62 protein-coding genes (2 of these 62 only partly in view) are annotated in these 54405 nt (G+C 60.5%); 33 read left to right on the top strand and 29 right to left on the bottom strand.

Annotated elements, in window-relative coordinates; genetic code table 11:
- The 3 genes in view from MEFOE_RS12510 to MEFOE_RS12500 are tightly spaced (at most 4 nt apart) and all read right to left on the bottom strand, a layout consistent with a single transcriptional unit that may run on beyond the window.
- Positions 1-47 carry the 5' portion of a CBS domain-containing protein gene (locus MEFOE_RS12510; RefSeq protein WP_067052576.1) on the bottom strand. It extends 895 nt beyond the left edge of the window, so only the first 47 of its 942 coding nucleotides appear in the window; the start codon lies at positions 45-47; its stop codon lies off the left edge, out of view.
- Between the two features lie 4 nt (positions 48-51).
- The gene (locus MEFOE_RS12505; RefSeq protein WP_067052574.1) at positions 52-810 is read right to left on the bottom strand and encodes a CBS domain-containing protein; all 759 of its coding nucleotides are present in this window, start codon (positions 808-810) and stop codon (positions 52-54) included.
- Positions 807-1370, bottom strand: a complete 564-nt coding sequence (locus MEFOE_RS12500) for a CBS domain-containing protein (RefSeq protein WP_067053318.1) — start codon at positions 1368-1370, stop codon at positions 807-809. The genes MEFOE_RS12505 and MEFOE_RS12500 overlap by 4 nt, the downstream gene beginning before the upstream one ends.
- A gap of 205 nt (positions 1371-1575) precedes the next feature.
- On the opposite strand from MEFOE_RS12500, the gene MEFOE_RS12495 reads away from it, so the two are divergent.
- The 4 genes from MEFOE_RS12495 to MEFOE_RS12480 all read left to right on the top strand — a co-directional run bounded on the left by MEFOE_RS12495 (position 1576) and on the right by MEFOE_RS12480 (position 4314).
- The gene (locus tag MEFOE_RS12495; RefSeq protein WP_067052572.1) at positions 1576-2217 is read left to right on the top strand and encodes an Era-like GTP-binding protein; all 642 of its coding nucleotides are present in this window, start codon (positions 1576-1578) and stop codon (positions 2215-2217) included.
- Positions 2218-2222: 5 nt separating this feature from the next.
- Positions 2223-2594, top strand: a complete 372-nt coding sequence (locus MEFOE_RS12490) for a DUF2073 domain-containing protein (protein ID WP_067053316.1) — start codon at positions 2223-2225, stop codon at positions 2592-2594.
- Between the two features lie 6 nt (positions 2595-2600).
- Positions 2601-3005 carry a Zn-ribbon domain-containing protein gene (locus MEFOE_RS12485; RefSeq protein ID WP_067052570.1) on the top strand — a complete coding sequence of 135 codons (405 nt, stop codon included), beginning with the start codon at positions 2601-2603 and terminating at the stop codon, positions 3003-3005.
- 184 nt (positions 3006-3189) lie between these two features.
- A complete protein-coding gene (locus MEFOE_RS12480) occupies positions 3190-4314 on the top strand; it encodes a KamA family radical SAM protein (RefSeq protein ID WP_067053313.1) in 1125 nt (374 codons plus the stop codon).
- Positions 4315-4996: 682 nt separating this feature from the next.
- Here MEFOE_RS12480 and MEFOE_RS12475 read toward each other — a convergent pair.
- The 3 genes from MEFOE_RS12475 to MEFOE_RS12465 are packed head-to-tail and all read right to left on the bottom strand — an operon-like array spanning position 4997 to position 9082.
- Entirely contained in the window at positions 4997-7348 is a 2352-nt protein-coding gene (locus tag MEFOE_RS12475; RefSeq protein WP_067052568.1) for a PKD domain-containing protein, read from the bottom strand.
- A 20-nt stretch (positions 7349-7368) separates the two neighbouring features.
- Positions 7369-8184 carry a type IV pilin N-terminal domain-containing protein gene (locus MEFOE_RS12470; RefSeq protein WP_067052566.1) on the bottom strand — a complete coding sequence of 272 codons (816 nt, stop codon included), beginning with the start codon at positions 8182-8184 and terminating at the stop codon, positions 7369-7371.
- A gap of 4 nt (positions 8185-8188) precedes the next feature.
- Positions 8189-9082, bottom strand: a complete 894-nt coding sequence (locus MEFOE_RS12465) for a DUF7289 family protein (protein WP_067052563.1) — start codon at positions 9080-9082, stop codon at positions 8189-8191.
- Positions 9083-9204: 122 nt separating this feature from the next.
- Here MEFOE_RS12465 and MEFOE_RS12460 point away from each other — a divergent pair, with 122 nt between their 5' ends.
- Both MEFOE_RS12460 and uppS read left to right on the top strand, forming a co-directional pair.
- Positions 9205-10206 carry a radical SAM protein gene (locus MEFOE_RS12460; RefSeq protein WP_067052561.1) on the top strand — a complete coding sequence of 334 codons (1002 nt, stop codon included), beginning with the start codon at positions 9205-9207 and terminating at the stop codon, positions 10204-10206.
- On the top strand, positions 10203-10967 hold the full coding sequence (gene uppS / locus MEFOE_RS12455) for a polyprenyl diphosphate synthase (protein ID WP_067053307.1): 765 nt from the start codon (positions 10203-10205) through the stop codon (positions 10965-10967). Before MEFOE_RS12460 ends, uppS begins: the two co-directional genes overlap by 4 nt.
- A gap of 1 nt (position 10968) precedes the next feature.
- Here the strand turns inward: uppS and MEFOE_RS12450 are convergent, their stop codons facing one another.
- Complete coding sequence (locus tag MEFOE_RS12450; protein ID WP_328585454.1) at positions 10969-11565, bottom strand: undecaprenyl diphosphate synthase family protein; 597 nt, start codon at positions 11563-11565, stop codon at positions 10969-10971.
- Positions 11556-13241, bottom strand: coding sequence for a DNA polymerase/3'-5' exonuclease PolX (polX, locus tag MEFOE_RS12445; protein ID WP_067052559.1), 1686 nt, complete (start codon positions 13239-13241; stop codon positions 11556-11558). The genes MEFOE_RS12450 and polX overlap by 10 nt, the downstream gene beginning before the upstream one ends.
- A 97-nt stretch (positions 13242-13338) precedes the next feature.
- Here polX and MEFOE_RS12440 point away from each other — a divergent pair, with 97 nt between their 5' ends.
- The 8 genes from MEFOE_RS12440 to MEFOE_RS12405 all read left to right on the top strand — a co-directional run bounded on the left by MEFOE_RS12440 (position 13339) and on the right by MEFOE_RS12405 (position 20701).
- The gene (locus MEFOE_RS12440) at positions 13339-13974 is read left to right on the top strand and encodes a metal-dependent transcriptional regulator (RefSeq protein ID WP_067052557.1); all 636 of its coding nucleotides are present in this window, start codon (positions 13339-13341) and stop codon (positions 13972-13974) included.
- Positions 13971-15821: a ferrous iron transport protein B gene (feoB, locus tag MEFOE_RS12435; protein WP_067052555.1), complete on the top strand. Its 1851-nt coding sequence runs from the start codon at positions 13971-13973 to the stop codon at positions 15819-15821. Before MEFOE_RS12440 ends, feoB begins: the two co-directional genes overlap by 4 nt.
- A gap of 6 nt (positions 15822-15827) precedes the next feature.
- Entirely contained in the window at positions 15828-16526 is a 699-nt protein-coding gene (locus MEFOE_RS12430) for a DUF7504 family protein (RefSeq protein WP_067052553.1), read from the top strand.
- A complete protein-coding gene (locus tag MEFOE_RS12425; protein WP_067052551.1) occupies positions 16523-17698 on the top strand; it encodes a GTP-binding protein in 1176 nt (391 codons plus the stop codon). Before MEFOE_RS12430 ends, MEFOE_RS12425 begins: the two co-directional genes overlap by 4 nt.
- Before the next feature lie 62 nt (positions 17699-17760).
- Complete coding sequence (dph5, locus tag MEFOE_RS12420; protein WP_067052549.1) at positions 17761-18510, top strand: diphthine synthase; 750 nt, start codon at positions 17761-17763, stop codon at positions 18508-18510.
- Positions 18507-19076 (top strand): DUF357 domain-containing protein, encoded by a 570-nt coding sequence (locus tag MEFOE_RS14285; RefSeq protein WP_201785200.1) that lies wholly within the window; start codon positions 18507-18509, stop codon positions 19074-19076. The genes dph5 and MEFOE_RS14285 overlap by 4 nt, the downstream gene beginning before the upstream one ends.
- Before the next feature lie 107 nt (positions 19077-19183).
- Entirely contained in the window at positions 19184-20209 is a 1026-nt protein-coding gene (locus MEFOE_RS12410; RefSeq protein WP_067052547.1) for a flippase-like domain-containing protein, read from the top strand.
- A 42-nt stretch (positions 20210-20251) separates the two neighbouring features.
- Positions 20252-20701 (top strand): bifunctional nuclease family protein, encoded by a 450-nt coding sequence (locus tag MEFOE_RS12405; RefSeq protein ID WP_067052545.1) that lies wholly within the window; start codon positions 20252-20254, stop codon positions 20699-20701.
- A gap of 405 nt (positions 20702-21106) precedes the next feature.
- On the opposite strand, the gene MEFOE_RS13870 is transcribed toward MEFOE_RS12405, so the two are convergent.
- From MEFOE_RS13870 to MEFOE_RS12385, 5 genes are all read right to left on the bottom strand, one after another.
- Positions 21107-21442 carry a hypothetical protein gene (locus MEFOE_RS13870; RefSeq protein ID WP_153015974.1) on the bottom strand — a complete coding sequence of 112 codons (336 nt, stop codon included), beginning with the start codon at positions 21440-21442 and terminating at the stop codon, positions 21107-21109.
- Positions 21443-22163: 721 nt separating this feature from the next.
- Positions 22164-22457, bottom strand: a complete 294-nt coding sequence (hisE, locus tag MEFOE_RS12400; RefSeq protein WP_067052543.1) for a phosphoribosyl-ATP diphosphatase — start codon at positions 22455-22457, stop codon at positions 22164-22166.
- The gene (locus MEFOE_RS12395) at positions 22454-22903 is read right to left on the bottom strand and encodes a NusA-like transcription termination signal-binding factor (protein WP_067052541.1); all 450 of its coding nucleotides are present in this window, start codon (positions 22901-22903) and stop codon (positions 22454-22456) included. Before MEFOE_RS12395 ends, hisE begins: the two co-directional genes overlap by 4 nt.
- A 246-nt stretch (positions 22904-23149) precedes the next feature.
- The gene (locus MEFOE_RS12390) at positions 23150-23890 is read right to left on the bottom strand and encodes an SIMPL domain-containing protein (RefSeq protein ID WP_067052539.1); all 741 of its coding nucleotides are present in this window, start codon (positions 23888-23890) and stop codon (positions 23150-23152) included.
- A 68-nt stretch (positions 23891-23958) separates the two neighbouring features.
- Complete coding sequence (locus tag MEFOE_RS12385) at positions 23959-24696, bottom strand: potassium channel family protein (RefSeq protein ID WP_160329549.1); 738 nt, start codon at positions 24694-24696, stop codon at positions 23959-23961.
- Positions 24697-24934: 238 nt separating this feature from the next.
- On the opposite strand from MEFOE_RS12385, the gene MEFOE_RS13865 reads away from it, so the two are divergent.
- A complete protein-coding gene (locus MEFOE_RS13865) occupies positions 24935-25276 on the top strand; it encodes a hypothetical protein (RefSeq protein WP_153015973.1) in 342 nt (113 codons plus the stop codon).
- 12 nt (positions 25277-25288) lie between these two features.
- Here MEFOE_RS13865 and MEFOE_RS12380 read toward each other — a convergent pair whose 3' ends face one another.
- Genes MEFOE_RS12380 through MEFOE_RS12370 form a run of 3 tightly spaced genes read right to left on the bottom strand, consistent with a single transcriptional unit; the run spans position 25289 to position 27372 of the window.
- Positions 25289-26389, bottom strand: a complete 1101-nt coding sequence (locus MEFOE_RS12380) for a hypothetical protein (RefSeq protein WP_067052535.1) — start codon at positions 26387-26389, stop codon at positions 25289-25291.
- A 15-nt stretch (positions 26390-26404) separates the two neighbouring features.
- Positions 26405-26878, bottom strand: a complete 474-nt coding sequence (gene msrB, locus MEFOE_RS12375; RefSeq protein ID WP_067052533.1) for a peptide-methionine (R)-S-oxide reductase MsrB — start codon at positions 26876-26878, stop codon at positions 26405-26407.
- A gap of 56 nt (positions 26879-26934) precedes the next feature.
- Positions 26935-27372 carry an FKBP-type peptidyl-prolyl cis-trans isomerase gene (locus MEFOE_RS12370; RefSeq protein ID WP_067052532.1) on the bottom strand — a complete coding sequence of 146 codons (438 nt, stop codon included), beginning with the start codon at positions 27370-27372 and terminating at the stop codon, positions 26935-26937.
- Between the two features lie 93 nt (positions 27373-27465).
- Between MEFOE_RS12370 and MEFOE_RS12365 the strand changes: the two genes are divergently transcribed.
- Complete coding sequence (locus MEFOE_RS12365) at positions 27466-28308, top strand: hypothetical protein (protein ID WP_067052530.1); 843 nt, start codon at positions 27466-27468, stop codon at positions 28306-28308.
- Between the two features lie 260 nt (positions 28309-28568).
- On the opposite strand, the gene MEFOE_RS12360 is transcribed toward MEFOE_RS12365, so the two are convergent.
- The gene (locus MEFOE_RS12360; protein ID WP_067052528.1) at positions 28569-29066 is read right to left on the bottom strand and encodes a metallophosphoesterase; all 498 of its coding nucleotides are present in this window, start codon (positions 29064-29066) and stop codon (positions 28569-28571) included.
- A gap of 182 nt (positions 29067-29248) precedes the next feature.
- On the opposite strand from MEFOE_RS12360, the gene MEFOE_RS12355 reads away from it, so the two are divergent.
- From MEFOE_RS12355 to MEFOE_RS12315, 9 genes are all read left to right on the top strand, one after another.
- Positions 29249-30085, top strand: a complete 837-nt coding sequence (locus MEFOE_RS12355) for an ABC transporter substrate-binding protein (protein ID WP_067052526.1) — start codon at positions 29249-29251, stop codon at positions 30083-30085.
- Between the two features lie 120 nt (positions 30086-30205).
- Positions 30206-30883 (top strand): amino acid ABC transporter permease, encoded by a 678-nt coding sequence (locus tag MEFOE_RS12350; protein ID WP_067052525.1) that lies wholly within the window; start codon positions 30206-30208, stop codon positions 30881-30883.
- Positions 30884-30885: 2 nt separating this feature from the next.
- The gene (locus MEFOE_RS12345) at positions 30886-31659 is read left to right on the top strand and encodes an amino acid ABC transporter ATP-binding protein (protein WP_067052522.1); all 774 of its coding nucleotides are present in this window, start codon (positions 30886-30888) and stop codon (positions 31657-31659) included.
- Positions 31652-32320, top strand: a complete 669-nt coding sequence (locus MEFOE_RS12340) for an amino acid ABC transporter permease (RefSeq protein WP_067052520.1) — start codon at positions 31652-31654, stop codon at positions 32318-32320. Before MEFOE_RS12345 ends, MEFOE_RS12340 begins: the two co-directional genes overlap by 8 nt.
- A gap of 1032 nt (positions 32321-33352) precedes the next feature.
- Complete coding sequence (locus MEFOE_RS12335; protein WP_067052518.1) at positions 33353-33814, top strand: SLC5/6 family protein; 462 nt, start codon at positions 33353-33355, stop codon at positions 33812-33814.
- Positions 33815-33977: 163 nt separating this feature from the next.
- Positions 33978-34781 carry an ABC transporter substrate-binding protein gene (locus tag MEFOE_RS12330; RefSeq protein WP_067052517.1) on the top strand — a complete coding sequence of 268 codons (804 nt, stop codon included), beginning with the start codon at positions 33978-33980 and terminating at the stop codon, positions 34779-34781.
- Between the two features lie 154 nt (positions 34782-34935).
- The gene (locus tag MEFOE_RS12325) at positions 34936-35613 is read left to right on the top strand and encodes an amino acid ABC transporter permease (RefSeq protein WP_067052516.1); all 678 of its coding nucleotides are present in this window, start codon (positions 34936-34938) and stop codon (positions 35611-35613) included.
- Positions 35614-35615: 2 nt separating this feature from the next.
- Positions 35616-36371 (top strand): amino acid ABC transporter ATP-binding protein, encoded by a 756-nt coding sequence (locus MEFOE_RS12320; RefSeq protein WP_067052515.1) that lies wholly within the window; start codon positions 35616-35618, stop codon positions 36369-36371.
- Positions 36372-36382: 11 nt separating this feature from the next.
- Positions 36383-37039: an amino acid ABC transporter permease gene (locus tag MEFOE_RS12315; protein WP_067052514.1), complete on the top strand. Its 657-nt coding sequence runs from the start codon at positions 36383-36385 to the stop codon at positions 37037-37039.
- A gap of 212 nt (positions 37040-37251) precedes the next feature.
- Here the strand turns inward: MEFOE_RS12315 and MEFOE_RS14585 are convergent, their stop codons facing one another.
- Complete coding sequence (locus MEFOE_RS14585) at positions 37252-42960, bottom strand: PKD domain-containing protein (RefSeq protein ID WP_067052512.1); 5709 nt, start codon at positions 42958-42960, stop codon at positions 37252-37254.
- A gap of 341 nt (positions 42961-43301) precedes the next feature.
- Between MEFOE_RS14585 and MEFOE_RS12305 the strand changes: the two genes are divergently transcribed.
- Genes MEFOE_RS12305 through hxlB form a run of 5 tightly spaced genes read left to right on the top strand, consistent with a single transcriptional unit; the run spans position 43302 to position 46176 of the window.
- Positions 43302-43562, top strand: a complete 261-nt coding sequence (locus MEFOE_RS12305; protein WP_067053301.1) for a sulfurtransferase TusA family protein — start codon at positions 43302-43304, stop codon at positions 43560-43562.
- A gap of 9 nt (positions 43563-43571) precedes the next feature.
- Positions 43572-43931: a DsrE family protein gene (locus MEFOE_RS12300; RefSeq protein WP_067052510.1), complete on the top strand. Its 360-nt coding sequence runs from the start codon at positions 43572-43574 to the stop codon at positions 43929-43931.
- A gap of 11 nt (positions 43932-43942) precedes the next feature.
- On the top strand, positions 43943-45091 hold the full coding sequence (locus MEFOE_RS12295; RefSeq protein ID WP_067052508.1) for a cysteine desulfurase family protein: 1149 nt from the start codon (positions 43943-43945) through the stop codon (positions 45089-45091).
- An 18-nt stretch (positions 45092-45109) separates the two neighbouring features.
- Positions 45110-45532 carry a Fe-S cluster assembly scaffold protein NifU gene (gene nifU / locus MEFOE_RS12290; protein WP_067052506.1) on the top strand — a complete coding sequence of 141 codons (423 nt, stop codon included), beginning with the start codon at positions 45110-45112 and terminating at the stop codon, positions 45530-45532.
- 26 nt (positions 45533-45558) lie between these two features.
- Complete coding sequence (gene hxlB / locus MEFOE_RS12285) at positions 45559-46176, top strand: 6-phospho-3-hexuloisomerase (protein WP_067053298.1); 618 nt, start codon at positions 45559-45561, stop codon at positions 46174-46176.
- On the opposite strand, the gene MEFOE_RS12280 is transcribed toward hxlB, so the two are convergent.
- On the bottom strand, positions 46177-46380 hold the full coding sequence (locus tag MEFOE_RS12280) for a hypothetical protein (protein ID WP_067052504.1): 204 nt from the start codon (positions 46378-46380) through the stop codon (positions 46177-46179). It abuts the gene before it with no gap.
- 307 nt (positions 46381-46687) lie between these two features.
- On the opposite strand from MEFOE_RS12280, the gene MEFOE_RS12275 reads away from it, so the two are divergent.
- The gene (locus MEFOE_RS12275; protein ID WP_067052502.1) at positions 46688-46987 is read left to right on the top strand and encodes a hypothetical protein; all 300 of its coding nucleotides are present in this window, start codon (positions 46688-46690) and stop codon (positions 46985-46987) included.
- Between the two features lie 9 nt (positions 46988-46996).
- Here the strand turns inward: MEFOE_RS12275 and MEFOE_RS12270 are convergent, their stop codons facing one another.
- The 6 genes from MEFOE_RS12270 to MEFOE_RS12245 form a co-directional block, all read right to left on the bottom strand.
- Positions 46997-47296, bottom strand: a complete 300-nt coding sequence (locus MEFOE_RS12270; protein WP_067052500.1) for a DUF3795 domain-containing protein — start codon at positions 47294-47296, stop codon at positions 46997-46999.
- A 69-nt stretch (positions 47297-47365) separates the two neighbouring features.
- Positions 47366-48151 (bottom strand): hypothetical protein, encoded by a 786-nt coding sequence (locus MEFOE_RS12265; protein ID WP_067052498.1) that lies wholly within the window; start codon positions 48149-48151, stop codon positions 47366-47368.
- 104 nt (positions 48152-48255) lie between these two features.
- On the bottom strand, positions 48256-48519 hold the full coding sequence (locus MEFOE_RS12260; RefSeq protein WP_067052496.1) for a pro-sigmaK processing inhibitor BofA family protein: 264 nt from the start codon (positions 48517-48519) through the stop codon (positions 48256-48258).
- 36 nt (positions 48520-48555) lie between these two features.
- Positions 48556-48879: a hypothetical protein gene (locus MEFOE_RS12255; RefSeq protein ID WP_067052494.1), complete on the bottom strand. Its 324-nt coding sequence runs from the start codon at positions 48877-48879 to the stop codon at positions 48556-48558.
- Positions 48876-49313: a hypothetical protein gene (locus tag MEFOE_RS12250; protein WP_067052492.1), complete on the bottom strand. Its 438-nt coding sequence runs from the start codon at positions 49311-49313 to the stop codon at positions 48876-48878. Before MEFOE_RS12250 ends, MEFOE_RS12255 begins: the two co-directional genes overlap by 4 nt.
- Positions 49314-49366: 53 nt before the next feature.
- Positions 49367-49834: an LEA type 2 family protein gene (locus MEFOE_RS12245; protein ID WP_067052490.1), complete on the bottom strand. Its 468-nt coding sequence runs from the start codon at positions 49832-49834 to the stop codon at positions 49367-49369.
- A gap of 135 nt (positions 49835-49969) precedes the next feature.
- Here MEFOE_RS12245 and MEFOE_RS12240 point away from each other — a divergent pair, with 135 nt between their 5' ends.
- Together MEFOE_RS12240 and MEFOE_RS12230 are read left to right on the top strand one after the other, a co-directional pair.
- A complete protein-coding gene (locus tag MEFOE_RS12240) occupies positions 49970-50476 on the top strand; it encodes a putative ATP-dependent zinc protease (protein WP_153015972.1) in 507 nt (168 codons plus the stop codon).
- Between the two features lie 888 nt (positions 50477-51364).
- The gene (locus MEFOE_RS12230) at positions 51365-51667 is read left to right on the top strand and encodes a hypothetical protein (protein WP_067052484.1); all 303 of its coding nucleotides are present in this window, start codon (positions 51365-51367) and stop codon (positions 51665-51667) included.
- Here MEFOE_RS12230 and MEFOE_RS12225 read toward each other — a convergent pair.
- From MEFOE_RS12225 to MEFOE_RS12210, 4 genes are all read right to left on the bottom strand, one after another.
- Entirely contained in the window at positions 51664-52314 is a 651-nt protein-coding gene (locus tag MEFOE_RS12225) for a TfuA-related McrA-glycine thioamidation protein (RefSeq protein WP_067052482.1), read from the bottom strand. The two genes, MEFOE_RS12230 and MEFOE_RS12225, sit on opposite strands and share 4 nt — an antisense overlap.
- The gene (locus tag MEFOE_RS12220) at positions 52277-53488 is read right to left on the bottom strand and encodes a YcaO-related McrA-glycine thioamidation protein (protein ID WP_067052480.1); all 1212 of its coding nucleotides are present in this window, start codon (positions 53486-53488) and stop codon (positions 52277-52279) included. Before MEFOE_RS12220 ends, MEFOE_RS12225 begins: the two co-directional genes overlap by 38 nt.
- A 3-nt stretch (positions 53489-53491) precedes the next feature.
- Positions 53492-53770 carry a ubiquitin-like small modifier protein 1 gene (locus MEFOE_RS12215; protein ID WP_067053295.1) on the bottom strand — a complete coding sequence of 93 codons (279 nt, stop codon included), beginning with the start codon at positions 53768-53770 and terminating at the stop codon, positions 53492-53494.
- Between the two features lie 109 nt (positions 53771-53879).
- Positions 53880-54405: the 3' portion of a hypothetical protein gene (locus tag MEFOE_RS12210; protein WP_067052478.1), read on the bottom strand. Its footprint extends 428 nt past the window's final position; 526 of the gene's 954 nt are visible here — the last part of the coding sequence; its start codon lies off the right edge, out of view — the gene reads right to left on this strand; it ends in the stop codon at positions 53880-53882.

Raw genomic sequence — 54405 nt, 5'->3', positions numbered from 1 at the left:
TTCAGCAGTCTGTCGCCCTGTTTCATCGTCTGATTATTCTTATGCATAGCATCATTCCCTTGCAGAGAGACCATTCAGCACGCCATGCCGGTCGATCATGCCCACAAGAACATCACCGTCGAGGACCGGCATCTGGGAGAGATCATGTTCCACCATCCGTTCTGCCGCCGACCTGAGACTCTCGTCAGGCCCGATGGCAATCACGGGTGTGACCATCACGCTTTCGACCGGAATCTTTCCTCCGCTCTCCAGCGTCTTTCTCACCCTGCCGCTATTTAAGATATCTCTCCTTGAGATGATGCCGATGAGGTGCCGGCTCTTCATTACCGGGAAGGCGGCGATCCCTTCTTCGACCATCTTTGCATAGACCCTGCTGACCGGGTCGTCGGCCTCGCAGACTCCGGGACTCCGGTGCATGTGATCGGCGACGGTGCCGCGGAGGTCTTCCCGTGTACAGAGGATCGGGAAGATCTCCGAGAGCAGGACCGCCCCGAGGACCTGCCCATCGTTGTTCGTGATCACGGCCGAGTCGGACTTTTTCTCCCTGATTGCCCGTGCAACGACAATCAGCGAATCATCGGGTTTCACCACCGCACCATCCCGGACAAAACCCTCGATCTGGACGTCCGACTTGGTGGTGGTGACTTTCAGGGCATCGGTGATATTGATATACCCGACATACCGCCCCTTCGTATCGGTGATCGCGATCTCGCGGAATGTGTCGTCCCGCAGGACCTGGCGTGCCCTGGTCATCGGATCTGCCGTGGTAAGCACCGGGATCCTGACTCTCACGTCGTCTGCCACCTTCATCTCAAGCGCTCCTCCTCCCTACAATCATTGCACAGCATCATCGCGTCCATGGAGACCAGGTTGTCACTCATCTTGCCGCAACGGTCGCAGAGGCCCATGGAATAATTTTCCTCCCGGTTGATGACGATCAGGTCTGACATAATCTCGTTAAGCTCGTTGGCGACGGATAGGAGGTCCCTGACCGTGACGATGCCGGTGACTTTGCCGTTCTCGACGACCGGGAGTCGTCTGACCCGGTGCCGTATCATCATCTGTGCAGCTTCCCCCACGGTTCTCTCAGAATCGATGGTGATGAGCGGAGTGCTCATGATCTCCCTGACATAGATGGAACTTGGCTTGAGGTCCTTGGCGACGACTTTGCAGTTCATGTCCTGTTCGGTGACGATCCCGATAGGGACGTTCCCTGAAAGAACGATGCAACTTCCCACCTCGCTCCGGCACATGCGGGCTGCGGCCTTTGCGACCGTGGCCTCGGCCTCGATGGTGGTGGGGCTGCCTCTCATTACTTCCTTCAGCGGAACCCGTGTTTCGACGTATATGGTGTCTCGTGCGTTAGCCATGAGTTCACCCCGTAGGGTCGCTGTTTTCTGGATGATTCCAGATACCACTACCTAGGAGATTCCCCTATAAAAGAATACTGGCGAGTATTTTCAAATTCGAACATATATTCGCCCGGGTGATATTCACCCAATATAGGGGGATATTTATACCGGGGTGGATAATCATCTAATGAGCAACTGAAAAGTCTTGAATAGGGGATGAAGCATGAATTTTCTTATTCGCGCAAAGCTGACGGTATCTAATTTATTCCATGCCTTCTTCCGCAAAAAGAAGTCAAAGATTGGAATTTACGGCCCCCCCAATGCTGGCAAGACCACTCTTGCCAACAGGATTGTACGCGACTGGACCGGTGATGCGATCGGTCCGGTGAGCGAGATCCCCCACGAGACCCGGCGGGCCCGGCGGAAGGAGAACATCACGATCTCCGGTTCGAACGGCAATTCGATCATGATCGACATCGTCGATACTCCCGGCGTCACCACGAAGATCGATTACAACGAGTTCCTCGAGTACGGTCTTGAGAAGGACGAAGCGATCATACGGGCGAGAGAGGCGACGGAAGGTGTTGCCGAAGCGATGCACTGGCTTCGGGACGATATCGACGGTGTCATCTACATGCTGGACTCGACGCAGGATCCCTTTATGCAGGTGAACATCATGATGATCGGGATCATCGAGAGCCGGAAACTCCCGGTTGTTATTGTCGCCAACAAGATCGACCTCCCCGACGCTGCTCCCCAGCGGATCAGGAGTGCCTTCCCGCAGCACCCGGTCGTTCCGATCTCCGGCATGGAGGGAGACAATATCGAGATGCTCTATGAAAAGATGGCTGAGACGTTCAGGTGATCAGGATGATTCAGGGAGTTCAGATCGATTTCCTCTCGGCTGAAAGGATGGACCGGCTGACCATGATGGAGAAGGTCAGGCTGATCCTCGACGACGTACGGGACGGAAACATCGTCGTACTGGAAAAAGGGCTTGCTCCGGACGAGCAGAGCAAACTCATCGAGGTGACGATGATGGAGATCAGGCCTGATGGATTCTCCGGGATCGAACTTGAGACCTATCCGGTGAAGGGGGGAGGAGAGGGTTTCGGCGGTTTCTTCTCCAAACTTGTCGGCAAGAAGTCTGAGTCCAGGCTCACGGTGATCGGGCCGGCGAACCAGCTCAAGACGATCAAGAAGGATGAGAACCTGATCCGCGCCTGGGTTTCGTCACGGTGAGGTGGAATGCCCCATAAGTGTACCAAATGTGGAAGGGAATTTGAAGACGGCTCAACCGAGATTCTGAGGGGCTGCCCGAGTTGCGGCGGGAAGAAGTTCCTCTATATCGGTGAGTCGAAGAGGCACGACGACGTGCTTGAGGGGAAGACGATCGAAGAACTCGCCTCGGAGACCGATACAGAGGAGATTGAGGTTCCCGAGACACCTTCCCCGCCCCGCAAGACAGAGGAGGTCCGGGATCATATAGACAGGTATGACCAGGTCGAGGCGATCCGTGTCCTCGAGCCCGGCACCTATGAACTGAATATCGAGAAACTGGCCCGGGACGAGGAGATGGTCGTTGGATTCGGCAAGGAAGGGAAGTACTTTGTCGACATCTTCTCTATGGGCAAACGCAAAAAAAAGCAATAAAAATATCATTTCTTACGGTTTTCCCGGGATCTATACTTTTTTATACGGTGGGGGCCATAGGATCAGTGCTCACTCAGTACGCGGCAGAGATGTCCTTGTGCCGATATTTTTTGACGCCGCGTGATGCCCGGTTCTGCATTGAACTCCTTTCTGGATCTGACCGGGACTGATAGAGGTGAACATCATGAAACCACAATACCTGACACGAGTTGACCAGATCGACGCGCTGAGCACGGATGAGAAGGCCGCCCTCAGGAAGGTGGAAGAAAAGTTCGCTTTCCGCTCGAACGATTATTATCTCTCTTTGATCGACTGGGACGATCCTCTTGACCCGATCCGCAGGATTGCGGTCCCAAGCCCGCTGGAATGCGAGGAGACGGGAGTGCTCGACCCTTCACAGGAGAAGAACTACACGGTTGCTCCGGGTCTCCAGCACAAGTACAGGGAGACGTCTCTTCTCCTGGTGTCCGATGTGTGCGGGACTTTCTGCCGCTTTTGCTTTAGAAAACGGTTGTTTATGGACCGGGGGGCGGAGGTGACGAGGGATGTGACCGAGGAGGTCGCCTATATCAGGGACCACCCCGAGATCACGAACGTGCTCCTGACAGGCGGCGACCCCCTGATCATGGCGACGTCGAAACTCGAACCGATCGTCAGGTCGGTGCGGGCGATCGACCATGTCGGGATCATCAGGATCGGGTCGAAGATGCCTGCCTTCAACCCGTATCGTATCATCGACGACCCGTCCCTGCTGGAGATGATCGGGAAGTACTCGACCGACGAGAAGCGGATCTATATCATGGCCCAGTTCAACCACCCGCGGGAACTGACGCCGCAGGCGGTGGAGGCGCTCGCCCTCCTCCAGAAGGCCGGGGCGATCGTCGTGAACCAGACGCCTCTTCTGCGGGGGGTGAACGACGACCCGGATGTCCTTGCAGAACTGTTCAGGAAACTTTCGTTCATCGGAGTGCCGCCGTACTATGTCTTCCAGTGCCGCCCGACCCTCGGGAACGGGATGTTTCAGGTGCCGGTGGAGGAGGGGTACCAGATCTTCGAGGCGGCCAAAGGGCGGGTCTCTGGGCTCGCGAAGAGGGCACGGTTTGTGATGTCTCATGCGACCGGGAAGATCGAGATCGCTGGGTTGACAGAGGGGTGTACCTTCTTCAAGTATCACCAGGCGGCAGACCCGGCAAATATCGGGAAGTTCCTGGCGTTCCGCCGAAACCCGTCGGCCCTCTGGTTCGAGGACTATACGGAGCCGGTGACAGACATGCCGGTGCCGGCAGAGTTCATGGAAGTTTCGGGGTAAAATGAGATATATTGTGCGAAGAATTGCTCCTTAAGCGGGGGATGAAGCGTTTCCAAGGCATTGGAAATTGCTTCTCTCTATTTTCGGCTCTGTAGAAACCCTATTCTGGAGTGTCTCGTCCGGGGGGCTGCCACCCCCCGGTCCCCCCGCCATGAGGATAGGGGGGTGGAGGGCAGTCCCCTCTTCAAGATGCCCGTTTGCCCTTTTGAGGCCTAATCCTCGTGCGGGGGTCCGGGGGCAAAAGTCCCCCGGTGCGAAGATGGAGGAAGGCGGTTGGGTCACGTTCATACACGGAAAAGGTGAGGGTTTCTACAGAGCCCGAAAATCAGAGATTTTCTCAAGGTCGCTATCGCTCCCTCCCCCCGACCCCCATCATTGCGATAGGGGGTGGATGACAATCTCCTTCATCAGGATCTCTCTTCTCTCTTCCCCGACCCTATCCTGTTTCGGGGGTCCGGGGACGTCAGTCCCCCGGCAGAGAGGTAGGGGAAGGCGGTGGTTTCGCACGATTCTTCAGGGAATTCAGGAAGATATCGACCCGATCATGATATTCTCTCCCGATCCCTGCATGCAGAGATGGGGGGAATGAACGAGAGTTTTGGGATATGCTCCTCGTCTGTTTGGTGAATCTGGAGGATCGGAAGGTGCAGGAAGTGCTCGCGCACTTCTGCTCTCCGGTCAGTTAGAATGGATAATCATTCGGATTGCTGATGTAATTCTCTATATTCTTGAAAGTGACCTCCGTCCCGCCGCTCGTGACGAAGAACCCGTCGCGAGCGATGACGACGCCTTCAAGGTATGCGCCTTCGAAGGTTACCTTCCCTCTGGGTGCGAAGAAAACGCCGGTAACGCCGCTTCCTCCCTTTCCTGTTATGGTGATGTCCCCGTCGTATGCAATGATGACGACGTTCGTCGCCGTTTTGCTCCAGGACGTGGACGAGTACCTGTCAGCATAGACCTTCATGGTGCTCGTCAGGGCTCCGCCTGAGACGTACTCTCTTGCAGCGTACCAGCCGGCGGGTTTTGTGGACGGGATCTTCTGGTCGGGCATCTCGACGGCCGGCACGGATGTCGTGTGGATGCATTTCGAGAGTATGCTGTCATCCATGGACGGGGGATGCGTGAACGTGCCTGTATAGTAAATACGGGCGTCGTCATCGATCGTCGGCGTCCAGTCGAGCGTCAGGTCCCCGTCGACGTACACGTTGTCGTGGACCCTTGCGTCCTTGAGGGAGAAATCGCCGGCAACGTACACATCGCCATAGATGTCTCTGCCGCCGCTTTTCAGCGTCAGGTCTCCGTTGATGGAGATATTTCCGGGTTTTGTTGCCGATCCGATGCCGGCACTCCCTCCGTCCAGGGTGACGTCGCCGTCGATGTAGATGGTGGAAACGGAGACGGAAGCACCGCCGTTGAGGTCCGCAGTGTCCAATCCACCGGTGATAACGATAGTTGCTCCTGTTCCGGTGACGGTGTTCCCGCCGAATCTGAGAGCGTTGCCGTAGACGAAGACGTTCTCGTCGATGACATAATCGATGAATGAACTGCCCACGGTGATGTAGCCTGTCTTCGTCTCGGTGTCGGAACTCCCGGTCTTCGACGCGGTGAGGGTGACTGTGTAGGTGCCTGGGACGGTGTAGGTGTGCGTCGGGTGCTGGTCTGTCGAGGTTGCCCCGTCGCCGAAGTCCCAGGACCATGCGGTCGGCGCACCGGTGGACATGTCGGTGAACTGGACAGTGAGCGGGGCCTCCCCTGCTGTCGGGTCGGCGGTGAAGTCAGCCCCGACCGCCGTCCCCGGACCCTGGCAGAAGGAGTTGATCGGCGTGCGACCGAAGGCGGAGGAGGACCATTCGAGGTGGAAGACCGCCTCTCCCTGGTTTTCAAACATCTTCGCCTTTATCGGATGGGCTCCGGCAGCGAGAGCGATCGACGCCGTTTTTTCCTGTACCTTGTGGTAGCCTCCGTTATCGATCAGCGAGGGATCGCTCTCTCTGATTGCGTCCAGCCAGAGCCACGACCCGTCGTCCGAGGTGAGATAGAATGTATAGGTGTCGTCTGCCGGCACGATCAGGTACCCCTCGTAGATCACGCTGAACTGGTTCTGTTTTCCGAGCGTCGACTGAGGCCAGTCATATTCGTCGGTTTCGGCACGGATATAGGGCGTCGTGTTCGCGGCCTGGTCTGCAAACCAGATCCTCCTGTCAATTCTCTGGACCGGTGTGCCGGTAAAGCCGATTGTGGGGTAATAGGTGCCTGTGATGCCGGCCGCCGCACACCGCTGGACGATGATGTATGCGGTCTTCGTCTCGTTGTCGGAGCTGTATGTGTTCGAGGCGGTGAGTTTGACGGTATAGATGCCCGGTGTGGTGTAGATATGCGTCGGGTTCTGTTCCGTCGAGTTGACGCCGTCGCCGAAGTCCCAGGACCACGCTGTGGGATCGCCGGTGGAGAGGTCGGTGAACCCGACGGTCAGGGGTGCCGTGCCCAGGGTCATATTGGCGACGAAGTCGGTGTCGATGGGCACCGGGGTCGGTTCAGTCGTCGGTACTGCTGTGACTGTTGTTGTCGGCACTATCGTTGTGGTCGTCGGTACTGTTGTGACGGTTGTCGGTGTTGCCGCCGTGCCGTTCTCGAAAATGAGCCAAGAGCCGCCTCTCCGGTCGACGCCGTCGGCGACGATCCTGATCTCTGCCGCCGAAGAGACGCCTGAAAGGACGAGGGCTTGCCCGGTCCCCCATGTCGTCCACATCCCGGCCTCAGGCTCAATACCCGACGCATCGACGAGGGTGGCGTTAGTCCAGGGCGCTCCGTCGACGAGAAGGGTGAAGTGCCCTTTTTCGAGGGGGTCGCCGCCGTCATGGTAGAGATAGGCGCTCCCGTTCTCCTCCTCGACATGCGCAAGCATCGCGGGCGCCTTGTCGCCCGGCGGGTTCGAGAGGACCATGACGCCGACGACCGCCGCCGCTGTCATGAAGATGGCGATGAGGGCCATGACGGCGGTGAGTTCGCTGGCGGCGGTGTCTGTGTGCGTCATGAGAATATCTCCGAAAAATTTTATGTCCCTGTGATATTTACTTTGCATGCGTCCTTTCCGACAACTGCAGTATCATTAAAGGCAATTGCCATAATGACGACCTGTTTTACTCCCTTTATCTGACCCGGTGGGAACTCAAATTTTGCTGAATACTCTTGAGTTGCGGGATCTTTGGATGCGGGTTGAATGTCAACTACTTTTGGTGGCCTTGTATCATAGTCGTACATTACAAAATCCACCCGTTTAATGTCTGGATCAGTGACGTTAGCATTTACGTTTGAATAATAATGGCCGTTTTTTTCAAATTTTAGATCTGTACCGAGCTCTGGAATGACGATAACCACGGGGGGTGTTTCATTCTCTCCACCCGGCGTCACCGCTCCTCCGCCTGCCCCCGGGTCCACCGGGTCGGGCGCGAAGACCGCCGCCCCACCGCCATCGAATGCAGGTTCGGCAAGGAACGTCTCCCCGCCCCCTGTGACGGCGGTGACGACCACACGATGGGGTTTTACACTCCCCGTATAGGTGATGGCCTCACCGATCGACCAGACGCCGTCTGCAGGTCCGGTGAAGTCACCGGTCCCGTCCACAAGGCCATTCCTTGTATCGAGATAGATCCTGTACTCCCCCTTCTGGAGGGGGTCGCCTCCCTCGTGGACAAGGACAATGTTGCCGCTCTCATTCCCCGCGACGATCGTGGCATGGGGGATCTCCGTGGTCTGGGGGCCGGAGAGGAGGACGGCCGCTACGATCGCCACGCCGAGGACTGTCAGGCCGACGAGGAGAACGGCCCCGATCACCTCGGAGACTCCTTCTTCATGGGTGTCGTGTGTCATGCTCTCACTCCATCAGGGACGCCGCGTTGTGGATCGTCACCGTGTAATTTGCCGGATAGAGTTTGAGGATGACTTTCTTGCCCTCTTGCGGCTGAATCATCAGTGTGGCCCCGTCTTCGCTCAGACCGGGCAGGCACTGCAAGGGATCGACCCCTTCTGCCCTCGCCCTCTGCTGCACCTCTTTGAAGGCCCTCTCCCATGCCCATGCCGTTTCCATATCTTTGGTCATGACAACCAGGTCCACCCGGTCGTAGGTGCCGTCAAGGGAGGAGGGATCGCTCCCACGCATCCTGGTCTCTATCCGCGCCGGCCCTGACCCCCCGATCTTCGCTGAGCCATTGAGACTGATCGGGGTGATGGTGAGGGTAATGTTCTCCCTGGCCCGTGCCACTGCGATCGAAGGTCCGACCCGCACCGTTGTTCCCCCCTCCTGCGAGAGGAAGACCGCTCCCATCTGATATGTCCAGGTCTGGTCCACCCAGTAGTTGTTCGAAGACGTGTAGGTGAGACTGCCGAGAGGGATGGTCGCCTCTTTCTCCCCTGCCGTGATCGTAAGGGCCGCCCCGTCGCCCTTCACTGCGACGCTCCCACCCGATCCCACCGGCGAGAGGATGGGCAGCGCAAAACCTCCGCCTTCCGTCGCCGCCGCGCCGGTTCCGAGGTCGAAGGCCGTTGAGAGGAGCACTCCGCTCTTTTCATTCACCCAGAGAGAATCAAGCGCGATCTTGTAGTCGGTGAACCGGTCCTTCACCATGTTCATATGCGTGATCTCGTTCTCCCGCCCCTCTGCCGGCACGGCATAGAGCAGGTAGACCGAGAGGGCGAGGACGAGGACACCGAGAAGGAGCACAAAGCCGACGACCTCCGAGAGGGCGTCTTCGTCCTGGGGGGAATGCATGGATCGCGTTTTTCCGGAGACACTATATATGCCTTTCAGACGGATGCACCTGCCTTGTGGGATAGCGTTAAGATTGCACGCGGTCACATATATGCTCCATCTGATCTCTGGAGACTATTGATATGATCGAACCTGACGACCGGATGCCGCGTCTTGCCGACGGCTGCGTCCTCTGCTATGAAGGGGCCAAGATGGTCCTTTTCGTGACCGGGCGGTGCGGCAGGAACTGCTGGTACTGCCCCCTCTCAGACACGCGCCGGAATCTGGATGTCGTCTACGCAAACGACCGGTTGGTCAGGCGCCTCGACGACATCATCGAGGAGGCCGAGATGATGAGCGCGCTCGGCACCGGCGTCACCGGCGGCGAACCCTTCCTGGTCCTCGACGACGTCGTCAGGTACTGTCGTCTCCTCAAGGAGCACTTCGGGCCCGACCACCACATCCACCTCTATACGGGTATCGCCCCCGGAAAGGCGCAGCTCGAACCCCTCCGCGGGCTTGTGGACGAGGTCCGCCTTCACCCCCCGCAGGAGGCCTGGGCCGGGATCCTGAAAAGCCCGTACGCCGCCTCGGTGCGGACCGCCCGCGACCTCGGCTTTTCCGTCGGGATCGAGGTCCCGTCCCTTCCCGGCCTCGAAGCCCTCGCCGCGATCCTGCCTGAACTCGACTTCCTCAATATAAATGAACTGGAGTGGAGCGAGACGAACGCCGATGCCATGCGCGAGCGGAACCTCGATCTGGAGGACGGCCTCCACAATGCCGTTGGCGGTGCGGTGGCATGGGCCGCCCCTCTCCTCGGCGATGAGAAGGTCCACGTCTGCTCGTCGGCCTTCAAGGACTCGGTCCAGCTGCGGGAAAGGCTGAAGAGGATCGCGGAGAACACGGCCCGGCCCTTCGACGAGATCACCGACGACGGCACGATCGTCTATGGCGTCCTGGAAATCGAGGGCGGGGAGGTCCCGCAGGCCCTCAAGGAAGATATTTATGATCTCGAAGTCTCCGGTACCCATGTGGAAATGGCCTGGTGGGTGCTTGCCGAACTCAGGGAACGCCTCCCGGGCAAGAAGGAGATCGTGGAGCGCTACCCGAATGGCGGTATCGTCCTGGAGGTGACGCCACTCTGAGTCTGAGGGAGAGGATCGAACCCCTGTACGAGCGCTATCTCCAGTGGCAGTGCGTCCAGATCCCCGGTCATATCGCCATCATCCAGGACGGAAACCGGAGGTACGCCCGGCTTCTCGGCCTGGACACCATCGAAGGCCATCGCGCGGGCGCCGGGGTGACCGAGAGGGTGCTCGAATGGGCGCGGGAGATCGGTGTCCGGACGATCACCCTGTACTCCTTCTCGACCGAGAACTTCAACCGCGACCGTGCCGAGGTGGAGTATCTCTTCTCACTCTTCAAGGAGAAGTTCGCCGCCCTGAAAACCGACGAACGCGTCCACACAAACCAGATCCGGGTCCAGATGATCGGTGACCGTTCGATGCTCCCGCCCGACCTCCTCCAGACCATCGAGGCCGCGGAAGAGGCGACGAGGAACTACAGCCGGTACTACCTGAATATCGCCCTCGCCTATGGCGGCAGGAACGAGATCGTCCATGCCGCGAGGAAGATCGCAGCAGGCGTGCAGGACGGGAGCATCTCCCCTGACGAGATCACCCCGCAGACCGTGGAGAGCAACCTCTATGACGGCATCCATCTCCCTCCCGTCGACCTCATCCTCAGGACAGGGAATGAACGCCGGACCTCGAACTTTCTCCCCTGGATGGCAAACGGCAACGAGTGTGCGGTCTATTTTTGCGCGCCCTACTGGCCGGTCTTCAGAAAGATCGACCTTTTACGTGCGATCAGGGTGTACGACCAGAGGATGCGGGGTTCCCGGTAGGTCAGGCGCCGTAGCGCCTGGCCCGTGCCTGGAAGTCTCTCAGTGCCCTGAGAAAATCGATTTTCCTGAACCATTTCCAGTTCACGTCTGAGAAGAAAAATTCCGAGTAGACCGATTGCCAGATGAGAAAGTCGGTGAGATGGCTGCCTCCGGTCTTGATCACGAGGTCAGGGGCGCAGTGATAGGTGAGGTGGCACTCGATCGTTTCCTCGTCGATCGCCTCCGGTGGAGTGCCCTCTTCCGCGATCTTCCTGATGCATTCGGCGATCTCCTCGCGCCCGCTCTTGCCCGCCGCGATGGTCACGCACATTCCCTCTCCGCTCGTCTCGATCTGGTCGCCCACATGGAGGCGTAGGCAGGCGATCGTCGCGATCTTTCGTATGGCCGGGAGATAGGGCACAATCTCGGAGGGGTCTTGTGTCGAGATATGGAAGGTGGCGCCGCCAAGCCCGATCTCACGGCACCACTCGCTCACCTCGAAGACCTTCTCCGGGGCCTCGACCATGTCCTCGCCGGTGATCATGAAACAGACCTGGCCAGGGAGTTTTTCCAGGTCGCGGCGGAGGATCTGCTCGTACAACCACCTGATCACCGGCACCGCCCCGGTAGATCGGCAGGCCGCCGGGTATTGAGGACGTCTCCGGCACCGCACCAGCCCCGCCGGGCGAGGGCGACGCCGTAGTGCAGGTGGCCGAGTTCGCCGGCAGAATGCGCGTCAGTCCCGATTGCCAGTTTCACGCCTTTCTTTTTTGCCTGCCTGATATAAATATCATCGATATCCATGCGCGCCGGCGAGGCATTGATCTCAAGGGCGGTCCCTGTCGTTGCCGCCGCATCGATCACCCGTGCCATGTCGATCGCCGTGGCCGGCCGCCTCCCGATGAGTCGCGCGGTCGGGTGGCCGATGATGTCCACCTGCTCGTGTTCCATCGCCGCGATCACCCGGCGGGTCATGGTGTCGGCGTCCTGCCTGAAGGCCGAGTGGACCGAGGCGACGACAAGGTCGCAGTCGTCGAGGACGGCCGCCGGCAGGGCAAGCCTCCCGTCGGCAAGGATGTCCACCTCAACGCCTGAGAGGAGGGTGCAGGCGGCGGCGCGGTTGACCCTCCTGATCGCTTCCTGCTGTTTCTGCAGGCGTTCGGCATCGAGGCCGTGCGCGACCCCGAGGCTTGCCGAGTGGTCGGTGACCAGGACATACTCGTATCCTCTCTCCTCTCCCGCGGCGGCGATCTCGTCGAGGCTCATGGCTCCGTCGCTCCAGTCAGAGTGGACATGGAGGTCGCCCCTGATATCGGCTTCGTTGACGAGGGAGGGGAGATCGCCGCGGAGGGCGCGCTCGACCTCGCCGCGGTCCTCCCGCAGTTCAGGGGGCACAGGCGCCATGCCGAGGGCGGCAAAGATCTCTTCTTCTGTCCGGTAGACAGACAGTCGCCCTGTCGCCAGGTCTGTCAGGCCGTACTCGTTCAGCCGCATCCCCTGTGTCCGGGCGATCTCGCGGAGGCGGATGTTGAAGGCCTTCGAACCGGTGAGGTAGAGGAGCATCGCCCCCTCCTCGCCGGTGCGGGCGTACCTGATGTCTGCCTGCCTCCCCCGTATCCGCAGGGTGGTCTTTTTCTCCCCTTCCTCGACGACACTCTCCGCGAGAGCCCGCAGGGCCAGGTTCGCGGGGCCGGAGGGTGCGGTGGTGACGATGTCGATGTCGCCGACCGTGGACCGGCCGCGGCGCAGGCTCCCGGCAACACGCGCCTCGCCGGGGAGGACGGCGAGGATCGCGGCGGCGATCGCGCCTGCTTCGGCGACGGTCATCCTTTCCGCGCCCTTCCTGGCCTCCTCGACGGCTCGCAGGATCTCCTGCTCCTTCTTCGGGCCGAACCCCTTCAGCGCCCTGAGCCGGCGGTTCCGTGCCGCCGCCTCCAGGTCGTCGATCCCCTCGATGTCGAGGTCTCTCCAGAGGCGGCCGACCGTCTTTGGTCCGACGCCCTGGAGGGCGAGGAGGGCGGGGAGACCGGCCGGCGTCGCTGCAAGGAGGCGGTCCCTTTCAGGGCAGGTGCCGGTCGTGGCAATCGCCCGGATCTTTTCGGCGAGGGCCTTTCCGATGCCGGGGATCGCTTCCAGTTCCTCCCTGTCCATCGCCGCCACAGGGCGGTCGAGCATGCCGATGAGTTCGGCGGCCCTGGCATAGGCCCTGACTTTGTAGGGATTCTCGCCGTGGATATCCAGCAACTGACCGATCTCTTCGAGCACCGCGGCCACCTGCCGGTTCGCCATCGCCATGCATGAGGGTGGTCTCCTCCCTATATAGGGGTTGGCGGAGGCGTGCGGTTCTGCAGGGAAGCAAATCCATAAAATCACCGGCCCCTACAATGTATGTATGAGTTCTTCTGTCCGGGAAGACTGCCTTGAGGCGATCCTCACCCTATCCGGCAAAGGTTGCCGGCCTGTGAGCGAAGCCGGGATCGGGGGGGCGGTGGATGCCGACACCGCCGAGGTCGTGGCGGCACTCCGGACTCTCGTCGCCGACGAGGACATCGTCCTGCAGGACGGCGGCTACCTGCTCACTCCGCAGGGGAAGACGGCTGCGGAGATTGTGTTCAGGAAACACCGCGTCCTCGAGTGCTTCCTCTCCGAGATGCTCGGTATGGACACGGGTGCGGCCTCGAAGGAGGCATGTGTCCTCGAGCACGGCGTTTCCGAAGAGACGATCGACCGTCTCTCGACATATATCCAGGACCCCGGTCGTCACAGGGCGATGCGGCGGGGGGCGGGGGCCGGTCGACACTCCCGGCACACGCTCCTTGATTTCGCCGAGGGGGACATCATGGAGGTCACGATGATCCGGTGTATCGGCAAGAACCGGCGGCTCATCGATCTTGGCGTCATTCCCGGTGAAAAGATTGTTCTTCAGCGTAAACTCGGGAATAACGCCGTCGTCGTGACGGTGAAGGGTGCCGACATCGCTCTCTCGCCCGAGATTGCCTCGACGATCTTTGCGGAGAAGACGGCATGAAGTGCGCCCTTGTCGGGAATCCGAGCGTCGGCAAGTCGCTCATCTTCAACCAGCTCACCGGCCTCGGTGTCGAGGTCTCGAACTATCCGGGCACGACCGTGGAACTGCTGCAGGGGAAACTCTGTTACCGCCGTTTCCCCCTGGAGGTCGTCGACCTCCCCGGGATCTATTCTCTTGACGGCGATTCGCAGGAAGAAGAACTGGTGCGCTCGTACCTCGTCAATGAACCTCCCGACCGGGTGGTCGCCGTCCTCGACGCCACCCGGATGGAGCGGAACCTCTACCTCCTCCTCCAGCTGGCCGAGTACGGGATCCCGACGGTCGTTGTCCTGAACATGATCGACGAAGCGATGGAGCAGGGACTCTCCATCGACCGCGAGCGGCTTTCAGAACTGCTCGGTCTGCCGGTGATCGAGACCGCCGCCTCCCTGGGGCAGAACATCGACCGGATCGTCCCGGCGGCCGTGCATGACGCGACCGTCTCCGGGCTGTCCGTGCCGTACACCCCTGAGATCGAGGCGGCCGTGCGGAGCATGGAGAAAATGTACGGGGCGCCGCGCCTTCCCGCCCTTCAGGCCCTTCAGGGGATCGGGCACGATGCTGACCTTCTCGAAGGGGCGCGGGCGATTGCCGCAGAGATCGAGTCCCGCAATCACATGGCGCCCGGCCAGATCATCGCCGCCAACCGCCACCTCTGCGCCCGGCAGATCTGCGGCGAGGTCGTCGGGGCGCGGGAACCGGACCGCCGTTTTTCCCTGGACCGGCTGCTCACGAAGTCCTTTCCCGGGATACCGATCCTTTTTGCCGTCCTCCTCTCGATGCTTCTCGTAGTCTTTACCGCCGGATCGTTTATCGAGGGAGTGATCGTGGAGGCCTTCTCCGTCTTTTTGATCGAGCCCTTTTCGGCCCTCGCCCTCCCTCCCCTCCTCCACACCATCGGGATGGCGGCGCTCCTTGCCATTGTCGCTGGCCTCGGGATCGCCTTCCCCTTCGTCTTCATCTACTATATCCTCCTCTCCATCGTCGAGGACTCCGGCTACCTGACGCGTGCGGCTTTCCTTGCCGACCGTGCGATGCACAGCCTCGGCCTTCATGGCGGCGCCATCATTCCGATGGTGATGGCCTTCGGCTGCAATGTGCCCGCGGTGATGGCGGCCGGGCAGTTGCGGACGACGAGGGAACGGACGATCGCCGCGTTCCTGATCACGATGGTCCCCTGCTCTGCGCGGACAGTGATCATCACCGGGATCGTCGCCGCCTTCGTCGGCCTCGGCGCCGCGCTTTCCGTCTATTTCATCGTCCTTACCCTCATTATCCTGACCGGCATCTTCCTTGCCCGTTCGATCCCCGGCGGGCAGTACGGCATGATCCTGGAGATGGCCCCTCTCAGGCGGCCCGACGCCGCGCTCGTCATCAAAAAGTCCTGGCAGCGGATCAAGGAGTTTCTCTTCATCGCCATGCCCCTGCTCCTTGCAGGGAGCGTCGTCCTTGGCGCCCTCGATTATTTCGGCTGGGTCGCCGCGTTCTCCGAGGCGGTCACCCCGATCTCCGAGGGCCTGTTCGGCCTGCCTGCATCGGCCACGACCGCCCTGCTCTTCGGCATCCTCCGGAAGGAGATGGCCTTTGAGACCCTTGCCGTCCTTGCCGGGACCGCGGATCTTGCCTCGGTGATGAGCGCGGTCCAGCTCTACACTTTCGCCGTTATCAGCGTCCTCTTCGTCCCCTGCATCTCGACGATCGCCGTGCTCTTGAAGGAGATGGGTGCGAGGGTGACGGTCGCGGTCTCGGCCTACACGATTGCGATCGGATTTTGTGTCGGGGCACTCATACATCTGATCGCGGGGTAAGTGGCGATGGACAGGATCTGTGCAGGTGTCAGGGAGATAGATGGTCGGATCGGCGAGATCAGGCCGCCCTCCAATATTCTCCTCCTTGCCCCGCCATTTTCCGACGCCGAACGCCTCGCCTATGCCCTGGTGCGCCCGGCAGAGGCCGATTATACTGTCGTCATCTCCACAGACGAGGACGCGCCGAGCGTCTGCACTGCTTTTGGCGAGGACGACGGGCGGGTCTGGGTCCTGGACTGCATCACGAAGAGCGTGGTCCCTGGCGCCACCGACACCGAATGGGTGAAGTACGTCGGCAGTCCGGCCGATCTGACAGGCATAGGGATCAAGTTCACGAAGATCCTGGACGGTGTCCAGAGGGCCGGGGATGCAGGGGACGCGGCGCCCGGGCAGGTGAGGGTCTGTGTCAACTCCCTCTCCAGTTTTCTGATCTATACGAAGCTCGAAGCGATTTATCGTTTCTTCCACATCTTCTCTGCCCGCATCAGGAGGATGAACGGCGTCGGGGTCTACCTCCTCAATCCGGAATCTGTCGACGAGAAGACGGTTTCCACCCTGAAGCAACTGATGACCGGGATCATCGAGGTGGAGGCATGTGACGGCGACCCCGGGGTCCATGCCCTGCGCTACCAGGACCTCTCGGGCAGGGTCTCCCCGCGGGTGCGCTACCACTTTGAAGGCGACGACCTGGTGGTGGAGCCATGATCCCGATCGGTATCCCGGCGCTCGACGAAATGCTGGGCGGCGGCATACCGCCGGGAGGTATGGCGCTCTTTTCTCTTGCCCCCGGTGTCGACGGTCAGCAGTTACTGTACAGCGCCCTCAGGAGTGGGCACGGCCTTGGCCGACGCTGCCTTGTGATCGTCCCGTACACGACGGCAGGCGCGTATTGTGCCGACCTCTCGGGGACGCCCTATGCCCTTTCCTCGGAGGAAAATCTTGTCTTCCTCGATGCCTCCGCCTTCGACGCGATCCATGGGAGCAGGGCGGCCACTCCCTCTTCTGAGGCCGGGGCGTGGGATGACCTCGTCACCTCCCTTGCCGCGGACTGCGGGATCGATACCGTCTTCCTCTACTGCAACCGGATCTGCGACGCCCTCGGGACCGAGGAGGCCCTCTCTCTCTTTGTCGGGATGTGCCGCAGGCTCGGTCTGACCCTCTATGTGGAGTACCTCAACCTCTATGACCGCGACCACCTCGGGGCGCTTTCGGCCGGCATTCCCTTCGACCTGGTGCTCTCGGCAGGCGAGGGGTTTGAGAACTTCCTTTTTCTGAACCACTTCAGGATAGAACACCTGTCCTGGACCCGCGCCCCTGACATGCCCCTCCCCTTCGTGGTCGGGGACGACGGCTACCTCATCCCCTATCTCCCGAAGATCGTCGTCACCGGCCCGGTGGACGCGGGGAAGACCACATTCATCAGGACACTTTCGGAGACGTCGGTCTCGTCCGACCGGATAAGTATGTCGGGGTCACCGACGACGGTGGCGATGGACGTCGGCCATCTCCATGTCACCTGCCGGGGTTTTGACCTCACCCTGATGGGTACGCCCGGTCAGGAGCACTTCGGGCCGATCATCAGGCACCTGCTCACCAACGCGACCGGCGTCGTCTTCATGGTGGACGGCACCAGCACGGCGTCTTTCGGCCGGGCGCGTGCGATCCTGGACGAGATCAGGGAGATGGACGCGCCCTTTGTCGTGGCGGTGAACAAAGGGGATCTTCCAGAGAGGGTGCCTGACCGGGACCTGCGGGTGGCCCTCTCTCTCCCCGAGGAGACGCCGCTCCATCCCTTCTCGGCCCTGGACCCGGACGGGGCGATGGGCGTGCTCGACGCCCTGGTCTGTCTGATCACCCGGAGCACAGACCCGGCGTGAGGCCGCGTCTTCCTCCTCTCCACAAGATAGATGTGCCCTGTACCCCCCATGAGTGATGCACTATGCTGACATTTATCGGACTTGGCCTCTATGACGAGACCGACCTCTCCCTGAAGGGTCTGGAACGGATCAGGCAGGCTGATCATGTTTTTCTCGAACACTATACCTCGGTGCTGACCGGGGCGACGCCCGAGAAGATGGAAGCACTCTTCGGGAAGAAGGTGCGGTACCTGTACCGTGACGATGTCGAGGGACATCCTGAGTCTTTTCTTGCGCTGGCGAAGGACGAGGACGTCGCTTTCCTGACGGCAGGTGACCCGATGGTCTCGACCACTCACATCGACCTGCGGATCAGGGCGTCGGCGATGGGGGTCGAGACGGCGATCATCCACGGCGCCTCGATCGTGAGCGCAGTCTGCGGGTTGACCGGGCTCCAGAACTACCGGTTCGGCAAGTCCTGCTCCCTTCCGTTCCCGTACGGGAAGTGGGCGCCGACGACGCCGATCGAGGTAATCGAGCACAATATGGCCGAAAATCTCCACACCCTGGTGTACCTGGACATCCAGCCGGACCGGTACATGCGGATCCCTGAGGCGGTGGCGATGCTGGAGAAGATGGCAGCGGACCGCGGCATCTCGGTCCCGCTGTATATCGGCGTGGCGCGGGCCGGGTCGCCTGCGCCTGTCGTCGCGGCCGGTACGGCTGAGGCGCTTGCCGGCGTGGACTTCGGCGGCCCCCTCCATATCCTCGTCGTCCCGGGCGAACTCCACGTGATGGAGAGGGAGTACCTCTCGGCCTTTGCTGGCCTATGACCTCTCCCTTCTCCGGCGACGCCCTGGAAGCGGCTCTCGATGAGATTGTCCCTGCCGTCCCGGAGGGATCGGCGCTTGCACGGGTCGAGGCCTGCGTCCTCAGGATGGCTGAGTCGTACCTCTCTGACGGGCGGGTCTTTGCGGCGCGGGGCGACCTCGTGAATGCCCACGCAAGTTTTGCCTATGCCTCTGGCTGGCTGGATGCCGGGGCATATCTCGGCCTGTACGGCGGTCGGACTGTCCCCCCCTCGTACGACTTTGCGGCACATATCCCGCCGTCCCTTGCCGGCCACCTTGAGGAAAAGACTGCCCGGTACGAGCGTCTCCTCTCGCAGGCCCTCTCATCTGTCGAACCGGCACCCGACGCGGAGACCCCGATGTTCTCCGCCGCATGCCGGGTGCGGGCGGCTGGCCGGGCGGCCCTTACAGACGGGCAGGGCCATGCCGGGTGCGGGCGGCTGGCCGAGGCCCTTGGCTGGTACTCCTACGGGTATGGGTGGCTCGATGCCGGGGTCCAGGCCGGACTTTTTGCGATTACCGGCTCACGGGAGATATTCACGGTATGAATGCCCGTTTTGTGCCGTCAATCCTCAAAGGGTTTATAGTACCGTCCCGTAAACTTAGAGGAGCAAATACCGTACCCTGCTGATCCGGGGGTGCGTGCGGAGGCCGGATGAAAAAGTCTCAGTGGAAGTGGCTCGGGGTATCCATCGCCTTCAGCACTATCGTGCTCATACTTGTCCTGTATTTTACGTTCGACGAGACCACGCTGGAATACCTCGCACGGCTCAATCCTTTCTACCTTCTCCTTGCCCTGCTGGCCCATATCGTCGCACTCGGCTTCTGGGCCCTCCGGATGAAGGCGATGTCCCGGTCTCTCGGGTATGATGTCGGCTTTTTCCACTGTCTCAATGCGGTCTTTGCAAACCTCCTCATTGCGGCGATAACGCCCTCCCAGGCCGGAGGGGAACCGGTCCGGGTCCATGAACTCTACCGTGCCGGTGTGAGCCTCGGCGATGCCACGGCTGTCGTGATCATGGAGCGGATCCTGGACGGCGTGGTCCTTGCAGCCATCAGCGTCGTCACGATGGTCCTTCTGGGCCAGCAGTGGCAGAGTCTTGGGGGTGGGAATTCGACGCTGGTCTATGCATCATGGGCAATCATCGCCACGCTCGTGCTCCTCTTTGTCTACTCTGTCAGGAACCCGGAGGTGTTGAAGGGCTGGCTGCGGCGGATCTCGGTGTGGCTGGAGCGGAGGAAGGCGAGGCGGAATGTGGAGAAACTGAACCTCCTCCTTGAGCGTATCGATACCGAGGTCGATAACTTTCATGGCGGCCTGAGCAGGTTTGTCAACCACGGGAAGGCGGGTCTGGTCTGGGGAGCGGTTTTCACGGCCCTCTTCTGGATCGTGGAGTTTGGTATCGCCTCGATCATCCTTGTCGGCCTCGGGGAAAAACCGTACCTGGTGGAGTCGTTCATCGCCCAGATCATCATCGCCCTCCTGATGATGATACCCCTGACGCCGGGCGGGTCAGGGATTGCCGAGGTGAGCGCCACCTCGATATACGGGATATTCGTGAACTCGTCGATCGTCGGTGTTTTCGTCCTCCTCTGGCGGATGATCTTCTATTACTTCAATATCGCCGTCGGCCTTGCGGCGAGCATCGGCATCCTCAAGCGCGAGGTGGCCAGGCACTGACCTGCCACAACCCTTAACTCAGATGAGGATGTTCCCCCTCCTATGGGCACGATGGAGGTGCAGGTGAAGGGGGTCTTTCTGGCGACCGGAGCGGCCGGGGCTGTGCCGGCCGTCCTCCTCGCCCTTTCGGCGGGGAGGTCGATCCCCATCTATATCGGCCTGTGGGAGGCGATATCGATCAACAATGCCCTGAACCATGACGTCCTCCCGCGCCCGGGAACCCATGACCTCTTCCTTGCGATGCTGGAATGCTTCGGCATCGGTGTGGTCAGGCTGCACATCGATGACCTGCGTGAGGGTATCTTCTATGCCCGCCTGATCTCGACACGGGACGGTGCCGAGGAGAGCCTGGACTGCCGACCGAGCGATGGGATCGCGATCGCCCTCAGGGCGGGAGCGCCGATCTCGGTCGAGGAGAGGGTGGCCACGGATGCAGGGATAGAAGAGGCAGATCTCCCGGGTTTTGTCGATCTTGCCACCTATCTCTCCTGAGAGAGAGATTTTTGAAAAAGGGGCTTTGTTGAATCGGGCATGAACCCCTGGCTCAAGCATACGTGATGAAAATGTCTCGTTGCAGTTCTCCTGGGTGCGGAGGGATACTTGATTCCTCTCCTTGCAACAGGGCACCTGAAGGATACTGTTCAATTGCCGCCCCTCGGCTATCTTCATCCGTGGGGGGGTCCGGGGGGCAACGCCCCCCGGTGCGAGACGGCGGTGAAGATTCTGCGGTCGGGGCGGCACGCCTGATCATCACCCCTTCCCGCATCTTCACGCCGGGGCGTTGCCCCCGGACCCCCAGGACGAAGATAGGGGCGGGAAAGCAGAGAGCCCGATAGTTCTGAGGGTGGTTTTTTTCTCCGTATATCAGGTATGAGAGAAATCTGTGTGTTCAAATTCTCATCCATAATTCCAGAATTGAACGTCTGGATCATTTTCATGGTAAACCCTCATACCGGAGTATCTCCAGAGCCCGGATCCGGGCATTTTCCGCCCCCACTCCCTCCTCCTCCCCGGCACCAGAGGATGCCGGGAAGGGCAGATATTACCTGCAATCATAACGGCGGCCTGGAGGCGTTGAGTCCTGCCGGATTTCATTCTGTTTCGCGCACGGACGCCGATACACCCGGATCGCCGGATCTCCTCTCTATGGCCCCGAATGAGATGCGAGATCCCCTGTTTGGAGGCAAATGCGGGCGTATCTGGGCCGCCGTGTCCCGCAGGCTCCACCTTCATGGTCTGACCTGCAGGCGTCATGGAGATAGGACCCGGGGAATTTCTGCAGACCTCAAAAATCGGCTCTGTAGAAACCCTTGCGTGAAAGTACTTCCTGAAGTGATAGGGGAAAAAATTCTGTTCAGAAGTGCCTGGTCCAGGGGGGCTGCCGCCCCCCATACCCCCTGCCATTAATATAGGGGCAGGGATGGCCGCCTCCTCCAGGACTCCGACCCTTTCTTCCCGGGACCAATCCTCGCGCGGGGGTCCGGGGGAGTAGTCCCCCGGCGAACGGGAAGGGGAAGGCAGAGGATCGGCACGCACTATCAACTGATGTAGGGGGATTTCTACAAAGCCCAAAAATCAAAGATTTTTTTGAACTCGCTATCGCTCGCACCCCGCTCTGGATGGGCGGGATACGGCAATATCCCTCCTCCGAATGTCCTATTCTCTCTTCCCGGACCAATCACAATGGGGGACGACCGAAGGGAATCGAGATGACGAAGTCTTCGCTGGACGAGCGCCAGCGAGTTCAAGAATACAGAGAATCAAAAACAGAAACTCTCCAGAGTTTTCTCCGGGAAGTGATACCTCTCTAGGTTTTTTTAGGATCGATCTTCGCGGAAAAAATCTCCGTCCCTCCTGAAATTGAATTCTTCCAGGATAAAAGATCATCAATACGGGGGTGATCGGGATCCCTGAAAATGCCCCGCGGCATTTTCACAGAGCGCTTTCCCAGCCCTCACTTCCGCCGGGATTTCAGTTCGGCGAGGACGTCCTCGAAATCTATGCCCGCGGCTTTCAGGGCGACGAGGAAGTGGAAGAAGAGGTCCGCGCCCTCCTCGACGGTCCTCTGGTCGACGCCGTTTTTGACCGCGAGGATGAACTCGGTCGCTTCTTCTCCGACTTTTTCGAGGGGTTTGTCGATGCCCTTCCTGTGGATCAGGAGGGACGAGACATAGGAGTCTGGCGACGGGTGTGCGGCGCGGTCATTGATCACGGTCCAGAGTTCTTCGATCACGGCAAGGTCTTTCATGCCTCTTCCTCCTCCCCGTTGAGGATGACATCCCCGATCTCATGGCCGAAGAAGCGTTTTACAAGCATCCGCGCCTTCTCCACGGTGCTCCCTCCCTTCCCGATCGCGATGCCGAGATGGCTCTTCTCCCCGACGAAGACGTCCAGTTTCTCGCCGGTCTCGTCAGCACGGACAGCGACAACCTCTGCGGGCTTGAAGATGTTGGTGATAAAGTCCTTCTCCTCCTCGGCGTATTCGACCATCTCGATCCTCTTGCCGAGCACCTTCTGCATCTTCCTGATATTTTCTCCTTTTTTACCGATTGCGAGGCCCATATCCCCGGGTTTTATGACGTAGATGATCCGGTCGAACCGCTCGTCGACGAGGCAGTCCACTGCAACAGATCTGGTGAGGATCCTCAACTCCTCGATATATCGTCTTTCTTTGAATCCAATGCTTCTTTCCATGTTCAAAATCCCTGATCTATGATGATTGTATCTGTATTTCGATTCGAATCCCGTATTTTGTAGAGATTTCTTGACGGTTTTCCTATATATGTTGTGGGTGGGGGCGCTAAAAAAGGTTGGGAGATCATCCGGGTATGAAGCAATTCTATCTTCAGGTGCAGGGGCACAGACTGCCTGCCGGAGGTTGGGAGATCATGCATCCGATCCTCTGGAAATTTGAAAAAAAGGGGAGGGGGGGGAAGGTTTTCAGCGGATGATGTAGGCGATGGTGACCGAGGCGGTGACCTTGATAGTGCCCGTCTCGACCGGCGTCGTGACCGGGGCCACCCCTCCCTTTGTGTCCATCGCCATCCTGTACTGCGTGTTCTCGTAGAAGGGAACATAGATCCCGCCGATGGAGATGTCCTGGATGCCAGTGATGTTCACACCGGAGGCCGCCGCGACGACGTCGGCATCGGCCTTCGCCTTCTGGACGGCATTGATCAGGGCCTCGCCTCTGAACTGCTGTTCCTTCTCCGGGCTGAGGGTGAAGTAGACGTTGTTGACGCGGTTGGCCCCGTTCGATACGGCAAGATCGGCGATCTCGCCCGCCCGGGCCACGTCCTTCAGGGTGATCTCAAGGGTGTTCGTGACATGGTAGGTCACTTTCTGGGAACTGAAGGGCTTGTCGTTCTCCGGGTACTCGGGCCGGATGGAGTACCCGGTCGTCTTCATGTCCTCGGGGGCGATGCCCGCGGCCTTGAGGGCGTCGGTCACTCTCGCCATCTCACGGGCATTGATGGCCTGGGCCTCCTTTGGATCGGTGTGCTCGTTCTCGACGGCGACGGAGATGACGGCGCGGTCGGGGGTGGTCGTGACCTCGCCGGTTCCCGAGGCATGGATCAGTCGCTCCTCAGGTGTGGTGTCTGTCGCGGCACTGGCGCTCCAGACGCCGGCGGCCAGCAGCACCATGAGGGCGGCACAGAGGAAAATGGTTCGTGTCCGCATGATAATCACCTGTAGTCGGTCGTGCGGCTACAAATATCTTCCCAAGACTTCCAAAAAATTCGCAGTTATTATCGTTCTGTTTTCCTATCCATATCCTTTTCTTCCCTTTCTTCACTGGCGGGATCTTTCGAGGAGGAGAGCGCCCCGATCAACCGTGAGATGAAGACGGCCATGAAGAGGACGCCTGATACGGCTTCCAGAAAGGCAAGGGAACGGGCCTGAGAGGTGAGAGGCACGATGTCGCCGTAACCCGCGGTGGTGAGGGTGATAAAACTGTAATACAGGAGGTCGGAGAAGCCAGTTTGCCCGCTGATCTCTGTGGCGTGTGCGACCAGAAAAGACCCCGGGTGTACGGCCTCCAGATAGGTGTAGGTCGACCCCCATGTCAGTCCGAGGAGGAGGTAGACGGCGATCGCCCCGTAGATGACGTCGTCGGTCACTTTCCCCCTGATGATTGACCGCAGGACGGCCACGGTTGCAAAGGCAAAAAATATGGGGTTGATGATGCTTTCCACGGTTCTGATCTCCTCTCCGGGGATGAGGAGACCCGACCACCCTGCAATGAAGGCGAAGGCGCCGAGGACAATGGCGATGATAAATGTCCCCCGCCTTTCGCTCACTGCATAGACGGCGGCGACGAGGACCGCGGAGGTGAGGGCCTTGAGAAAGGCGTTCGCCTGGGTGATGGTCCCGATATAGGGATAGAGGACGAGGAGGAGGACAAGTGAGACGGTGAGGATGAGATATTTTCTCCTCCTGAGTTTCTGGTGGATGCCCCCGGCCACCGCCCCTGCCTCATGCACCATATTTCCTTCTCCGGCCATCGGTGCGGGTCGATATGCGCCCCTGGTATGTGGCATTTGCGGTGGGTGGGAGCGAGACAGATACGCGCCCTGACGGCAGGGGGATGTACGGCCATGGAGCACCGTGATTTTTGTGGGCAGGGATGGGAATTGCTCATGGTTTTTCCCTCTTTTTTTGTACCTGCTTTTCCCCGAATGAAAACTTTAATACCACGAAAAATTTGAGAGGTACATGGAATTTATGCCACGAAAAACAAGAACAACCGATGGAGACGGTCTTTCGGCATGTGGGTGTGAGGCGGCCGGAGGCTGTGGCAGCCATCGGCAGTCAGCCAGAAGGCAGGTTCAATGTGAGCTCTGCGGAGAATCATTCACACCCAGATCAGATGACGATGAGGGCTCTTCTCTCTGCCCTGAGTGTCGCCGTGCCTACGTCAGGATCTGCCCGTACTGTGAACGCCCGTACAGGACCGACCGCTGGCCGCAGGACCTCTGTCCCGAGTGCTATGAAGACCAGGACTGGCGGCGTGACGATGGTGAAGATGGGTACGAGGACGAATTCGACCGTCTTGATGCCTACTGATCAGGGGACTGGTCAGGCGCCCCTTTCTTTCAGGCGACCTGTTCCGCTCTCGTCACTCTTTCGCTCAAAGATCAGCCTGACGTTCGGGACAATCATATAAACCCTGAAATATCCCCCGATATGGTGGGTGTCAGGCCGGTACGCCCGCAGGGCGGTCACTTCTCTCCCGAGAGACTCCCGGGCTTCGAGACTGATCTCCCGCCTCCCCTCTGTTTCCGGCAGGATCTCCTCTTTTAGCACCCGGATCTTGTCTGCGATCATAGTCTCAAGGAGGACGCGGGAGTACCGTCCCTGGAGTGAACGGACGATCACGAACTGGGCAAGAAGGATAGGCACGACCGGGAGGAGGGTACCGAGGATGGTGATCTCCTCGACGTCCATGAGGCGGCCGAAGGTCATGCCCGGGAGGAGCATCGCCGCAATAATGATGGTGCCGGAGAAGGCGGCGCCAGCACCGATGATGAGGAGGACAGGGAGGATGGTCCATGCCCCGCCGCCGAACTCGGTCTTCAGGTCATGGTGGAGGTTGATCAGTTTTTTGAAGAACCCGGGAGAGTAGGGTTTCATCCCCCATATGACACCGTAAAACGCGATGATAGCAATGGCCTGCAGGGATATCAGGGCGGCAAGCTTCATGGTGAACTCCCCCCGTATAAAGAGGATGAGGGTGACGAGGATGTCGACGGCATAGATCAGGATGAACCCCGGTGTCAGGGGCTGGCTGTTGACGAAGAAGAGGTTCCAGAATATCTCGGCAATGCCGCTCGTGTTGGCCCTGACGCTATCTTTTATTGCTCCGATATCTTTCAGGAGCCGGGTATACGCGAGGATGTCCTCCTTTTTCGGGCGTGTCCCGGTTCCGCCGGAGGGGATGAACATGACAAAGGGGTGGACCATGTACAGGAGAAAACTTGCGACGATCCAGAAGAGGTGAAAGGCAGGGAGGAGGAGAAGGAGGATGAGACAGAGGAGGATGCTCCCCACGAGGATGATGTTCTCGATGGTGTGGACTCTGTGCGGCTCCAGGATTTTCTGCCGGTCGGCTTCGGCTTCCCAGATCGCCTCCTCTGTCCGTGTTCTGAGGGTATCTGCTTCGCCGCCTTTTGTGTCCATGTCAGAAGAAAATCGCTATTTCTGGTTATATAACTCCCTGTCTGCCGGGACGAACCTGAACGCGGCTGAGTTCATGCAGTACCGCGGGCCTGTCGGTCGGGGTCCGTCGTCGAAGACATGGCCGAGATGGGCGCCACACCGGGTGCAGAGCACCTCGGTCCGCACCATCCCATGACTCCGGTCTGTTTGTGTCCTGATGTTGAGGGCGGAGACAGGTGCGGAAAAACTCGGCCAGCCTGTGCCTGAGTCGAACTTTGCCGTCGAGGAGAAGAGGTGGGTCCCGCAGCAGATACAGACGTAGAGTCCCTTTTCCTTCCAGTCGTGGTACAGGCCGGTGAAGGGCGGTTCTGTCCCGGCCTGCCGCACCACCCTGAATGCCCCCGGGGAGAGTCTCTGTTGCCACTCGTCCTCGGTGAGACGGCACCTCTGCCTCTCGCGTACCTCGCCGGTCAGGGCGTCGTAGATGCGGACGTTCTCTGTCTGGTCCATCGCACCCCCTCTTCGGTGGCCGGGGATAAGAGTTGCGGCCCCGCACCGCGCCATCTTCACTCCCCGGATTTCCTTTCGATCCCGACGAGGGTGAGTGCGAAGGTGAGGTCGTGGCCTGCGAGGGGACGGTTTGCGTCCACGGTAACCCACTTTTCGGTGACCTCTTTGATGGTGACGAGGGAAGTGTTGCCCTTTGCAAGGCTGATCCTGGCGATTCCTCCGGGTACCAATTCCCCAGGGATGGTGAGATTTTTTCTCTTCAGTTTGAAGACCAACCTCTTCCTGTACGGGCCGTAGGCCTCTTCCGCCGGGAGATAGACGGTCTTTGTCTCCCCCGGCGCCATGCCGACGAGCGCCTCCTCGAAGGCCGGATTGATCGTCTCTTCCCCGATGACGATCTCCTGTGGTTCTTCCGACCTGTCGAAGACTGTCCCGTCCTCCCGTGTCCCGGTGTAGGTGACACGGACGGTGTCGCCGCGTGCTGCCCGTTCCATCCCGGGAATATGGGGCCCGATCGCTGATGAAGTAATGGTGAGAGCAGTATCAAAGCCGCCGCTTTTTTGAGGCCGCAGGTCGACATCGCTGGTATGATAGAGAGGAGAAAATCGTTCTTTGGTGCCCTGCCCCGTGCCCTGATCGCAGCCGTGCTCTGCCTGTGCCTCCTGGCACCGGTGTCGGCGGTGTTTCTTGAAGTGAAAGAGAAAGGGTCTATTGTGTCTTTCGATACGGAGAACGGCACGATGACCATCGCCCCCGACGGGATGTATGAGTGTGGTTACGAGAACGACACCCGCCTGTGCGGCTGGTCACCGGTGTCTGGACGTCTGGTGACCGGTGCGGTCCCTGACGCCCGTGTCTTTTCAGAGTTCCACGTCGGTGACGCGGTCGCGGCCACCGCCGTCAATGCCGAGGGGGGCCGCTGGATCGCCGTGGGCAGAACCGTTGAGTCGGCCGATGTGCCGTACGCCACCATGATTGTCGGCGACCCTGCAAAACTGCCCGTCTCCCTTGCCGGCGACTATGCCCTCCGCTATGATACGCGTCCCGACTGTGCGAACTCCACTGGATCGGTCTGCCCGGCAATGGTAGCGAATGTCACGATCACAAGCGAGGGGAAGACCGTGCTCCAGCAGACCCTTGCACCGGGCGAGACCGCATTCTTCAACGGGAGGAACGACAACTCCAGCGTCTCGGTCACCTTCCTCGGAGGACAGGCATCGGCGTACGACTGCTCGGGCGGGGGGCAGATCATCCCTCCGGGTCCGCAGCCTGTATCGAGCTTCGTCGTCGTCGTGAACCCGCCGATCGGTTTCCCTGCACCCTCGACCCAATTGTCGACGCCAGCGCCGACGACGCTGGCCCTCCCGGCCCTGCTCCCTCTTATAGCGACCGGGCTTGTCGGGATTCTTTTGCGGAGAAGGCAGAGTTAATTCTCCTCTGGGTATAATCGTCTCTGCTTTGAGAAGGGGGATTGCCATCCCCTCTTATCATAATGATGGGGGTCCGGGGGCCTCGCCCCCCGGGGGACTGCTGCTCGAAAACCTACGGTTCGTGGCATATCAAAGATTATTTTCAAGCTCGCACCTCCCGCACCTCTTTCCCCGTCTTCCCGGCGAGAGGTTTCACCCCGACCACTTCTTTCTGGCCCAATGGAACGCCCGAGAGAGTGAAAGACACCCGCGCGAAATCTTTACAGCCTGATCAGACGTGTCTCCTTCGTCTCGGTGTCGAGGAGGGCGACGGTCGGCGTCCCGGTGAGATAGCCGCAGACCTCGCCGGGATTGATGGTAAGGGTCCGGCCATAGCGCCCGATAAGGGGACGGTGGGTGTGGCCCGAGACCAGGACGTCGTAGGTTCCCTCCTCCAGGAGGGCGGCGAGGAGGGCCGGGTCGTCGCCGTGGACGAGGCCGATGGCCAGGCCGCCTGCATCGACCTCTGCGCATGCGCTATGCAGATCGATGTTGCCATACCCCGCGGCCTTCTTCGACAGGAAAATCCGGTCCCCGTCATTGTTCCCGAAGACCCCGATCAGGTTTCCCTTCAGCCCTGCAAGGGTGTCCAGTGTGAAAGGTGCGATGAAATCGCCTGCATGGAGGACAAGCTCCGCCCCTTCCTTGTTCAGCACTCTGACCGCCTCTTCGACCAGGGGGAGGCGGTCATGGGTGTCGGCCATGATCCCGATGAGCATACCCCTCCCTCGGCCTGCGGGGAGATAGCATTTGCCTATCGATGCCGGTCGGCCCCCCCGTTCCTGTACTCGCGGGACGGGAAACTAATGGGTGTTGATTTGCATGTGATTCTTTTAACGGCGTCCTCCTCCTCGCCGAAGATTCATAATGACTATATATGGCCATGGGCAGAACTTACTTTATGAACGTAAAGATTCTGACCGCCCTGATCTCTGTGGCGATCCTCTGTATGCTCGCCGTCGCCGGCTGTACCGGCACGGACACGAAGGTTCCCGTGCCAACCCCCACCCCAGGGGAGAACACCACCCCCGCGGCAAACGTGACAGTTCCTGCCGAAAAGCCCCTCTATATCGTCGGCATCGACGGCGATTACAAGCCGTACTCGTACATGGACGAGAAGGGCAACCCGATCGGCTTCGATGTCGAGTCCATCCAGTGGATCGGCGAAGAAATGGGCTTTGACGTGAAGATCCAGCCGATGGCCTGGGACGGCATCATCCCATCGCTCCAGCAGAAGAAGATCGACATGGTCTACTCCGGCATGACCATCTCCCCCGAGCGCCTCGAGAAAGTCAACTTTTCCAGGCCGTACTGGATCGTCAACCAGTCTGTCGCCGTCCGTAACGGGTCCACCGTCACCCTCGACGACGTGAAAGAGGGCAAGGTCGTCCTCGGCACCCAGCGCGGCTGCACCGCCCACGACTGGTTCGACAAGAACCTGATCCAGACCGGTAAGATGACCGAGGACAATCTCAAGCTCTACGACAACATCCAGCTCGCCCTCACCGACCTCCAGAACAAGCGGGTCGACGCCGTGATGTACGATGTCCCGGTGATCAAGAAGTCCATCGAGGGTAAGCCCCTCGTGATGCTCGGCGAGATCCAGACCGACGAGGAATATGGCGTCGCCATCCGCAAGGACGACACCGAACTCCTTGCCACCATCAACGAAGGCCTGGACCGGCTGATGGCCTCCCCGAAGTGGGAAGAGCTGAAGCAGAAGTACGAGATGGAGTAGACCGGCCCGGCCGGACCTCCCCCTCTACATTTTTCAAGGATGGTGCCCAATTTATAATCTAACGTGAGTAGTGCCGCCATGATGTGTGTACCAAGCCGCCTGGCAGTGGAGTGAAGCCGGGTGACCGACGTATCAGCCTTTATCGTCCAGACACTTCTGTATCTTGCACCGGGTATAGTGCTGACGCTTTCTCTGGTCCTTGCGTCCATCCTGCTCGGCCTCCTGATGGGAGTGCCGATGGCCGTCGGGCAGGTCTACGGCCCTCGTCCCCTCAGGGCTCTCATTGGGGTGTATGTCTGGTTCTTCAGGGGTCTGCCGAACCTTGTCCTTCTTTTTCTCTTCTTCTTCGGCATCTTCCCGATTCTCGGCCTTCCCGACGACCCCTTTATCGTCGCCTTCACGGTGCTCGGTCTGCGGTCAGGGGCGTACCAGTCCCAGATCTTCCGGGGTGCGATCCAGTCGATCGGCGAGGGGCAGATGACCGCGGCGCGCTCTCTTGGCATGAGTACGCCGCAGGCGATCAGGCACATCATCCTGCCACAGGCGATGCGTATCGCGCTCCCCGGATGGTCGAACGAGTACCCAATCCTCCTCACCGACTCGGCTGTCTGCTACGCGATCGGAGTGGCCGAGATCCTGGCAAAGTCGTATCAGCTCGTTTCGAATACCGCCGAACCGATGGCCGTCTTTCTCATTGCGGCGGTGATCTATATCCTTCTCAACTATGGCGGGATGTGGCTCTTTGCCTGGATTGAAAAGAAGATCAGCATCCCCGGATTTGGAAAAGGAGCTCTGTGAAAATGGGTGCAGACAAGTATATCCTCCGCGTCGAGGAGATCCACAAGGCGTATGGCGACCGTGAGGTGCTGAAGGGCGTCTCCTTCGCTGTGCGGAAAGGGGAGACGAAGGTGTTCATCGGGCCTTCGGGCACAGGGAAGAGCACGCTTCTCCGGTGCATCAACCAGTTGACCCTGCCCGACCAGGGCCGCGTCTTCCTGAACGACGAGGAGGTGACGAACTCCGGCGCCCGCATCAACTATTTCCGGCAGAAGATCGGGATGGTTTTCCAGAACTTCTACCTCTTCGACCACCTGACCGCGGTGCGGAACGTGGAGGTCGCCCTCCTGAAGGTGAAGAAGATGGACGCGGCGTCGGCGCGGGAGAAGGCCCTTGCGGAACTGCGGCGTGTCGGCATGGAGGACTGGGCCGACCACTATCCTGCCGAACTCTCCGGCGGCCAGGCGCAGCGTGTCTCGATCGCCCGCGCCCTTGCGATGGACCCCGACGTGATCCTCTTCGACGAACCGACCTCGGCCCTCGACCCGGAACTGACCCGCGAGGTGCTCGAAGTGATGAAAAACCTCGCACGCCAGGGGATGACGATGCTCGTCGTCACTCATGAGATGGGATTTGCCCTGTCGGTGGCAAACGAGATCCTCTTCATGGAGCACGGGAAGATCACCGAACGCGGCTCTCCTGCACAGGTCAGGGATGACCCGGCATTTGCACGGATGCGGAAGTTCATAGGGAAGTTCGGAGATTTCGGAGACGGTTCTGGACAAGAGAATGACTGACGTTACTTTTTTTACGGGGGTCCTTCTCCCCGCCCTCCTGAAGGGCGGGATCGTCTCCCTCCAGTTGATCGCCCTTGCCGCCCCCTTCGGTCTTATGGCCGGGATCGCCATCGCCGTCGGCAGGACGTACGGCGGCCCGATCGTCTCCGGCCTCTGCCGCGGCTATATCATCTTTTTCAAGGGTTGTCCGCTCCTCCTGCTCCTCTTCATCCTGTACTTCGGACTCCCGTCTCTCGGCATCACCCTCCCGGCCTTTGTGGCGGCGGTGATCGGTTTCATCCTCTGTAATGGGGCATATAACTCCGAATATATCAGGGGCGCCCTCCTCTCGGTGAAGGAGGGGCAGATGATCGCAGCCCAGGCCATCGGCATGAGCCGCTGGCAGTCGATCCGCTATATCATCCTCCCGCAGGCCCTCCGCCGTGCGATCCCCGGCGTCTCCAATGAGTTCATCTACCTGATCAAGTACTCCTCCCTCGCGTACCTGGTCACGGTCACGGAACTGACCGGGGCCGCGAAGATTGCCGCCGCGAAGTACTTCGTCTATTTCGAGGCATTTACCCTCGTCGGGATCTTCTACCTCATTCTCGTCAGCATTGCGACGGTCGCGGCCGGCGTCCTGGAGAAGAAACTTGCCATCCCCGGTTTTTCCGGGAGATGAACCCCCTGTTTTTCTCTGAGGTCATCCCAGAACTGATCCGAACCTTCATGCACGCCGATGAAAGGACGCACATTCGGTTCTGAAAAATCGGCTCTGTAGAATCGGGCATGAGTCTCGGGGGACTCAAGCATACGCTATGAAAATTGTTTTTGTGGTCTGCTGGTCAACATGCCTTCCCCCACGCTCGCGCCGGGGGACTTTTGCCCCCGGACCCCCGCAGTGCGATAGGGCCGGGAAGGCAGAATGCGGACCTCCCATCTCTGAAAGGGGATGCTCGATGAGAGTCAGAGTTCCGTGCAAACCCGGAGAGACGTTCTTCGGGATCATTTTCATGGTAAACCCTTGCGGGAAAGTACTTCCTGACGTGATAGGGGAAAAAATTCTGTTCAGAAGTGCCTGGTCCAGGGGGGCTGCCGCTCGAAAAACTACGTTTTTCTCGACTCCCGTCGGTCGCCCTCCCATACCCCCTGCCATTACGATAGGGGCAGGGATGGCCTCCTCCTCCAGGACTCCGACCCTTTCTTCCCGGGACCAATCCTCGCGCGGGGTCCGGGGGCAAAAGTCCCCCGGCGAATGGGAAGGGGAAGGCAGAGGATCGGCACGCACTATCAACCGATGGAGGAGGATTTCTACAAAGCCGAAAAATCCTGTTCTGGCGTCTTGTCCGGGGTGTTTCACCCCCCGCCCTCGAAGACTTCGTCTTCTCATGCTCGCTAACGCTCGCACCCCCCCTCATTGCGATAGGGGGCGGAGGGCAATCTCCTTCATCAGGATCTCTCTCTTCCCCGACCCGATCCTGTTTCGGGGGTCCGGGGGCGTCAGTCCCCCGGCAGAGAGGTAGGGGAAGGGGGTGGTTTCGCACAGTTCTTCAGGGAATTCAGGAAGATATCGACCCGATCATGAATTTTCTCCCGATCCCTGCATGAAGAGGTGGGGGGAGTGAACGAGAGTTATGGGATGACCTCTTAGTGTGACGGAAACCTATTTCCCGGTATATTTATGGCAGACAACCAGTAATGGAGTTCACGGACCATGTTTATCCTCGCGGTCGTCGGCTCTGTCGTCGGCCTGCTCTTCATGACCAATGCAGGCCTGTACTGGCTTGAAATCATCGACCACTACATCAACAACTTCCTGATCCTCTTCATCGGCCTCTGTGAGGCTATTGTCATCGGCTATATCTACGGCGCCCCGAAAATGTGCGAGTTCGTCAACCGGTTCTCCGACCGGAAGGTCGGGTGCTGGTGGGACCTCTGTATCTGGGTCGTCCTCCCGCTTTTCCTCGGGACCGCCATCGTGCTCAACACTATCGACGGTATCGCCAACCCCTATGGCGACGGCACCCTCTCCTGCCAACCTCGTCGGCTGGGCGAGTGGTCATCGTCCTCCCCGTTCTCTCGCTCCTCGTCTCGTACGCCCTCAGGAATTGCAATGGCGTGGAAGCAGAGAAAAAGGCCTCTGACTGACCCTTTCGTCCCCCTCTTTTTTGCGTGATTTTCTGCTCATTGCTCTTCAAATATCTGATGATTTATGTTTATGTCGCACAATTTGCCATATCTTCGGATAATCTCTCTGTTCCTCTCCCCTGCTGCCCGGCGGGGCCTGTCCCTCATCAAGTCATAAAGGATAAATTAACCTCATGCCTAACTCATCATCAATGAACGCGAAGATGTGCGGTGTCCTGCTGGTGCTCGTGCTCGCCGTTGCAACCTGTTTTGCAGGCTGTACCGGTAGCCAGACTCCTGCGGGCCCGGGTTCTGAAACCGGCGGCGTCAATGAGACGCCCCTCTATGTGGTCGGTGTCGACGGGGCGTACCCGCCCTATGCATCCATCCAGAAGGACGGCACGATCACCGGTCTCGATGTCGAGTCCATCCAGTGGATCGCCGAGAAGAAAGGCTTCCGCGTGAAGATCCAGCCGATGGACTGGGACGGTATCATCCCGGCACTCAATGCCCACAAGATCGACATGGTCTACTCGGGCATGACCATCACCCCCGAGCGCCTGGAAGCGGTGAACTTCTCCATTCCGTACCTGACGATCAACCAGTCCTTTGCCATCCGCAACAACTCCGCCGTTACGATGGCCGATATCGAGGCGGGCAAGGCCGTGATCGGTGCCCAGCGCGGGACGACCGGTGCCTACTGGGTCGAGGAGAACCTGATCGAGACGGGCAAGATGCCGAAGGAGAACCTGAAGCTCTACGACAACTTCCCGCTGGCCATCACCGACCTCGTTAACGAGAGGATCGATGCCACGGTCTATGACCGGCCCCCCCACCTGAGTGCGATCGAGGGCAAGCCCGCCCATATCATCGGCGAGATCTACACCGGCGAGAACTATGGTGTCGCCATCCGCAAGGATGACTCCGAACTCCTCGCCACCATCAATGAGGGACTCACCGAACTGATGGCATCGCCGAAGTGGCAGGAACTCCTTGAGAAATACGAGATGAACTGAGGCGGTATCCCCGTCATTCCCCATTTTTCGCCAACCGGAAGCAGCGGCAAACCCCAAACCTTTTCTCAAATGCGGGCAAAGTATGAGTATTCGAAACGATTTCCGAAATTCTGAGGGTCTGGCCGATCCCGGACACGGTCGATAGGGACTGAACATGGACGTCATAGCTATCCTGCTGGACTGGTTCCCCTTCCTTTTCGGGGGTCTTATAGAAACACTGGGTCTTGTCCTGGCCTCTCTCGGGGTCGGGCTGATCTTCGGCCTTCCCATGGCTCTCGGCCAGATCTACGGGAGCAGGCTGATAAAAAGTGTGATCTCGGTATATGTCTGGTTCTTCAGGGGTCTACCGGTGCTCGTGCTCCTCTTCCTTTTCTTCCTGGGCATCTTCCCCTCGCTGAACATGGGTAACGCCCCTCCTTTTGTTGTGGCCGTTGTGGTACTCGGTCTCCGCGGGGCGGCGTATCAGTCCCAGATCTTCCGGGGTGCGATCCAGTCGATCAGCGAGGGGCAGATGACTGCGGCGCGGTCCCTTGGCATGACCCGCTTCCAGGCGATCAGGCACATCATCCTGCCGCAGGCGATGCGGATCGCCCTGCCCGGATGGTCGAACGAGTACCCGACGGTGCTGACCGATACGGCCATCTGTTATGCGATCGGGGTGCAGGAACTCCTGACACGGACGACATACATCGTGGCGCAGACCTATATCACAATGCCCATCTATCTGGCCGCGGCCGGGATCTATATCCTCCTGAACTACGCGGGCATGAAGGTGCTCACCGTGCTTGAAAAGAAGACCAGCATTCCAGGCTTCGGACAGGGGGCTCTATAAAAATGGGTGCAGACAAGTATATCCTCCGCGTCGAGGAGATCCACAAGGCGTATGGCGACCGTGAGGTGTTGAAGGGCGTCTCCTTCGCTGTGCGGAAAGGGGAGACGAAGGTGTTCATCGGGCCTTCGGGCACAGGGAAGAGCACGCTTCTCCGGTGCATCAACCAGTTGACCCTGCCCGACCAGGGCCGCGTCTTCCTGAACGACGAGGAGGTGACGAACTCCGGCGCCCGGATCAACTATTTCCGGCAGAAGATCGGGATGGTTTTCCAGAACTTCTACCTCTTCGACCACCTGACCGCGGTGCGGAATGTGGAGGTCGCACTCCTGAAGGTGAAGAAGATGGACGCGGCGTCGGCGCGGGAGAAGGCCCTTGCGGAACTGCGGCGTGTCGGCATGGAGGACTGGGCCGACCACTATCCTGCCGAACTCTCCGGCGGCCAGGCGCAGCGCGTCTCGATCGCCCGCGCCCTTGCGATGGACCCCGACGTGATCCTCTTCGACGAACCGACCTCGGCCCTTGACCCGGAACTGACCCGCGAGGTGCTCGAGGTCATGAAGAACCTTGCACGCCAGGGGATGACGATGCTCGTCGTCACTCATGAGATGGGATTCGCCCTGTCGGTGGCAAACGAGGTCCTCTTCATGGAGCACGGGAAGGTCGTGGAGCAGGGGACGCCCGCACAACTCCTGAACGACGCGGCGTTTACGAGAACGAAGAACTTCATCGGGAAGTTCAGAGACTATAACGGGGACTGAACGGCGAGAAAATGGACACCTTCGTCTTTCTGACAACGATCCTCCTGCCGGCCCTCTTCGAAGGGCTGATCGTGACCCTCGAACTGATCGTGGCAGCGGCGCCCTTCGGTGCCATCCTCGGGATCGGCGTCGCCCTCGGGAGAACCTACGGGGGCCGCTGGCTCTCACTGCTGTTGCGGGGGTATGTCGCCTTCATCAAGGGCTGTCCGCTCCTCCTGCTCCTCTTCATCCTGTACTTCGGCCTCCCCTCTATCGGGATCAGGCTCTCTCCCATCCTTGCCTCGGTGATCGGGTTCGTCTTCTGCAACTCGGCCTATAATTCTGAGTATATCAGGGGCGCCCTCCTCTCGGTGAAGGAAGGACAGATGATCGCCGCCCAGGCCCTCGGCATGAGCCGCTGGCAGTCGATCCGGTATATCATCCTCCCGCAGGCCCTCCGCCGTGCGATCCCGGGGATGACGAACGAGTTCATCTACCTGATCAAGTACTCCTCACTCGCGTTCATGATCACGGCCATCGAACTGACCGGGGCCGGAAAACTGGTGGCGACGAAGTACTTCCTCTTCAACGAGACCTTTGCGGTGATCGCGGTCGTCTACCTCTTCCTGGTCACGGTGACGACCATCGCCGCCAACCAGATCGAGAAGAAGTTCGCCGTCCCGACATGAGGGACGGGTTCTCTTTTTTTCTGTCGCTTCCCTGACCGTTTTGAAAGGCCATCCCTGGTGTCCAGGGTATGTCCCTGTATGACAGGGGATCGGTACAGGGCGACAGGGGATCGGTACAGGGCTTCCTGTTCTGGTTGTCCCACCGGACCCCGAGCACGGCGGCACGGGATCATCGGGTGCGGGTCTGTGCCGCGAAAAAAAGATGTGGTTTTTTATCCCCTCTTCCTGAGGACGAAGGCCGTGACGATGAGGACTGCCGCCCCGCAGATGAGGAGCGTGATGGGGAAGGGCTCTGCAGCCTCAGTTGGGGTAGAGGTCGTTTCGACTGTCGTCACCGGCTGGGTGGTTTCGGTCGTCCCTGCCTGTGCGCCGGCACTCGTGGTTTCGACCGCGGCGGGCGTCGTCCTGTCTCCGCCGATCGCAAAGAGGCAGAAGCCAGGGCTCTGTGCCGAGAAGTGCCAGGAGGTCGCGTCCTCACTGGCGGCTTCGGTGGGCAGGGCCTGCCATTCGCCGTCGTGGTAGCGGTACAGCACCACGTCAGCCGGGTCGAGGTTGTTCTCCTCCAGCCACGTCTTTGGGACCGTGAAGAGGAGGGAGGCGCTCTCGATCGCATCGTCGGTCGTGTGGTAGAGTGTCACCTCGTCGTATTCATAGACCGTTTCGGCCGGGGCTGTCACGTTGGAGGGCAGACTGCTCTCTCCGATCGTGACCAGAAGATTGGGGATGCTCTCGCCGGCCGTCACGCCGATCCCGTAGATGGCCTGACCTGAGAACGTCAGGGAGGCGTCCCCGCCTGCCGGGATGTTGCTCGCCGATCTGGCAGCGAGGTTGGAAGAACCCCCGCTGGAACTGCCGCTATGGGATGAGGGGCTTGAGACGGTGATGTTTGCGGTTGAAACATTGAGCCCGTAGGTGTTGCTCGCGTTCAGGGTGACGGTGTAGGTTCCCGGAACAGTGTAGGTGTGCGTTGCGTTCTGCTCGGTCGAGTTTGTCCCGTCCCCGAAGTTCCATGCCCAGGCTGTCACGTTCCCGGTGGAGTTATCGGAGAAGGTGACGTTCAGGGGAGCGTTGCCTTCGGTTGGGGTGAAGGTGAACCCTGCCACCGGTGCCGGGAGGACGTGAACGGCATCGGTGACCGTGGAGACGTTGAACCCGTAGACGTTGCTTGCGTTCAGGGAAACCGTGTAGGTTCCCGCGCTTGCGTAGGAGTGGTTCGGGTTCTGCTCGGTCGAGTTTGTCCCGTCCCCGAAGTTCCATGCCCAGGCTGTCACGTTCCCGGTGGAGTTGTCGGAGAAGGTGACGTTCAGGGGAGCGTTGCCTTCGGTTGGGGTGAAGGTGAATCCAGCGATCGGCGCCGGGAGGACGTGGACGGCCTCAGCGATCGTGGAGACGTTGAACCCGTAGACGTTGCTTGCGTTCAGGGAAACCGTGTAGGTTCCCGCGCTTGCGTAGGTGTGGTTCGGGTTCTGCTCAATTGAGGTGGTACCGTCCCCGAAGTCCCACGCCCAGGCTGTCACGTTCCCGGTCGAGTTGTCGGAGAAGGTGACGTTCAGGGGAGCGTTGCCTTCGGTGGGATTGAAGGTGAATCCAGCGATCGGTGCCGGGAGGACGCGGACGGCCTCAGCGATCGTGGAGACGTTGAACGCGTATGCGTTGCTTGCGTTCAGGGAGACCGTGTAGGTTCCTGCGCTTGCGTAGGTGTGGTTCGGGTTCTGCTCAATTGAGGTGGTGCCGTCGCCGAAGTTCCATGCCCAGGCTGTCACGTTCCCGGTGGAGTTATCGGTGAAGGTGACGTTCAGGGGGGCGTTGCCGTCGGTGGGAGTGAAGGTGAACCCTGCCACCGGCGGAGCAAGGGCGACAACCGCATCGGTGACCGTGGAGACATTGAACCCGTAGACGTTGCTTGCGTTCAGGGAGACGGTGTAGGTTCCCGGAACAGTGTAGGTGTGGTTCGGGTTCTGGCCGGTTGAGTTTGTGCCGTCGCCGAAGTTCCACGCCCAGGCTGTCACGTTCCCGGTCGAGTTGTCGGAGAAGGTGACGCTCAGGGGAGCGTTGCCTTCGGTTGGGGTGAAGGTGAATCCAGCGATCGGCGCCGGGAGGACGCGGACGGCATCGGTGACCGTGGAGACGTTGAACCCGTGGGCGTTGCTCGCGTTCAGGGAGACGTTGTAGGTTCCCGGAACAGTGTAGATGTGGTTCGGGTTCTGCCCGGTCGAGTTTGTGCCGTCCCCGAAGTTCCATGCCCAGGCTGTCACGTTCCCGGTGGAGTTATCGGTGAAGGTGACGTTCAGGGGAGCGTTGCCGTCGGTGGGAGTGAAGGTGAAACCCGCAACCGGCGGAGCAAGGGCGACAACCGCATCGGCGATCGTGGAGACGTTGAACCCGTAGGTGTTGCTCGCGTTCAGGGAGACGGTGTAGGTCCCCGGAACAGCGTAGGTGTGCGTTGCGTTCTGCTCAATTGAGGTGGTACCGTCCCCGAAGTCCCAGAGACGAGCGGTGACGTTCCCGGTCGAGTTGTCGGAGAAGTTCACCGTCAGGGGAGCGTTGCCTTCGGTGGGATTGAAGGTGAACCCTGCCACCGGTGCCGGGAGGACGCGGACGGCCTCAGCGATCGTGGAGACGTTGAACGCGTAGGTGTTGCTCGCGTTCAGGGAGACGGTGTAGGTTCCCGGAACAGTGTAGGTGTGCGTTGCGTTCTGCTCGGTCGAGTTTGTGCCGTCCCCGAAGTTCCACGTCCAGGCGGTAACGTTCCCGGTGGAGTTGTCGGAGAAGGTGACGTTCAGGGGAGCGTTGCCGTCGGTGGGAGTGAAGGTGAACCCTGCCACCGGCGGAGCAAGGGCGGCAACCGCATCGGAAACGGTTGAAACGTTGAACCCGTAGACGTTGCTCGCGTTCAGGGAAACCGTGTAGGTTCCCGGAACAGTGTAGGTGTGGTTCGGGTTCTGCTCGGTCGAGTTTGTCCCGTCCCCGAAGTCCCACGCCCAGGCGGTGACGTTCCCGGTGGAGCTGTCGGAGAAGTTCACCGTCAGGGGAGCGTTGCCGTCGGTGGGAGTGAAGGTGAGCCCTGCCACCGGCGCCGGGAGGACGCGGACGGCATCGGTGACCGTGGAGACGTTGAACCCGTGGGCGTTGCTCGCGTTCAGGGAAACCGTGTAGGTTCCCGGAACAGTGTAGGTGTGGGTCTGGTTCTGCCCGGTCGAGTTTGTGCCGTCCCCGAAGTTCCATGACCACGAGGTCGGGTCGCCGACCGAGTTATCGGTGAAGTTCACCGTCAGAGGAGCGTTGCCGTCGGTCGGGGTTGCATTGAATGCCGCGGTCGGAGCGACCGGGACGGCGACTGTGATGTTTCCGGTCGCCCGTGTGGCCCCGCCGTCGTTGTACGCCTGGAGGGTGACGGTGTAGGTGCCCGCCGACTCATAGGTGTGCGTCGGGTTCTGCTCGTTCGACCCTTCCGGCTGGAAGCGCCAGACGTCGTTCAGATAGTTGTTCTTATCGCCATCATACCAGCACCCGCCCATGATGATGACGCTGCCGTCAGGGAGCGTGACCGCGGCATGGCTCTCGCGTTCCGTCCAGTTTGCGTCTGGTAACTGCTCCCAGGTTTCGCCCTCGTCTGTCGAGCGCCAGACGTCGTTCCGATCGTTACAGGAGTCATCATACCCGCCCATGACAAGGACGCTGCCGTCAGGGAGTGCGACCGCCGCCAGGTATTTTCGTGCCGACCATCCGGCGCTTGCATTCACCTCGGTCCAGGTTGTGCCCCCGTCTGTGGAGCGCCAGGTGTCGTTCAGATAGTTCCCGGAGTCACCGCCCATGACGAGGACGTGGCCGTCGGGGAGTGCGACCGCGGCAGAGCCGTAGCGTGCCGTCCAGTTGGCGTTGGGTACCTGCTCCCAGGTTTTGCCATTGTTTGTGGAGCGCCAGGTGTCGTTCAAACAGTTGTTGCCATCATACCCGCCCATGACGATGACGCTGCCGTCTGGGAGTGCGACCGCGGCATGGCCGTCGCGTGCCGGCCACCCGGCGCTTGCGTTCACCTCGGTCCAGGTTGTGCCCCCGTTTGTCGAGCGCCAGGTGTCGTTCAGATAGTTTCCGGAGCCATCACACCCCCCCATGATGATGACGCTGCCGTCGGGGAGTGCGACCGCAGCATGGCCGTCGCGTACCGTCCATCCGGCGCTTGCGTTCACCTTGGTCCAGGTTTCGCCCCCGTTTGTCGAGCGCCAGGTGTCGTTCAGATAGTTCGAGCCATCACACCCCCCCATGATGATGACGCTGCCGTCGGGGAGTGCGGCCGCCGCATGGCGGAACCGTTTCGACCATCCGGCGCTGTCGGTCACCTCGGTCCAGGCCTCGGTGTAGTTCTCGTCGCCGAAGAACCATGCCCGCCCGCTCGGGTCGCCTGCCGAGGTGTCGGTGAAGGAGACGGCGAGAGGTGCCGTGCCCGTGGTCGGGTCGGCGGTGAATGCTGCTGTGGGGGGCGGGGGCAGGACCGTGATCGCCTGCGAGGATGCGTTCGTGCCTGCTCCGTTCTCGACGGTCAGGGAGACGGTGTAGGTGCCTGCATCCTCGTAGGTGTGGGTCTGGTTCTGCCCGGTGGCGATGATGCCGTCGCCGAAGTTCCATGACCACCCGGTCGGTTTGCCTGCCGAGGTGTCGTTGAAGGTGACGGTGAGGGGAGCGGTACCCGAAATCGGGTCTGCGGTGAAGGACGCGGTCGGAGCGATCAGGACGGGGACCGTGATGTTTTCAGTCGCCCGCATGGCCCCGTCGTTGTTGTACGCCTGGAGGGTGACGGTGTAGGTCCCGGCGCTTGCGTAGGTGTGGTTCGGGTCCTGCTCATTCGACCCTTCCGGCTGGAAGCGCCAGACGTCGTTCATCAGATTGGTTGGGCTCCCCGCGCCGCCCATGACGATGACGCTGCCGTCAGGGAGTGCGGCCGCGGTAGAGCCGTACCGTGCCGTCCAGTTGGCGCTGGGTAACTGTTCCCAGGTTGTGCCCCTGTCTGTGGAGCGCCAGACGTCGTTCAGATTGATCGGGTCACCGGAGACAGAATACCCGTCATACCCGCCCATGACGATGACGCTGCCGTCAGGGAGTGCGGCCGCGGCAGAGCCGTACCGTGCCGTCCATCCGGCGCTGTCGGTCATTTCTGTCCAGGTTTCGCCCCCGTCTGTTGAGCGCCAGGTGTCGTTCAGACATGTCTCCGGGTATCCACCATATCCGCCGCCCATGACGATGACGCTGCCGTCAGGGAGTGCGACCGCCTTCATGCCTTCCCGTGCCGACCATCCGGCGTTGGGTAACTGCTCCCAGGTTGCGCCCTTGTCTGTGGAGCGCCAGGTGTCGTTCAGATAGATCTGCGGGTATCCATAATACCCGCCCATGACGAGGACGCTTCCGTCGGAGAGTGCGACCGCGGCAGAGCCCTCGCGTCCCGTCCAGGTGGCGTTGGGTAACTGCTCCCAGGTTGTGCCCTCGTCTGTCGAGCGCCAGGTGTCGTTCTGAGGATACCCGTGGACATCCATGCCGCCCATGATGATGACGCTGCCGTCAGGGAGTGCGACCGCCGCAGGGTTGTAGCGTCCCGTCCATCCAGAGCTTGCATTCACTTTTGTCCAGGTTTCGCCCCCGTTTGTGGAGCGCCAGGTGTCGTTCTGAGGATACCCGTTGTCATCCGTGCCGCCCATGACGAGGATGTGGCCGTTCGGGAGTGCGGCCGCCGCAGAGCTATCGCATGCCGGCCACCCGGCGCTGCCGGTCACCTCAGTCCAGGGTTCGGTGTAGTCCTCGTCGCCGAAGAACCAGGCCCACCCGGTCGGGTCGCCGGTGGAGTGATCGGTGAAGGAGACGGCGAGAGGTGCCGTGCCCGCGGTCGGGCCTGCGGTGAAGTCCGCGGTCGGGGCCGCCGCGCTTGCCATGCCCACAAGCAACAGGAATGTTGCAATGATCAGATAGAATGACTTGAATGGAATTTTATTCCGTTTATAACTCAATTTTATGAAATCAATGTAATAATATATAGTATTTTCCAGATTGGGGCGTCCCCATCAAATTTATTATCTGCGAAAATGTTACGGATCGTGTGTTGGATTTCCTGTATGCGTGCCGGCACGTGATTTGTTCTCCTGTCTTTGCGTCCGACTTTTCTCTGAACGAGTGAGAGCGGTTCCATGAGATCTGAGTCCGCAGTCGCCCCACTCCTCCGGGCAAACTATATCTGTGCGTGCGTCCACCGACGGGTGAACCTGGGGACGGTGTCATGGGTGTTGGAGAAGGTGCGACCGAAGAGGTCAGGCCTGCCCGCGAACTCGACTGCGTCGGCCTCTACTGCCCGGTGCCGATCGCCCGCACGAAGGAGGAGATCGAGAAGATCGGGGTGGGCGAGGTCCTGAAGGTGGAGGCCGACGACCCGGCCGCGGAGGAGGACATCACGCGGTGGGCGAAGCGGACCGGCCATGAGATCGTGAAGTTCGAAAAAGACGAGGGGATTCTGATGTTTTATATCAGGAGGACGAAGTGAGGCGGAAAAATGGCAAAGATACTCTATGTCCAGACAAGTGGGACAGACACGCCGGAGAGGTTGTACGCCCCCTTTATCCTGGGGGCGACAGCCGCCGCGATGGGAGTGGAGGCGGCGATCTTCTTCATGATCAAGGGGATCACCGCGGTCAGGAGAGGAGAGGCCGAAAAGATCCGGATCGGGGCCTTCCCGACGCTTGCGGAGGCGATGCGGCAGGCGCTCGACGCGGGGGTGAAGATCTACATCTGCGAGCAGAGCACGCAGCTCCTCGGGGTTCCGAGGGGAGACTTCATCCCTGAAGGGACCATCGCCGGCGGTGCGACTCTCAATGACCTGGCCCTGGACGCCGACGCGGTGATGACCTTCTGAGGGAGGGGAGGATGGTCTATCTGGATCATGCGTCGTCTGTTCCTGTCGACCCCCGTGCCCTTGCCTTTGCCGGACGGTACCTGAAGGAGGAGTACGCCAACCCGTCGTCCCTGTATGCGCTCGGCCTTTCTGCGAAGCAGGCGGTGGAAGAGGCCCGGGCGCGGGTGGCGGCCCTGGTCCATGCCGAAACGCCGTCCACGATCGTCTTTACCGGCAGCGCCACCGAGTCCAATAATCTGGCGGTCAGGGGGACGGCCCTCAGGAACCGGAAAAAAGGAAAAAGCATCCTTGTCAGTGCTATCGAGCACGTCTCCGTCCTGAACCCGGCCAGGGACCTCCAGAAGCAGGGGTTCGACCTGGGTTTCGTGCCCGTGGACCGGTACGGGGTCGTCGACCTCGTTTTCCTGGAGGAGAACCTCGCGCCTGAGACGACCGTCGTCTCGGTCCATTATGCGAACGACGAGATCGGGACGGTGGAGCCGATCCGGGAGGCGGCCGCGATCGTGCACGAGAAGGGGGCGTACCTCCACGTCAACGCCACGGCGGCCGCGGGCCGGATACCGATCGACGTGCAGGAGGACGGGATCGACCTCCTCACCCTCTCGGGCAACGACCTCGGCGGACCGCGCGGTGCGGGGGCCCTCTATATCGGGCCGGGCGTGAAGGTCCAGACCGTGATGCCCGGCGGCGGCCAGGAGAAGGGCCTGCGGTCGGGGACCGAGAACGTGTTTGCGATCGCCGGGATGGGGGAAGCGGCACGCATTGCCGCCATGGAGATGGAGGACGAGATGGCACGGGAAAAGGCGATCCGGGACCGCCTGATCGAGGAGGTCCTGACGATCGAGGAGTCCTATCTCACCGGCCACCCTGACTTCCGCCTCCCCAACCACGCCAGTTTCAGGTTTTCGAGGATCGAGGGGGAGAGCATCCTCCTGAACCTGGACACCTTCTTCGGCATCCAGGTGGCGACCGGTTCGGCCTGCACCTCGCGGACGCTGGAGCCGTCCCATGTGCTCATCGCCATCGGCCTCAAGCACGAGGAGGCCCACGGCTCGGTGGTGATGAGCCTTGGGCGGTCGAACTCGACGGAGGACGTGCCTCTCGTCGGCCGGGCGATGAAGGAGACGGTGATGAGGCTGCGATCGATCTCTCCCCTGTAATGTATGGAGGTGTAGGATATGGAGGACAGGCCGCAGATCGGCTATTCGAAAAAGGTGATGGAGCATTTCATGAACCCCCGCAATGTCGGCGATGTCGAGAATGCCGACGGCATCGGGACGGTGGGAAACCCTGTTTGCGGGGACCTGATGCAGGTCTCGATCAGGGTGGAGAACGATGTGATCACCGAGATCAAGTTCAAGACCTTCGGCTGCGGGTCGGCGATCGCCACCGCGAGCATGGTCACCGAGATGGCGAAAGGGAAGCATATCGACGAGGCGCTGAAGATCACGCGGCAGGACGTCGCCGACGAACTCGAAGGCCTGCCGCCGGTGAAGATGCACTGCTCGAACCTGGCGGCCGACGCCCTGCACGAGGCGATCAAGGACTACCGTGCGAAGAGAGAGGGCAAAAAGGAGGCGATCGAAGAACCGGCACGCTGATGTGGGGGGCGGTCGAAGGGATGGTGATGCCAGAGGGATGCTACAGTATCGCCGACCTCATGCTCCTCATGACCGACAGGATCGGCGAGACGGCGAGAGTTCTTGACGATACCGAGACGAGCGCGTTTGTCGACGCCATTCTTGCGGCACAGAGGATCTATGTGGTGGGTGCCGGGCGGTCCGGCCTTGTCGCCCGGGCATTTGCGATGCGGCTGATGCACCTCGGGATGGAGTCCTATGTGGTCGGGGAGACGATCACCCCGGCCCTGCAGGAGGGCGACCTCCTTGTCGCCTTCTCCGGGTCGGGGGAGACGCACTCGATCGTCGAGTTCTGCGCCACGGCGCAGGCCCTCGGCGGCCTGGTCTGCCTCCTTACTGCGACGCCCGACTCGACCCTCGGCCGGATCGCCGAGATCGTCGTGGACCTTGGCGTGGCAGCGCCGCCTGTTCCCGAGACTCCCGGACAATACGAGGTGCGGCAACTCACCGGACAGTACCGCTCCGTCTCTCCTGAATTCGCTCCCTTCGGGACGCTCTTCGAGATGACGTCCCTCATATTTTCTGATGCGGTCCTCTCGGCCCTGATGGAACTGAAGCACTGCAGTCTCGATGAGATCAAGGGAAGGATCTCGAATATCCAGTGATCATCGCCGTAAATATACCCTGCCTGTCAGGGCAATGCCGCTGAATGCTGCAATAAGGGCGGCGACGACGCAGAGGGAGGAGATGTACCTGGCCAGCACCTCGGCCTTCCCTGTCACGGCATAACTGCCGAGCCCGATAAGGAGGAGGCAGCCTGCCGCTGCCCATGCCGATCCGATCCCCAGTTTCAGGAGGTCCTGTCCCATCGTATCCCTGTGTCTCCCGATCGGTTGGACTGAAGATATACTTTTTGATTCGTGTTTTGTCTTATTTTATGTCTCTGATGGTGATTATTTCCTGTATGGTGCAGTATTTCTCGAAAAATATATCCTGTGCAGCAACAATCACCTGTTCTGATGATAGATCGTGTATTCTGCCCGGAGGTGGCCTGTGTCCTGGCGGTGGCGATCATCGGAATCCTGGTCATCCACTCCTGAGACCTGCCCCTGTTCCTGTCCCGGAACACCATGCATCCCTTTTTATTTCCCCCGCGGAAACCTATCCCTGAGAACCATGAGCGAACAGAAGGGACACTTTGAATCCGGTCGGTGGGTCGAGGACAGGGAACCCGAGGCCGTCCCGGAGACCCCGGAAACGCCGAAGGCTCCGCAGGTGGACGAAATGGTGCACGAGGCCTCGACGTCGGTGAAAAAAGCGATCGACGACGTCGTCCACCTCGGCAAACACCTCTTCGGGACAAAAGGGGGGCGCGACCACCTGGAGAAGAAGGCGCGGGCCGCCGGCGCCGAACTGGAGAAGGCGATCGGCGAGGTCGCCGAGGCGGCACGCCGGACCATTGAGAAAAAGGACTGATATAAACTCCTATTTTCTCCGGGCGAGGAGCCGCGCCTTCATCTTCTCCAGTACTGCCCTGATTTCCTCCTCGTCCATTCCCGGATCCTTATAGCGCGTGAAACGTTCGCAGGGGAGTTCGGGGCATTCGCCGCAATGAGGGAGGTGTCGCTCGCCCGTGCAGCAGGCATACACCGGACAGGTGTCGGTGTCGACAAAAGCCGTCCAGAAGGGCCGCCCCTGTACGTGGTCGCATCCGCCGCATTCTTCCCTGTGCTCGCACTCGTCGCAGATTATACCGCAGACCGCGGTGATGAGATCTGTCTCCATGGCAGGATATGGCACCTCAGGTCACATAATTCTGCTACCGGGCAGGGTGAAAATGTAACCTGGGGATGGTCACTCCTCCTCGAGTGCCGCCATCGCCCCTTCGATCATCGAACGTGCCGCCCGGATCTTTGACCTGGCCGCGCCGTACTCGCCGCCGTCGCACGCGTCTTCAGCCTCGGTATAGAGGCGCTCTGCCCGTTCGGTTCGTGCCCGCACCTTTTTCACCTTCCCTTTCTGCCCGTCCTCTTCGAGAAGATCGATCTCCTCCCTGAGCGTCAGCAGGTCGCCGGAGACCTCTTCGAGTTCGGCCCTGACCTCGTCCTCCTCGGCCTCGACTTCGGCCCTCTTCTCCCGTGTCCGCTCGCGGGCCGCCTCCTGTGCCTCTGCCTGGGCGTTTTTGATCTCCCAGATCTCGTCCTCCACCTCCTTCACCTTCTCTGCAAGGAGGGCGGCGAAGGCGGTTCTGTCCTCGCGTGAGTCCTCATATCCATGGTACGCCTCGTACGCCCCGCCGGCGGCGGCCCCGCCGAGGGCGTCGGTGATGCTCCCTTCCTCGCGCCGCATGATGCCGCCGAGGACGCTCCCGACCCCGGCACCGACGAGGGCCCCCATCAGACCCCGTGCGACCTCTTTTTTCTCCCTGACAACGGTGTAGGTGACCTTCACGTTCTTTTCCGAGGGCGCCACCAGCAGTGTCCCCTGTTCGCCTGTCCTTTTGACGTCCATCGTGGCATTCTGGCCATCTCTCCTCTCGCCGGTGATCTCGGTCCCTTCAAGGGCGAGATGGGATACCAGGCGTTCCAGAAAGTCGTCGTACCAGTCGGCCACACCCTGACCATAGTATATAAACGGCATTGTTATCGCATCTGCATTTTAAAAATTAGGATATATTCCTGCCGGTTTGTCGATCGGCACGTCGTCCCCTCTCTCTGCGCATCCGGGCCGCTCCCCGGGTGGCGTCACAGGGGAACGCCGATCAGATGGAGCACGACGACGATGATCACGCCGATAATGCCGCCGAGAGCGCTGATCAGGATCGTGATGATGTCTATCGGGATGTCGGGCTTGCCAAAGAGCCCCATCAGGTTGAAGAGGTTGATCAGGAAGAGGACGATAATGCCGAGGACTGCGTTGATGACCAGGGCGAAGACATTTTTGACGAAGTAGTACAGCAGCACCGCGACGATGACGGCGAGGATAATACCGAGGATCTGTCCGAGCATGCCCTACTGTCTGCTGCATGATATATATGCTGCGGGTCACCTCCCCCACACGACGAGGGCGGCGTGCCAGAACCCTGCGGCAAGGATCGCAGCCCATAGTGGTGCGAGTGCTGCGGGATCGGCTGTCACGGCTGATACCGCCGTTGCCAGGGCGAGGGCCTGCCCGGCCATCACCCTGCTCGGGTCGAGGGGTCGGCCCCCACTGTCTTCTCTTGAATGGACGGTCTTTGCGGCGGCGATGCCGATGCCTGCCGCGGGGGAGGGTATGTCGAGGTGTACGGGCGTTGCAAGGAGTGCGACCGTCGTGGCGAGGAGAGCGACGGCGGCAAAGGGGAGACGGTGCCGTGCGGGATCCTTCAATCGGCCGTCGAGGAAGAATGCCGCGGCGGCGATGGGGCCCGCAGGGAGAAAGCCCCGTGACAGGGGCCACAGGGTGAGGATGAGGACGAGGACACGGTCGGTCGTCGTGGCGGCACGACCCTGATGACGAGGAGGGCCCAGAGCAGGGTGAGGATGTCGGGGATGGGCAGGACGACGAGGGCTCCGGTCGTCATGACCGCCGCCAGCAGGGCGGAGAGGTCGTGGTCGGGGTCTGCTTCCCGGCAAAGGGCCCAGGCAAGGAAGACGGCGAGAGCGGCGCCAGAGCCGAGTATCAATGTCTCCACTATGCCCGTGCCGGCGAGGGTAGATGCTGCGGCTGAGACGAGGAAAGTGGCCAGGGCGAGGAGGACTATAATGCGGTTCGTCTGATAGGACAGGTCAAGGGGCCGGGCGATCCCGCTCTGAGGCTGCACGGGGAAGAGGGGTGGGGAGGGTGCTTATAAGACTTGCTGCCGCAGGCATGGCCCTACCTCCCCCTGACAGAGACCGTCGTCGTCTTCCCGAAGGGGACGTCGAAGGAGATGATGCCTGCATCGACGGTCATCGTACCCTCTGCCGTTACCTCCAGCTCCCCGGAGAGGGCCAGGGTTCCGGCAGCGGAGAGCATGGCCAGATTGTCCATGGTGACCGGTATGACGATCTCGGTCGTGTTGTACGCCGGGATAGATATCTCTTCACCTCTCCCTGACCCGAGGAACACTTCTCTTCCGTTCTTCGAGTAGGAGACATTCACGGACACGTCCTGGATCGTCGCCCCCACCGGGTTCGGGTTGTCCACGGCGAGGATGACCTCCAGGTCCATGCTCTCCAGGGTGAGGCCGGTGACGGCGATACCCGTCACCGTGACCTCGGGCGGCCTGAGGGGCGGCCCGCCGGCACACCCGGCGATGAAGGCTGTGATCACCAGGATGGCAAGGGCCGGTGCGAGTTTCATGGTCCTTCATACGGGGTGTTGCGGTATATATTTTCAGGGGTCAGAGAGAACACCACCATGGTCTCTCTTTCAACCGAACCTTTTTTCTGCCAGAGATACGATTGCCCTCCCATGCCTGTCTGCGGGCCAGGGGACATGCGTGAGGTTCTCGCGTATCTTGCGGCTGAAAGGGACATTGCGGCGAGGTTCGGCCTCCCTGCCGAGACGATCCTGCCCCTCCTCTTCTCCCTGCGCTTCGGCGGGGCATGGAGTTACGCGACAGAGGGAGGGCGGTCCGTCTCTGTCGTCCGGAAAAGAACGCTCTGGGACGAGAGAACAAAGACCGGCGTCACTCTTGAAGAGGTCACCCTCCTGCTGAACCCCACTGTCCTCTCGGAAGAGGGGGCCGTCTCCCGCCTGGAGAAGTGTGGGAACGAGGCCGAGAGACTCATCGTGACACGGCCATTCAGGATCAGGGTCCGGGCCGACAGGGCGGTGCGGGTGCGTGTCGACCCGGAGAGGAGTGAGATCGCGGCCGAAGAGGTGACCGGGTTGGAGTTCGCCTACGAAGGGTCGACTGCGTTCAATGTGGCGCACGAGTTGGAGCACCTCGAAAAAAAAGGGATATCCGGCCGGCGTCTCTGGGAGATGAAGGTGGTGTGAGGGGTGGTGGTCCGTGTGGGGTCTCATGTCGGGAAGATGGGGTGATCATCTGCGATGATCGATCATTCGAAAAAAGGCTGTGTAGAAATCCTTTTCTGAAGTGCCTGTACCGGGGGACTACCGCCCCCGGCCCCCCGGTACAGGATAGACAGGGGATGGCAGTTTCCCCTGCAGAATATCCGATTCACGCTTACCTGACCCAATCCTGAGCGGGGGTCCGGGGGCAACGAGCAACAGCGAGTTCAAGAAAATCTCTGATTTTCGGCGTAGTCCCCGGTCTCAATTGAGGGGGAGGGCGGTTGGTCCACTCGTCACCTCTGTGGATCAGGAGACTCATCGACTCGTGGATGGGTGTTTCTATAGAGTTCGAAAAAGGGAAAATATCATCTCCGTCTCCATCCTCATGGCCGGGGTCCGGCGGTGCGACCGAAGGGCGCATGAGAATATCTTTGATTTTCAAGAAACGAGCGATAGCACGGTCGAGAAGATGAAGTCTTTGAGGACCGAACGGAGTGAGGTCAAGAAGGTCAAGACCTTCGCCGAACGAGCGTCAGCGAGTTCGAGAACACAGAGAATCAAGGATTCTCTGAGCAGGCAAATGTTCCATTTGCCATGTATGGAAAATCGAAGATTTTCCTATTCGGGCACATCTTCGATGTGCCACGAACCGAAGGTTTTCGCTGAGGGGGGGGGGTAGTCCCCCGGCACAAGCATGCCAGAACAGGAATTCTCCTGAGTTAGTAAATCACAGGTTTTCAGGTTGCGAAAGATAGCGAACTCTGGATATCTGTAAATATTCCCCGAAAACGCCAACCCCAGCCGTTCCCGAGGAAAAACACTCCCGACCCAATGATTATATCCCCCGGCGCGTCATCCCCCTGCGGGGTCATGCAGATGACACACCAGATCATTACCGTCAAAAGGCTTGGCGTGGTCTCGGTCGGGATGTTCTTCGCCGTGCTGGGAGCGATCTACGGGCTTCTGTCCGGTCTTGCCACCGGCCTCGGGATCATCCCCGGGATGAGTATGGGGACGATCGCCTCGGTCGGTGCGGTGGCGCTGAGCGCCGTGGCCGGTGCGTTCGTCTTTGCGATCGTCTGGTTTATCGGCGGGTGTATCGCCGCCGTCATCTATAACCTTGTCTTTGCGGCGTCAGGGGGGATCGAGGTCGAGATCGACGTGCATGGTTAGCCCTGCCCGGCGATCTCCCTGATCCGCCGGAGGCAGAGCACTGCGTCCTCCCTTTTCCTGTCGACGCCGTCTGTACGGGCGAAGGCGAGGAATTGCCCTGCCTTTTCCTCACCGATCGCCGCTGTCGCGCCGTCGCAGACGGCCTCGTATGTCCGCTCGGGGAAATAGAGGGCCCGCGCTGATTCCAGGAGGGCCGTGCCCTCCGCCGCGTTGACCACGCCCTCCTCTTCAGCCTTCCTGATCGTCCACCTGATATTGACCAGGGGCTCTGAGAGGGGTGTCCCGCTCTCCGGGTCGAAGACGAGGGCGACCTCGTCGTCTGAGACCAGGGCCCCGTCCCTGTATGCCTGGTAGACCTCGCCCACTCCCTCCATGCCGAGGCTGTCGAGTTCCGCGGCCCTGAGGGCCCCCATGCTCGACGCGCCGAGAACCCTCGCTCCCTTGCGGAGGGCGTAGAGCACCTCTCTGTGGGCGACCGAGCACGCCTGGAAGAAGACCCCGTCGATGAGGCCGATGATACGTGCCCCCTCGTCGGCCGCCTTCCTGATGTCGCCGCGTGCGGCCGGGGGACGAAAGTCCGCGTCAAGGATGGCGCGGGCCTCCTCCCTGTCAAGACTCGGACCGAGAAAGACGATGATCTCCGGCATGCCGGCACCGCGCTCCTGCCCTCTCCCTGTCCATTGCAAAGACTTCGAGGCCGGGCACGACCACCCGTACCACAGGCATGCCTATCTCCGCCCGCGTCAGGTCGGTGACGATCACCCGGTCCAGCCCGACCTCCCTGAGGCGGCCGACGACGTGGCCGATGTCGGTGAGGAAATCGTCTGAGTCGAAGGACGGGACCGTGTCGATCTCCTCCTCGCCGTCGTCCGTGAACCAGTATTTGTTCAGCCTCTTCGTCCTCTCGTAGCCGATCTTCTTCCTGAAGTCGGCCTGGTCGGTGTCCTCCCGTGCGCCGTGGATCTGGGTGAGGCGGCTCTGGGCCACCTCGGTGAGAGCCCGCAGCACCGCGATGCCGGCGTTCGTGTGGGTACCCATCCCCATCGTCAGGAGGGCCGGGTCCCTGAGCACCACGTCGTCGGCGACTGCCGCCATTGTCGGGATGCCGATGTCGCTTGTGATGTCCTTGAGGTGGACCTCGACGCCGGCGGCGGCAAACTTTGCGAGGAGGTCGCCCGCCATCCCGTCCGTGATGCCGGTGACCGCGGGACCGGTGTTCCTGGTCACCTCGACCAGGGACCAGGCGTCCCTCTCGACGACCTCCATGAGGGCGTGGAAGATCGCCTCCTCGCGGGTGTTGCCTGAGGCGATGCCATTTGTGTTGGTCCGGAAGAGGTCGCCGTGCTCGCGCCCGACCGGGTGAAAGACGGCATGGGCCGGGAGGAGAACCTCCTCGTCGCCGGCGATGTCATAGCCCGCAACCCAGGGGATGCACCTCTCCGGGTCGGCGTACGGGGGGAGGATGAGGTCTGCCGGGTCGACGGGGTTGCCTTCCCTCTGCATCTCCCTGTATGTCCCGGTCAGGACCAGCATGCTGTTCATCTCGGCCGAGTAGCGCTCTATCCCCTCCATCATCGCGGAGACCTCGGCCTCGGTCGGCGTCGCCCCTTTACCGTTGTACACCGAGATGGCGCCGTCCCCGGCCGTCGGCCTGATGCTGGAGAAGACCGGGATGCCGATGCGGTCGAGGCTCGTGATGTCCGCGACCCGCGTGATCCCGGCGGCCGGGAGTTTTTCCCTGACCCTCTGAAGCGTCTCCTCGGGCGGAACCGTTCTCTGGGTCTCGTGCCTGTAGGCTTTTTTGCAGGAGTTCAGTCTCATCCTTCATCCTCCGGCGACCGGTGGGAAGAGGGCGACCTCGTCCCCCTCGCCGAGGGCGATGGCTCCTACCTCAGACCGCGGGACCCGTCTCCCATTCCTCATCAGGATCACGTGGCCTTTCAGGTCGCCGTTATCCTCGAAAAGTGCCTCTTTTGCCTGCACCGACTCTGCCCCGAGCAGGGCGAGCAAGGTATTCATCGTCGCCCCCGCCGGGACGTCCATCGTGCGGTCGGCCCCGAGGGCCTCACGCAACTGTGCAAATGCTCTGACCCGAACGTTCACGTTTCTTCGCTCCTCTCTGCCCTCCGCGGGCGGGTTCACAATTGTTACTGGATCGGTATGCCCTTATCCGATAAATAGTGTCATTCTGCACCGTGCCGGCCGACGGTTATCACCTCTCCCGCCACGCACCCCGCACCCTCTCCCTGACCGCCTGCACGATCTTCCAGGAGAGGAGGGCAAGAAAGAGGGCCAGGATCAGGATCAGGGTGAAGATGATGATCATGGCGTCGGTGACCAGGAAAAGGGAGACCGCGACCATCACCGACTCCGAGATGCCGAGAGAGACGAGGACCGGGAGGATGGCGGTGTTGATGAGGAACTCGAAGGAGATGACGAGGAGGACGATAGCGGCGGAGATGATGGCCACCTGGACGAATTCCTGCCGTATCGGGCTCCAGTGTCGCGAGATGATGTTGTCCCTGATCTCGAAGCAGACGAGGACCGTGGCGCTGCCGGCGAGGAAGTGGATGAAGTTGGTGATCGGGAGGGTGTACGTCAGGATGAGGAAGACGAGGAGGTTTGCCAGGAGATACGCGAAGGTGATGACGAAGATGATGATGGAGAAGTTGTGGTGGATGAGGGAGAGGTACCCGGAAAAGGTGTTTTCTTTCCTGTTTGCGTCGATGGTCTGGACC

Source organism: Methanofollis ethanolicus, assembly GCF_001571385.1.
Taxonomy (GTDB): Archaea; Halobacteriota; Methanomicrobia; order Methanomicrobiales; family Methanofollaceae; genus Methanofollis; species Methanofollis ethanolicus.
Note: the sequence above shows the minus strand (reverse complement) of the source record. Positions and strands in the feature narration are given on the sequence as shown.

Coding starts and splice junctions, on each gene's coding strand:
- MEFOE_RS12505 (WP_067052574.1), bottom strand. CDS start 810: ATGAAGGTGGCAGACGACGTGAGAGTCAGGATCCCGGTGCTTACCACG.
- MEFOE_RS12500 (WP_067053318.1), bottom strand. CDS start 1,370: ATGGCTAACGCACGAGACACCATATACGTCGAAACACGGGTTCCGCTG.
- MEFOE_RS12495 (WP_067052572.1), top strand. CDS start 1,576: ATGAATTTTCTTATTCGCGCAAAGCTGACGGTATCTAATTTATTCCAT.
- MEFOE_RS12490 (WP_067053316.1), top strand. CDS start 2,223: ATGATTCAGGGAGTTCAGATCGATTTCCTCTCGGCTGAAAGGATGGAC.
- MEFOE_RS12485 (WP_067052570.1), top strand. CDS start 2,601: ATGCCCCATAAGTGTACCAAATGTGGAAGGGAATTTGAAGACGGCTCA.
- MEFOE_RS12480 (WP_067053313.1), top strand. CDS start 3,190: ATGAAACCACAATACCTGACACGAGTTGACCAGATCGACGCGCTGAGC.
- MEFOE_RS12475 (WP_067052568.1), bottom strand. CDS start 7,348: ATGACGCACACAGACACCGCCGCCAGCGAACTCACCGCCGTCATGGCC.
- MEFOE_RS12470 (WP_067052566.1), bottom strand. CDS start 8,184: ATGACACACGACACCCATGAAGAAGGAGTCTCCGAGGTGATCGGGGCC.
- MEFOE_RS12465 (WP_067052563.1), bottom strand. CDS start 9,082: ATGCATTCCCCCCAGGACGAAGACGCCCTCTCGGAGGTCGTCGGCTTT.
- MEFOE_RS12460 (WP_067052561.1), top strand. CDS start 9,205: ATGATCGAACCTGACGACCGGATGCCGCGTCTTGCCGACGGCTGCGTC.
- polX (WP_067052559.1), bottom strand. CDS start 13,241: ATGGCGATGGCGAACCGGCAGGTGGCCGCGGTGCTCGAAGAGATCGGT.
- MEFOE_RS12440 (WP_067052557.1), top strand. CDS start 13,339: ATGAGTTCTTCTGTCCGGGAAGACTGCCTTGAGGCGATCCTCACCCTA.
- feoB (WP_067052555.1), top strand. CDS start 13,971: ATGAAGTGCGCCCTTGTCGGGAATCCGAGCGTCGGCAAGTCGCTCATC.
- MEFOE_RS12430 (WP_067052553.1), top strand. CDS start 15,828: ATGGACAGGATCTGTGCAGGTGTCAGGGAGATAGATGGTCGGATCGGC.
- MEFOE_RS12425 (WP_067052551.1), top strand. CDS start 16,523: ATGATCCCGATCGGTATCCCGGCGCTCGACGAAATGCTGGGCGGCGGC.
- dph5 (WP_067052549.1), top strand. CDS start 17,761: ATGCTGACATTTATCGGACTTGGCCTCTATGACGAGACCGACCTCTCC.
- MEFOE_RS14285 (WP_201785200.1), top strand. CDS start 18,507: ATGACCTCTCCCTTCTCCGGCGACGCCCTGGAAGCGGCTCTCGATGAG.
- MEFOE_RS12410 (WP_067052547.1), top strand. CDS start 19,184: ATGAAAAAGTCTCAGTGGAAGTGGCTCGGGGTATCCATCGCCTTCAGC.
- MEFOE_RS12405 (WP_067052545.1), top strand. CDS start 20,252: ATGGGCACGATGGAGGTGCAGGTGAAGGGGGTCTTTCTGGCGACCGGA.
- MEFOE_RS13870 (WP_153015974.1), bottom strand. CDS start 21,442: ATGAAGGTGGAGCCTGCGGGACACGGCGGCCCAGATACGCCCGCATTT.
- hisE (WP_067052543.1), bottom strand. CDS start 22,457: ATGAAAGACCTTGCCGTGATCGAAGAACTCTGGACCGTGATCAATGAC.
- MEFOE_RS12395 (WP_067052541.1), bottom strand. CDS start 22,903: ATGGAAAGAAGCATTGGATTCAAAGAAAGACGATATATCGAGGAGTTG.
- MEFOE_RS12390 (WP_067052539.1), bottom strand. CDS start 23,890: ATGCGGACACGAACCATTTTCCTCTGTGCCGCCCTCATGGTGCTGCTG.
- MEFOE_RS12385 (WP_160329549.1), bottom strand. CDS start 24,696: ATGGTGCATGAGGCAGGGGCGGTGGCCGGGGGCATCCACCAGAAACTC.
- MEFOE_RS13865 (WP_153015973.1), top strand. CDS start 24,935: ATGCCACGAAAAACAAGAACAACCGATGGAGACGGTCTTTCGGCATGT.
- MEFOE_RS12380 (WP_067052535.1), bottom strand. CDS start 26,389: ATGGACACAAAAGGCGGCGAAGCAGATACCCTCAGAACACGGACAGAG.
- msrB (WP_067052533.1), bottom strand. CDS start 26,878: ATGGACCAGACAGAGAACGTCCGCATCTACGACGCCCTGACCGGCGAG.
- MEFOE_RS12370 (WP_067052532.1), bottom strand. CDS start 27,372: ATGGAACGGGCAGCACGCGGCGACACCGTCCGTGTCACCTACACCGGG.
- MEFOE_RS12365 (WP_067052530.1), top strand. CDS start 27,466: ATGATAGAGAGGAGAAAATCGTTCTTTGGTGCCCTGCCCCGTGCCCTG.
- MEFOE_RS12360 (WP_067052528.1), bottom strand. CDS start 29,066: ATGCTCATCGGGATCATGGCCGACACCCATGACCGCCTCCCCCTGGTC.
- MEFOE_RS12355 (WP_067052526.1), top strand. CDS start 29,249: ATGAACGTAAAGATTCTGACCGCCCTGATCTCTGTGGCGATCCTCTGT.
- MEFOE_RS12345 (WP_067052522.1), top strand. CDS start 30,886: ATGGGTGCAGACAAGTATATCCTCCGCGTCGAGGAGATCCACAAGGCG.
- MEFOE_RS12340 (WP_067052520.1), top strand. CDS start 31,652: ATGACTGACGTTACTTTTTTTACGGGGGTCCTTCTCCCCGCCCTCCTG.
- MEFOE_RS12335 (WP_067052518.1), top strand. CDS start 33,353: ATGTTTATCCTCGCGGTCGTCGGCTCTGTCGTCGGCCTGCTCTTCATG.
- MEFOE_RS12330 (WP_067052517.1), top strand. CDS start 33,978: ATGAACGCGAAGATGTGCGGTGTCCTGCTGGTGCTCGTGCTCGCCGTT.
- MEFOE_RS12325 (WP_067052516.1), top strand. CDS start 34,936: ATGGACGTCATAGCTATCCTGCTGGACTGGTTCCCCTTCCTTTTCGGG.
- MEFOE_RS12320 (WP_067052515.1), top strand. CDS start 35,616: ATGGGTGCAGACAAGTATATCCTCCGCGTCGAGGAGATCCACAAGGCG.
- MEFOE_RS12315 (WP_067052514.1), top strand. CDS start 36,383: ATGGACACCTTCGTCTTTCTGACAACGATCCTCCTGCCGGCCCTCTTC.
- MEFOE_RS14585 (WP_067052512.1), bottom strand. CDS start 42,960: ATGGCAAGCGCGGCGGCCCCGACCGCGGACTTCACCGCAGGCCCGACC.
- MEFOE_RS12305 (WP_067053301.1), top strand. CDS start 43,302: ATGGGTGTTGGAGAAGGTGCGACCGAAGAGGTCAGGCCTGCCCGCGAA.
- MEFOE_RS12300 (WP_067052510.1), top strand. CDS start 43,572: ATGGCAAAGATACTCTATGTCCAGACAAGTGGGACAGACACGCCGGAG.
- MEFOE_RS12295 (WP_067052508.1), top strand. CDS start 43,943: ATGGTCTATCTGGATCATGCGTCGTCTGTTCCTGTCGACCCCCGTGCC.
- nifU (WP_067052506.1), top strand. CDS start 45,110: ATGGAGGACAGGCCGCAGATCGGCTATTCGAAAAAGGTGATGGAGCAT.
- hxlB (WP_067053298.1), top strand. CDS start 45,559: ATGCCAGAGGGATGCTACAGTATCGCCGACCTCATGCTCCTCATGACC.
- MEFOE_RS12280 (WP_067052504.1), bottom strand. CDS start 46,380: ATGGGACAGGACCTCCTGAAACTGGGGATCGGATCGGCATGGGCAGCG.
- MEFOE_RS12275 (WP_067052502.1), top strand. CDS start 46,688: ATGAGCGAACAGAAGGGACACTTTGAATCCGGTCGGTGGGTCGAGGAC.
- MEFOE_RS12270 (WP_067052500.1), bottom strand. CDS start 47,296: ATGGAGACAGATCTCATCACCGCGGTCTGCGGTATAATCTGCGACGAG.
- MEFOE_RS12265 (WP_067052498.1), bottom strand. CDS start 48,151: ATGCCGTTTATATACTATGGTCAGGGTGTGGCCGACTGGTACGACGAC.
- MEFOE_RS12260 (WP_067052496.1), bottom strand. CDS start 48,519: ATGCTCGGACAGATCCTCGGTATTATCCTCGCCGTCATCGTCGCGGTG.
- MEFOE_RS12245 (WP_067052490.1), bottom strand. CDS start 49,834: ATGAAACTCGCACCGGCCCTTGCCATCCTGGTGATCACAGCCTTCATC.
- MEFOE_RS12240 (WP_153015972.1), top strand. CDS start 49,970: ATGCGTGAGGTTCTCGCGTATCTTGCGGCTGAAAGGGACATTGCGGCG.
- MEFOE_RS12230 (WP_067052484.1), top strand. CDS start 51,365: ATGCAGATGACACACCAGATCATTACCGTCAAAAGGCTTGGCGTGGTC.
- MEFOE_RS12225 (WP_067052482.1), bottom strand. CDS start 52,314: ATGCCGGAGATCATCGTCTTTCTCGGTCCGAGTCTTGACAGGGAGGAG.
- MEFOE_RS12220 (WP_067052480.1), bottom strand. CDS start 53,488: ATGAGACTGAACTCCTGCAAAAAAGCCTACAGGCACGAGACCCAGAGA.